At 67.2% G+C, this 54,979-nt stretch carries 58 protein-coding genes (1 of these 58 cut by a window edge); 41 read left to right on the forward strand and 17 right to left on the reverse strand.

The features are described from left to right. The first annotated feature begins 570 nt into the window (after positions 1-570). The 29 genes from rpsJ to V7060_RS16960 all read left to right on the forward strand — a co-directional run bounded on the left by rpsJ (position 571) and on the right by V7060_RS16960 (position 16,845). On the forward strand, positions 571-882 hold the full coding sequence (gene rpsJ, locus V7060_RS16820) for a 30S ribosomal protein S10 (protein WP_334180388.1): 312 nt from the start codon (positions 571-573) through the stop codon (positions 880-882). A gap of 11 nt (positions 883-893) precedes the next feature. Beyond that, on the forward strand, positions 894-1,544 hold the full coding sequence (gene rplC / locus V7060_RS16825) for a 50S ribosomal protein L3 (RefSeq protein WP_334180389.1): 651 nt from the start codon (positions 894-896) through the stop codon (positions 1,542-1,544). An 11-nt stretch (positions 1,545-1,555) separates the two neighbouring features. After that, complete coding sequence (rplD, locus tag V7060_RS16830) at positions 1,556-2,161, forward strand: 50S ribosomal protein L4 (protein WP_334180390.1); 606 nt, start codon at positions 1,556-1,558, stop codon at positions 2,159-2,161. Further along, on the forward strand, positions 2,158-2,457 hold the full coding sequence (gene rplW / locus V7060_RS16835) for a 50S ribosomal protein L23 (protein WP_055941273.1): 300 nt from the start codon (positions 2,158-2,160) through the stop codon (positions 2,455-2,457). Before rplD ends, rplW begins: the two co-directional genes overlap by 4 nt. Positions 2,458-2,468: 11 nt before the next feature. Then, complete coding sequence (gene rplB / locus V7060_RS16840; RefSeq protein ID WP_055941275.1) at positions 2,469-3,296, forward strand: 50S ribosomal protein L2; 828 nt, start codon at positions 2,469-2,471, stop codon at positions 3,294-3,296. Between the two features lie 6 nt (positions 3,297-3,302). Next, entirely contained in the window at positions 3,303-3,578 is a 276-nt protein-coding gene (gene rpsS / locus V7060_RS16845; protein WP_056878820.1) for a 30S ribosomal protein S19, read from the forward strand. Positions 3,579-3,590: 12 nt separating this feature from the next. Beyond that, positions 3,591-3,926 carry a 50S ribosomal protein L22 gene (gene rplV, locus V7060_RS16850; RefSeq protein WP_055943295.1) on the forward strand — a complete coding sequence of 112 codons (336 nt, stop codon included), beginning with the start codon at positions 3,591-3,593 and terminating at the stop codon, positions 3,924-3,926. 2 nt (positions 3,927-3,928) lie between these two features. Then, positions 3,929-4,648, forward strand: coding sequence for a 30S ribosomal protein S3 (gene rpsC, locus V7060_RS16855; protein WP_142124596.1), 720 nt, complete (start codon positions 3,929-3,931; stop codon positions 4,646-4,648). 6 nt (positions 4,649-4,654) lie between these two features. After that, entirely contained in the window at positions 4,655-5,068 is a 414-nt protein-coding gene (gene rplP / locus V7060_RS16860) for a 50S ribosomal protein L16 (RefSeq protein ID WP_055941282.1), read from the forward strand. Further along, on the forward strand, positions 5,068-5,253 hold the full coding sequence (gene rpmC, locus V7060_RS16865) for a 50S ribosomal protein L29 (protein ID WP_055941284.1): 186 nt from the start codon (positions 5,068-5,070) through the stop codon (positions 5,251-5,253). The genes rplP and rpmC overlap by 1 nt, the downstream gene beginning before the upstream one ends. A 12-nt stretch (positions 5,254-5,265) precedes the next feature. Beyond that, positions 5,266-5,532 carry a 30S ribosomal protein S17 gene (gene rpsQ / locus V7060_RS16870; RefSeq protein ID WP_055941286.1) on the forward strand — a complete coding sequence of 89 codons (267 nt, stop codon included), beginning with the start codon at positions 5,266-5,268 and terminating at the stop codon, positions 5,530-5,532. 15 nt (positions 5,533-5,547) lie between these two features. Further along, positions 5,548-5,916, forward strand: a complete 369-nt coding sequence (rplN, locus tag V7060_RS16875; protein WP_013535986.1) for a 50S ribosomal protein L14 — start codon at positions 5,548-5,550, stop codon at positions 5,914-5,916. 15 nt (positions 5,917-5,931) lie between these two features. Next, the gene (rplX, locus tag V7060_RS16880; protein WP_062352418.1) at positions 5,932-6,249 is read left to right on the forward strand and encodes a 50S ribosomal protein L24; all 318 of its coding nucleotides are present in this window, start codon (positions 5,932-5,934) and stop codon (positions 6,247-6,249) included. An 8-nt stretch (positions 6,250-6,257) separates the two neighbouring features. Continuing rightward, positions 6,258-6,800 (forward strand): 50S ribosomal protein L5, encoded by a 543-nt coding sequence (gene rplE, locus V7060_RS16885; RefSeq protein WP_055941290.1) that lies wholly within the window; start codon positions 6,258-6,260, stop codon positions 6,798-6,800. A 20-nt stretch (positions 6,801-6,820) separates the two neighbouring features. Further along, positions 6,821-7,126 carry a 30S ribosomal protein S14 gene (gene rpsN, locus V7060_RS16890; protein ID WP_062352415.1) on the forward strand — a complete coding sequence of 102 codons (306 nt, stop codon included), beginning with the start codon at positions 6,821-6,823 and terminating at the stop codon, positions 7,124-7,126. Positions 7,127-7,333: 207 nt separating this feature from the next. Further along, positions 7,334-7,732, forward strand: coding sequence for a 30S ribosomal protein S8 (rpsH, locus tag V7060_RS16895; protein ID WP_310164347.1), 399 nt, complete (start codon positions 7,334-7,336; stop codon positions 7,730-7,732). A gap of 16 nt (positions 7,733-7,748) precedes the next feature. Continuing rightward, complete coding sequence (gene rplF, locus V7060_RS16900; protein WP_334180391.1) at positions 7,749-8,276, forward strand: 50S ribosomal protein L6; 528 nt, start codon at positions 7,749-7,751, stop codon at positions 8,274-8,276. Positions 8,277-8,305: 29 nt separating this feature from the next. Further along, positions 8,306-8,662, forward strand: coding sequence for a 50S ribosomal protein L18 (gene rplR, locus V7060_RS16905; RefSeq protein ID WP_334180392.1), 357 nt, complete (start codon positions 8,306-8,308; stop codon positions 8,660-8,662). Positions 8,663-8,817: 155 nt separating this feature from the next. Continuing rightward, entirely contained in the window at positions 8,818-9,360 is a 543-nt protein-coding gene (gene rpsE / locus V7060_RS16910) for a 30S ribosomal protein S5 (protein WP_055941300.1), read from the forward strand. After that, positions 9,353-9,544 (forward strand): 50S ribosomal protein L30, encoded by a 192-nt coding sequence (rpmD, locus tag V7060_RS16915; protein ID WP_267793385.1) that lies wholly within the window; start codon positions 9,353-9,355, stop codon positions 9,542-9,544. The genes rpsE and rpmD overlap by 8 nt, the downstream gene beginning before the upstream one ends. Beyond that, on the forward strand, positions 9,544-9,987 hold the full coding sequence (rplO, locus tag V7060_RS16920; RefSeq protein WP_083537711.1) for a 50S ribosomal protein L15: 444 nt from the start codon (positions 9,544-9,546) through the stop codon (positions 9,985-9,987). The genes rpmD and rplO overlap by 1 nt, the downstream gene beginning before the upstream one ends. A 7-nt stretch (positions 9,988-9,994) precedes the next feature. After that, entirely contained in the window at positions 9,995-11,356 is a 1,362-nt protein-coding gene (gene secY / locus V7060_RS16925) for a preprotein translocase subunit SecY (protein WP_334180393.1), read from the forward strand. Between the two features lie 345 nt (positions 11,357-11,701). Next, positions 11,702-12,058 (forward strand): 30S ribosomal protein S13, encoded by a 357-nt coding sequence (gene rpsM / locus V7060_RS16930; RefSeq protein ID WP_062352394.1) that lies wholly within the window; start codon positions 11,702-11,704, stop codon positions 12,056-12,058. 12 nt (positions 12,059-12,070) lie between these two features. After that, entirely contained in the window at positions 12,071-12,463 is a 393-nt protein-coding gene (gene rpsK / locus V7060_RS16935) for a 30S ribosomal protein S11 (RefSeq protein ID WP_055941307.1), read from the forward strand. 14 nt (positions 12,464-12,477) lie between these two features. After that, complete coding sequence (rpsD, locus tag V7060_RS16940) at positions 12,478-13,107, forward strand: 30S ribosomal protein S4 (RefSeq protein WP_056878831.1); 630 nt, start codon at positions 12,478-12,480, stop codon at positions 13,105-13,107. 50 nt (positions 13,108-13,157) lie between these two features. Then, positions 13,158-14,156 carry a DNA-directed RNA polymerase subunit alpha gene (rpoA, locus tag V7060_RS16945; RefSeq protein WP_334180394.1) on the forward strand — a complete coding sequence of 333 codons (999 nt, stop codon included), beginning with the start codon at positions 13,158-13,160 and terminating at the stop codon, positions 14,154-14,156. A gap of 192 nt (positions 14,157-14,348) precedes the next feature. Continuing rightward, a complete protein-coding gene (gene rplQ / locus V7060_RS16950) occupies positions 14,349-14,723 on the forward strand; it encodes a 50S ribosomal protein L17 (protein ID WP_142124587.1) in 375 nt (124 codons plus the stop codon). A 160-nt stretch (positions 14,724-14,883) separates the two neighbouring features. After that, entirely contained in the window at positions 14,884-15,399 is a 516-nt protein-coding gene (locus V7060_RS16955) for a disulfide bond formation protein B (protein ID WP_334180395.1), read from the forward strand. A 51-nt stretch (positions 15,400-15,450) separates the two neighbouring features. Next, positions 15,451-16,845, forward strand: a complete 1,395-nt coding sequence (locus tag V7060_RS16960; RefSeq protein ID WP_334180396.1) for a 3-deoxy-7-phosphoheptulonate synthase class II — start codon at positions 15,451-15,453, stop codon at positions 16,843-16,845. 19 nt (positions 16,846-16,864) lie between these two features. On the opposite strand, the gene V7060_RS16965 is transcribed toward V7060_RS16960, so the two are convergent. The 4 genes from V7060_RS16965 to typA form a co-directional block, all read right to left on the reverse strand. After that, positions 16,865-20,383: an EAL domain-containing protein gene (locus V7060_RS16965; protein WP_334180397.1), complete on the reverse strand. Its 3,519-nt coding sequence runs from the start codon at positions 20,381-20,383 to the stop codon at positions 16,865-16,867. Positions 20,384-20,485: 102 nt separating this feature from the next. Next, the gene (locus V7060_RS16970; protein ID WP_334180398.1) at positions 20,486-22,084 is read right to left on the reverse strand and encodes an amidase; all 1,599 of its coding nucleotides are present in this window, start codon (positions 22,082-22,084) and stop codon (positions 20,486-20,488) included. A gap of 51 nt (positions 22,085-22,135) precedes the next feature. Beyond that, positions 22,136-22,606 carry a DUF2127 domain-containing protein gene (locus tag V7060_RS16975; protein WP_334180399.1) on the reverse strand — a complete coding sequence of 157 codons (471 nt, stop codon included), beginning with the start codon at positions 22,604-22,606 and terminating at the stop codon, positions 22,136-22,138. A 15-nt stretch (positions 22,607-22,621) separates the two neighbouring features. Further along, entirely contained in the window at positions 22,622-24,451 is a 1,830-nt protein-coding gene (typA, locus tag V7060_RS16980; protein ID WP_334180400.1) for a translational GTPase TypA, read from the reverse strand. Positions 24,452-24,812: 361 nt separating this feature from the next. On the opposite strand from typA, the gene V7060_RS16985 reads away from it, so the two are divergent. The 5 genes from V7060_RS16985 (at position 24,813) to prpE (ending at position 30,673) form a co-directional block, all read left to right on the forward strand. Then, positions 24,813-25,310, forward strand: a complete 498-nt coding sequence (locus V7060_RS16985; protein ID WP_334180401.1) for a peptidylprolyl isomerase — start codon at positions 24,813-24,815, stop codon at positions 25,308-25,310. A gap of 52 nt (positions 25,311-25,362) precedes the next feature. Continuing rightward, positions 25,363-26,145, forward strand: a complete 783-nt coding sequence (locus tag V7060_RS16990; RefSeq protein WP_334180402.1) for a hypothetical protein — start codon at positions 25,363-25,365, stop codon at positions 26,143-26,145. Positions 26,146-26,273: 128 nt separating this feature from the next. Further along, positions 26,274-27,476, forward strand: a complete 1,203-nt coding sequence (locus V7060_RS16995; RefSeq protein WP_334180403.1) for a pyridoxal phosphate-dependent aminotransferase — start codon at positions 26,274-26,276, stop codon at positions 27,474-27,476. An 80-nt stretch (positions 27,477-27,556) separates the two neighbouring features. After that, complete coding sequence (locus V7060_RS17000) at positions 27,557-28,543, forward strand: malate dehydrogenase (RefSeq protein WP_334180404.1); 987 nt, start codon at positions 27,557-27,559, stop codon at positions 28,541-28,543. 228 nt (positions 28,544-28,771) lie between these two features. After that, a complete protein-coding gene (gene prpE, locus V7060_RS17005; protein ID WP_334180405.1) occupies positions 28,772-30,673 on the forward strand; it encodes a propionate--CoA ligase in 1,902 nt (633 codons plus the stop codon). Position 30,674: 1 nt separating this feature from the next. Here prpE and V7060_RS17010 read toward each other — a convergent pair whose 3' ends face one another. Next, on the reverse strand, positions 30,675-32,081 hold the full coding sequence (locus tag V7060_RS17010) for a M14 family zinc carboxypeptidase (RefSeq protein ID WP_334180406.1): 1,407 nt from the start codon (positions 32,079-32,081) through the stop codon (positions 30,675-30,677). 84 nt (positions 32,082-32,165) lie between these two features. Beyond that, a complete protein-coding gene (locus V7060_RS17015; protein ID WP_334180407.1) occupies positions 32,166-33,392 on the reverse strand; it encodes a citrate synthase family protein in 1,227 nt (408 codons plus the stop codon). A 135-nt stretch (positions 33,393-33,527) separates the two neighbouring features. Here V7060_RS17015 and prpB point away from each other — a divergent pair, with 135 nt between their 5' ends. From prpB to V7060_RS17030, 3 genes are all read left to right on the forward strand, one after another. Beyond that, entirely contained in the window at positions 33,528-34,412 is an 885-nt protein-coding gene (prpB, locus tag V7060_RS17020; protein ID WP_334180408.1) for a methylisocitrate lyase, read from the forward strand. A 149-nt stretch (positions 34,413-34,561) separates the two neighbouring features. Next, positions 34,562-35,713 (forward strand): 2-methylcitrate synthase, encoded by a 1,152-nt coding sequence (gene prpC, locus V7060_RS17025; protein WP_334180409.1) that lies wholly within the window; start codon positions 34,562-34,564, stop codon positions 35,711-35,713. Between the two features lie 290 nt (positions 35,714-36,003). Next, complete coding sequence (locus tag V7060_RS17030) at positions 36,004-36,501, forward strand: hypothetical protein (RefSeq protein WP_334180410.1); 498 nt, start codon at positions 36,004-36,006, stop codon at positions 36,499-36,501. Between the two features lie 18 nt (positions 36,502-36,519). Here the strand turns inward: V7060_RS17030 and V7060_RS17035 are convergent, their stop codons facing one another. The 10 genes from V7060_RS17035 to V7060_RS17080 form a co-directional block, all read right to left on the reverse strand. After that, positions 36,520-37,131, reverse strand: a complete 612-nt coding sequence (locus tag V7060_RS17035) for a glutathione binding-like protein (protein ID WP_334180411.1) — start codon at positions 37,129-37,131, stop codon at positions 36,520-36,522. Positions 37,132-37,362: 231 nt separating this feature from the next. Beyond that, positions 37,363-37,818, reverse strand: a complete 456-nt coding sequence (locus V7060_RS17040; RefSeq protein ID WP_062352321.1) for a cell wall hydrolase — start codon at positions 37,816-37,818, stop codon at positions 37,363-37,365. A 334-nt stretch (positions 37,819-38,152) separates the two neighbouring features. Beyond that, positions 38,153-40,192, reverse strand: coding sequence for an NADPH-dependent 2,4-dienoyl-CoA reductase (locus V7060_RS17045; protein ID WP_334180412.1), 2,040 nt, complete (start codon positions 40,190-40,192; stop codon positions 38,153-38,155). Positions 40,193-40,280: 88 nt separating this feature from the next. Further along, positions 40,281-41,504, reverse strand: a complete 1,224-nt coding sequence (locus V7060_RS17050; RefSeq protein WP_334180413.1) for a Wadjet anti-phage system protein JetD domain-containing protein — start codon at positions 41,502-41,504, stop codon at positions 40,281-40,283. Beyond that, positions 41,501-44,932: an SbcC/MukB-like Walker B domain-containing protein gene (locus V7060_RS17055; protein ID WP_334180414.1), complete on the reverse strand. Its 3,432-nt coding sequence runs from the start codon at positions 44,930-44,932 to the stop codon at positions 41,501-41,503. Before V7060_RS17055 ends, V7060_RS17050 begins: the two co-directional genes overlap by 4 nt. Next, positions 44,919-45,554: a DUF4194 domain-containing protein gene (locus tag V7060_RS17060; RefSeq protein ID WP_334180415.1), complete on the reverse strand. Its 636-nt coding sequence runs from the start codon at positions 45,552-45,554 to the stop codon at positions 44,919-44,921. Before V7060_RS17060 ends, V7060_RS17055 begins: the two co-directional genes overlap by 14 nt. Beyond that, positions 45,551-46,996 carry a Wadjet anti-phage system protein JetA family protein gene (locus tag V7060_RS17065; protein WP_334180416.1) on the reverse strand — a complete coding sequence of 482 codons (1,446 nt, stop codon included), beginning with the start codon at positions 46,994-46,996 and terminating at the stop codon, positions 45,551-45,553. The genes V7060_RS17060 and V7060_RS17065 overlap by 4 nt, the downstream gene beginning before the upstream one ends. A 191-nt stretch (positions 46,997-47,187) precedes the next feature. Beyond that, positions 47,188-48,204 carry a zinc-binding alcohol dehydrogenase family protein gene (locus V7060_RS17070; protein WP_334180417.1) on the reverse strand — a complete coding sequence of 339 codons (1,017 nt, stop codon included), beginning with the start codon at positions 48,202-48,204 and terminating at the stop codon, positions 47,188-47,190. Further along, entirely contained in the window at positions 48,201-49,265 is a 1,065-nt protein-coding gene (locus V7060_RS17075) for an aldo/keto reductase (RefSeq protein WP_334180418.1), read from the reverse strand. The genes V7060_RS17070 and V7060_RS17075 overlap by 4 nt, the downstream gene beginning before the upstream one ends. 32 nt (positions 49,266-49,297) lie before the next feature. Next, positions 49,298-50,527, reverse strand: coding sequence for an MFS transporter (locus tag V7060_RS17080; protein WP_334180419.1), 1,230 nt, complete (start codon positions 50,525-50,527; stop codon positions 49,298-49,300). A gap of 96 nt (positions 50,528-50,623) precedes the next feature. Between V7060_RS17080 and V7060_RS17085 the strand changes: the two genes are divergently transcribed. Next, entirely contained in the window at positions 50,624-51,544 is a 921-nt protein-coding gene (locus tag V7060_RS17085) for a LysR family transcriptional regulator (RefSeq protein WP_334180420.1), read from the forward strand. Here V7060_RS17085 and V7060_RS17090 read toward each other — a convergent pair whose 3' ends face one another. Continuing rightward, the gene (locus V7060_RS17090) at positions 51,545-52,351 is read right to left on the reverse strand and encodes a class III extradiol ring-cleavage dioxygenase (protein WP_334180421.1); all 807 of its coding nucleotides are present in this window, start codon (positions 52,349-52,351) and stop codon (positions 51,545-51,547) included. 348 nt (positions 52,352-52,699) lie between these two features. On the opposite strand from V7060_RS17090, the gene V7060_RS17095 reads away from it, so the two are divergent. From V7060_RS17095 to V7060_RS17105, 3 genes are all read left to right on the forward strand, one after another. Beyond that, entirely contained in the window at positions 52,700-53,773 is a 1,074-nt protein-coding gene (locus tag V7060_RS17095) for an OmpA family protein (protein ID WP_334180422.1), read from the forward strand. Between the two features lie 199 nt (positions 53,774-53,972). Beyond that, positions 53,973-54,482: a hypothetical protein gene (locus V7060_RS17100; RefSeq protein WP_334180423.1), complete on the forward strand. Its 510-nt coding sequence runs from the start codon at positions 53,973-53,975 to the stop codon at positions 54,480-54,482. Between the two features lie 44 nt (positions 54,483-54,526). Next, positions 54,527-54,979: the 5' portion of a pseudouridine synthase gene (locus tag V7060_RS17105; protein ID WP_334180424.1), read on the forward strand. 342 nt of this gene lie beyond the right edge of the window; 453 of the gene's 795 nt are visible here — the first part of the coding sequence; the start codon lies at positions 54,527-54,529; its stop codon lies beyond the right edge, outside the window.

Below are 54,979 nucleotides of genomic sequence, written 5' to 3' on the forward strand. Positions count from 1 at the left end.
ACGTCCTGACCCGGGCGGGTATTGCCCGCCCGGCTTCGTCAGGCCGTCGTCCCCGAGAATTCGGGGCTCCAGCGCCTGATGAAGCGACAAGGGCGGACCGGAACCTCGGTCCACCCCTTTTTTGCAGGAATCCCATGCTTTTTCGCAGCGGGATGCTGCAAAACAGCAAAACCTGCGCTATTATGCGCGCCCCTTGAAGGCCTGTTTGGCCCGAGAGGAATCGCATGATCCGCCAGCGCCCCCTGGGAGGCCGCTGGTTCTACCGCGAAAAGAGGTGCAGGAAGCGCCTCGTGTTCGCCAGACACGGAGTGTCGCGTGCCTTCCTGCCAGGCCCTAGGGTCGAGCAGGGCGCCCCGGTGGTTGACGGGGTCTGTCACGCGTCCTATACTTTCATGTCTGGGCGGGCCGGTTTACCGGCTCGCCTAGTTTTTCAGGAAGAATCCCCAGCCGAATCCGGCGCTGCCCGTCCGTGGAGTCCACGCGGATGGTGGGGGCTGGAACAGCTTGGACTAACCGGGGCAAGGCATCCCAGAGGCCGCGCCCGTCGCTCTTTAACGAAGGAACACCGTCATGGCGGACCAAAAGATCCGAATCCGGCTCAAGGCGTACGATCATCGTCTGATCGACCGCTCGGCCAGCGAGATCGTAGAGACGGCCAAGCGGACCGGCGCGCAAGTGCGCGGCCCGATCCCGCTGCCGACCAAGACCGAACGCTACACCGTGCTGACTTCGCCGCACGTCGACAAGGACGCGCGCGACCAGTACGAGACCCGCACGCACAAGCGCGTGCTCGACATCGTCGACCCCAACGACAAGACCGTGGACGCGCTGATGAAGCTCGAGCTCGCGGCTGGCGTCGACGTGCAGATCAAGTTGACCTGAGGCCCACGACCATGACCGCGAAGAAATATTCGTTGGGTCTCGTCGGCCGCAAGGCTGGCATGACCCGCGTGTTCACCGAAGATGGCAAGTCCATTCCGGTGACGCTGATCGAAGCTACCCCGAACCGCATCACCCAGATCAAGACCCCCGAAACCGACGGCTACAGCGCCGTGCAGGTCGTCGTGGGTACCCGTCGCGCCTCGCTGATCACCAAGCCGGTCGCCGGTCACCTGGCCAAGGCCAAGGTCGAAGCCGGTCGTGGCCTGTGGGAGCTGCGCGTGGAAGCCGACAAGCTGGGCGACTTCACCGTCGGCGGCGAGATCAAGGCAGACATCTTCGAAGTCGGCCAGATCGTCGACGTCCAGGGCGTCACCAAGGGCAAGGGCTTCCAGGGCACCATCAAGCGCTGGAACTTCCGCATGGGCGACGCCACCCACGGTAACTCGCTGTCGCATCGCGCGCCGGGTTCGCTGGGTCAGCGCCAGACGCCGGGCCGCGTGTTCCCGGGCAAGAAGATGTCCGGCCACATGGGCGCCGTGACGCAGACGACGCAGCGCCTGGAAGTGGTCAAGGTCGACGCCGAGCGCGGCCTGATCGCGATCCGCGGCGCGGTCCCCGGCGCGCCGGGCGGCGACGTCATTGTCCGTCCGACCACGAAGTAAGGGAGACGACAATGGAACTCGCCATCAACGGTAGCAACAACAAGCTCAACGTCTCCGACGCGATCTTCGGCCGCGATTTCAACGAGGATCTGGTCCACCAGGTCGTCGTCGCCTATCGCAACGCCGGTCGTGCCGGCACCAAGGCGCAGAAGACCCGCGCCGAAGTCAACGGCACCACCAAGAAGTCGAAGAAGCAGAAGGGCGGCGGCGCCCGTCATGGCGCCCTGACGGCCCCGATCTTCGTCGGCGGCGGCGTGACCTTCGCGGCCAAGCCGCGCAGCTTCGCGCAGAAGGTCAACCGCAAGATGTACCGCGCGGCCATCAGCTCGATCCTGTCCGAGCTGAACCGCCAGAACCGCCTGAAGGTCGTGGAAGCGTTCGACGTGGACGCCACCAAGACCAGCGCCCTGATCGAGAAGCTGAAGGGCCTGGACCTGGGTCGGCGCCCGCTCATCGTCACCGAAGATGCCTCCGAACACCTGTACCTGTCCGCCCGTAACCTTCCCTACGTGGAAGTGCGCGACGTGCAGGGCCTGGATCCGGCGGCGCTGGTCGGTGCCGACTCGGTGCTGATCACGGCCGATGCCGTCAAGAAGATCGAGGAGTGGCTGGCATGATCAGCAACGAAAAGATTTTTGCCGTGCTGCGTGCTCCGCGCGTCTCCGAAAAGACCGTGCGCCTGCAGGAACTCTCCAACCAATACGTCTTCGAAGTCTCGAACGATGCCACCAAGGCCGATGTGAAGGCCGCGGTCGAGCAGCTGTTCGACGTCAAGGTCGAGACGGTCAACGTGGTCAACGTCAAGGGCAAGAACAAGTCCTTCCGTAACCGCGCCGGCCGCCGCGGCGACTGGCGCAAGGCGTACGTGCGTCTGGCCGATGGCCAGGCCATCGACGTGTCGGCCAAGGCCTGAGGTAGACCCACATGCCATTGATGAAATTCAAACCCACCTCTCCCGGTCGCCGTTCGGCGGTCCGCGTGGTGACGCCTGACCTGCACAAGGGTGCCCCGCATGCTGCGCTGCTGGAAAAGCAGAGCAAGTCCGGCGGTCGCAACCACCATGGTCGCATCACCACCCGTCATATCGGCGGTGGCCACAAGCAGCATTACCGTCTCATCGACTTCAAGCGCGACAAGGAAGGCATCCCGGCGCGCGTGGAGCGGATCGAATACGATCCCAACCGCACCGCGCACATCGCGCTGCTGTGCTACGTCGATGGCGAGCGCCGCTACATCATCGCCCCCAAGGGCCTGAAGGCCGGTGACCAGGTCATCGCCGGTAGCGATGCGCCGATCAAGGCCGGCAACACGCTGCCGCTGCGCAACATCCCGGTCGGTACGACGATCCACGGCATCGAGCTGAAGCCCGGCAAGGGCGCGCAGATCGCCCGCGCCGCTGGCGCCGCCGTGCAGCTGGTCGCTCGCGAGCAGGGTTTCGCCACGCTGCGCCTCCGCTCCGGCGAAATGCGCAAGGTGCAGGTCGAGTGCCGCGCCACGGTGGGCGAAGTCGGCAACGACGAGCACAGCCTGGAGAAGCTCGGCAAGGCTGGCGCGAAGCGCTGGCGCGGCATCAAGCCGACCGTCCGCGGTGCGGCCATGAACCCGGTCGACCACCCGCACGGTGGTGGTGAGGCCAAGGCTGGCCAGGGCAACCCGCATCCGGTCACCCCGTGGGGTGTGCCGACCAAGGGTTACAAGACGCGCAAGAACAAGCGCACGCAGCAATTCATCGTCCGCGATCGTAGGGGCTAATCGACCATGGCACGTTCACTCAAGAAGGGCCCGTTCGTCGATCACCACCTCGTCAAGAAGGTGGAGGCCGCGGGCGGCAGCAAGAGGCCGATCAAGACCTGGTCGCGCCGTTCGATGATCCTGCCGGAAATGGTGGGCTTCACGATCGCCATCCACAACGGCAAGAACCACGTTCCGGTGCTGGTCAACGAGAACATGGTCGGCCACAAGCTCGGCGAATTTGCCGTCACCCGTACCTTCAAGGGTCACGGTGGCGACAAGAAAGCCGGCGGCAAGAAGTAAGGAGAGATGACCATGGAAGCGAAAGCCATCCTGCGCACCGCGCGCATCTCCCCCCAGAAGGCCCGCCTGGTCGCCGACCAGGTGCGTGGCCTGCCCGCCGAACGCGCCGTCAACCTGCTGAAGTTCTCGGACAAGAAGGCTGCCCACCTGATCAAGAAGGTCGTGGAGTCCGCCATCGCCAACGCCGAGAACAACCAGGGTGCCGACGTCGACGAGCTGAAGGTCAAGACCATCATGGTCGACGAAGGTCCGATGCTGAAGCGTTTCATGGCCCGTGCGAAAGGCCGTGGTACCCGCATTCTGAAGCGCACCAGCCACATCACCGTGGTCGTGGGCGAGGGTAAATAAACATGGGTCATAAAGTTCATCCGACCGGTATCCGCCTGGGCATCGCCAAGGACTGGAATTCCAAGTGGTTCGCCAACAAGCGCGACTACGCCGAGTACCTCGCCGCGGACCTCAAGGTGCGCGAGATGCTTCGCAAGAAGCTGGCGCAGGCAGGCATTTCCAAGATCCTGATCGAGCGTCCGGCCAAGACCGCCCGCGTGACCATCCACACCGCCCGCCCGGGCGTGGTGATCGGCAAGCGTGGTGAGGACATCGAGAAGCTGCGCAAGGAAGTGAGCGACCTGATGGGCGTCCCGGCGCACATCAACGTCACCGAAGTGCGCAAGCCCGAGCTGGACGCGCAACTGGTGTCCGAGTCGATCGCCCAGCAGCTGGAGCGCCGCATCATGTTCCGTCGCGCCATGAAGCGCGCCGTCGGCAACGCGATGCGCCTCGGTGCCCTGGGCATCAAGGTCAACGTGGCCGGCCGCTTGAACGGTGCGGAAATCGCCCGTTCCGAGTGGTACCGCGAAGGCCGTGTGCCGCTGCACACGCTGCGTGCCGACATCGATTACGGTTTTGCCGAGGCGAAGACCACCTACGGCATCATCGGCATCAAGGTGTGGGTCTACAAGGGCGAAATCTTCGATTTCAGCCAGGTGGGTCAGGAGAAGCAGGACGACGCGCGCCCCGAGCGCAGCGAACGTCCGTCGCGCCCGGCTCGTGACCGCGACGCGAGGTAATCAGTCATGTTGCAACCCAAGCGAACCAAGTACCGCAAGATGCACAAGGGCCGTAACGAAGGCCTGAGCTGGAGCGGCAACCTCGTCAGTTTCGGCGAGTACGGCCTGAAGGCCACGGCGCACGGTCAGTTGACCGCGCGCCAGATCGAGGCAGCGCGTCGTTCCATCAGCCGTTACGTCAAGCGTGGCGGCAAGATGTGGATCCGTGTGTTCCCCGACAAGCCCATCACCAAGAAGCCCATCGAAGTCCGCATGGGTTCCGGCAAGGGCAACGTCGAATACTGGGTCGCACAGATCCAGCCGGGCCGCATGATCTATGAAATCGAAGGCGTCAGCGAGGACATCGCGCGCGAGGCGTTCCGCCTGGCCGCGGCCAAGCTGTCGGTCACCACCACTTTCGTGACCCGGACGGTGCGCTAATGGAACTCAAGCAACTCCGCGAGAAATCGGCCGACGAGCTGAAGGCCCACCTGACCGAGCTGCGCAAGGAACAGTTTTCCCTGCGCATGCAGAAGGTGACCGGCCAGCTGCCGAAGACGCATGAAACCCGCCGGGTCCGCCGCGAGATCGCTCGCGTCAAGACCCTGCTGGGCAGCCAGAAGTAAGGAGCGACCAAGATGAGCGATAACAAAGACAAAGCGCAACGCACCATCGAAGGCCGCGTCGTCAGCAACAAGATGGACAAGACGGTCACCATCCTGGTGGAGCGTCAGGTCAAGCACGCCCTGTACGGCAAGTACATCAAGCGTTCCACGAAGCTGCACGCGCATGACGCGGACAACAGCTGCAAGGAAGGCGACGTGGTGCGCGTGACCGAGATCGCCCCGATGTCCAAGACCAAGAACTGGCGCGTGGTGGAAATCATCACCCGCGCGGCTGAATAAGAGGAGATCTGAATCATGATCCAGATGCAGAGCTACCTTGACGCGGCCGACAACTCCGGCGCCAAGGAACTGATGTGCATCAAGGTGCTGGGCGGCTCCAAGCGCCGTTACGCCGGCATCGGCGACATCATCAAGGTGACCGTCAAGGACGCCATCCCGCGCGGCAAGGTCAAGAAGGGCGAAGTCTACGACGCCGTGGTCGTGCGTACCCGCAAGGGCGTTCGCCGCCCCGACGGTTCGCTGATCCGCTTCGATGGCAACGCCGCCGTCCTGCTGAACAACAAGCAGGAGCCGATCGGTACCCGCATCTTCGGGCCCGTGACCCGCGAGCTGCGTTCCGAGAAGTTCATGAAGATCGTTTCGCTCGCGCCTGAAGTGCTCTGAGCGGAGGACATAGAAATGGCAAACCGTATCAAGAAGGGCGACCAGGTGGTCGTCACCGCCGGCAAGGACAAGGGCAAGAAGGGCGACGTGGTGCGTGTGGACGGTGACCGCGTGGTCGTCTCCAACGTCAACATCGTCAAGCGCCACACCAAGCCGAACCCCCAGGCCGGCGTGGCTGGTGGCGTGGTCGAGCGCGAAGCTTCGATCCATATTTCCAATGTCGCGCTGTTCAACCCGGCAACGGGCAAGGGCGAGCGTATCGGTTTCAAGGTGCTGGAGGATGGACGCAAACTGCGTGTGTTCCGCTCCAGCGGTGAGGCGCTCGACGCCTGAGGAATGACATGACCACCCGTCTCGAAAAAATCTACAAGGAAGAAGTGGCGCCGGCTCTGATGAAGAAGTTCGGCTACACCAATCCGATGGAAGTGCCGAAGATCACCAAGATCACCATCAACATGGGTGTGGGTGAAGCGGCGACCAACAAGAAGATCCTGGAAAACGCCGTGGCCGACCTGGCCAAGATCACCGGCCAGAAGCCGATCACGACCAAGTCCCGCGTGTCGGTGGCTTCGTTCAAGATCCGCGATGGCTGGCCGATCGGCTGCAAGGTCACGCTGCGTCGCGCCAAGATGTACGAATTCCTGGACCGCCTGATCAGCATCTCGCTGCCGCGCGTCCGCGACTTCCGTGGCGTGTCCGGCCGTTCGTTCGACGGTCGCGGCAACTACAACATGGGCGTGAAGGAACAGATCATCTTCCCGGAAATCGACTTCGATGCCGTCGACGCGATCCGCGGCATGGATATCGCCATCACGACGACCGCCAAGAACGACGCCGAAGCCAAGGCGCTGCTCGAAGCGTTCAAGTTCCCGTTCCGCAACTGATTCGCTAGGAAAACGACATCATGGCAAAGACCTCGATGGTCAACCGCGACATCAAGCGGGAAAAGCTGGCCAAGCAGTACGCCGCCAAGCGCGACGCGCTGAAGAAGATCATCTCCAGCCAGAACGCGTCGTACGAAGAGAAGGCCGACGCGGTCGTCAAGCTGCAGAAGCTGCCGCGCGATTCCTCGCCGAGCCGCCAGCGCAACCGCTGCGAGCTGTCCGGTCGTTCGCGTGGCGTGTACCGCAAGTTCGGCCTCGGCCGCAACATGCTGCGCAAGGCCACCATGAACGGCGACGTGCCCGGCCTGCGCAAGGCGAGCTGGTAACAACGCCGGGATCTCCTGCGAAAGCGGGGTATCCCTGGAAGGGAAAGACGAGTCCGGCACATGCCGGACTTGTTGTTGTACAATGTTCGGCTCCCGCGACTCGGTCGGGGGAGGGCTGGTGAACCGGCCGCCCGCCTGGGGGGTTCCAGGGACAACACAAGATTTTCGCGAAAGCGGATATCGGTGCTACTCATAAGGCAGACTCTCATGAGCATGACTGATCCCATCGCCGACATGCTGGTGCGCATTCGCAATGCCGCCGCTGTTGGCAAGCCGACGGTGAAGATGCCGTCCTCCAAGATCAAGACCTCGATCGCCAACGTTCTCAAGGCCGAAGGTTATGTCGGCGACGTCCGCGTGACGCCGACCGAGAACAACAAGGCCGAGCTCGAAATCGTCCTGAAGTATTTCGAAGGCAAGCCGGTCATCGAGAAGCTGAGCCGCGTGTCCCGTTCGGGCCTGCGCCAGTACCGTGGCAAGGCTGAGCTGCCCAAGGTCCTCGGTGGCCTGGGCGTCGCCATCATTTCCACCTCGAAGGGCATCATGACCGATGCGCAGGCCCGAGCGGCCGGCGTGGGCGGTGAAGTCCTGTGCTTCGTGGCCTAAGCGAAGGAGCCCAGACATGTCCCGCGTAGCCAAGCAGCCGATCAATCTCCCGAAGGGCGTCGAACTGAATGCCCAGGGCGACACCCTCAACGTCAAGGGCCCGAAGGGCACCCTGTCCATCGCCAAGCCGGCCGGCGTCGACCTCAAGGTCGACAACGGAACGGTGAACCTGTCGCCGGTCACTCCGGCCGACGACGCCATCACCGGCACCATCCGCGCGATCCTGGCCAACATGGTCAAGGGCGTGTCGGACGGCTTCGAGCGCAAGCTCGAGCTGGTCGGCGTGGGTTACCGTGCCGCGATGCAGGGCAAGGACCTGAACCTGTCGCTGGGTTTCTCCCACCCGATCCTGTTCAAGACGCCGGAAGGCATCACCATCGCCACGCCGACCCAGACCGAAATCCTGGTGCAGGGCGCCGACAAGCAGCGCGTGGGTGAAGTGGCCGCCAAGATCCGCGGTTTCCGTCCGCCGGAACCCTACAAGGGCAAGGGCGTGAAGTACTCCGACGAAACCATCATCCGCAAGGAAGCGAAGAAGGCCTAACCGGGCTTTCGGCTTCGAGGAACCAGATCATGAGCATCAAGAACACCGCCCGCCTGCGCCGCGCCAAGTCGACCCGTGCGCACATCCGCGAACTCGGCGTGCCGCGCCTGTCGGTGCTGCGCACCGGTCAGCACATCTACGCCCAGCTGTTCACCGCCGATGGCGCCAAGGTCATCGCGTCGGCCAACACGCTGCAGGCCGATGTCAAGGATGGCCTGAAGAACGGCAAGAACAGCGATGCCGCTGCCCGCGTGGGCAAGTTCATCGCCGAGCGCGCCAAGGCCGAAGGCATCGAGAAGATCGCGTTCGATCGTTCGGGCTACCGCTATCACGGCCGCATCAAGGCCTTGGCCGATGCGGCCCGCGAAGGCGGCCTGCAGTTCTAATCTTGAAAGGCATGGGGGCGACCCCATCCTTGTCCTGCCGGCGCGGGCTGCGCCGGGCGCGGTCGCTCTTCTGCAGCGGCCGTTGCGTCACCGCTCCACACCACAACCATAAGCGGCCACGCCGTACATACCTCATCAACCAAGGAATTCAAGTAATGGCAGAAGAACGTCAGCCGCGGGGTCGTGATCGCGACCGCAACCGCGAAGAGAAAGTCGACGATGGCATGATCGAGAAGCTGGTCGCGGTCAATCGCGTCAGCAAGACCGTCAAGGGCGGTCGCCAGTTCACCTTCACCGCACTGACGGTGGTGGGCGACGGCAACGGCAAGATCGGTTTCGGTTACGGCAAGGCGCGCGAAGTGCCGGTCGCCATCCAGAAGTCGATGGAATATGCCCGCAAGGGCATGCTCAACGTCGATCTGAACAACGGTACCCTGTGGCACCCGGTGAAGGCCGGCCACGGCGCGGCACGCGTGTTCATGCAGCCGGCCTCGGAAGGTACGGGCGTCATCGCCGGCGGCGCCATGCGCGCCGTGCTGGAAGCGGTGGGCGTGAAGAACGTGCTGGCCAAGGCCGTCGGTTCGCGCAATCCGATCAACCTGGTGCGCGCCACGCTGAAGGGCCTGAGCGACATGCAGTCGCCGACCCGCATCGCGGCCAAGCGCGGCAAGAAGGTGGAGGAACTCCTCAATGGCTAACGAGTCCAACAAGACCGTCAAGGTGCGCCTGGTGCGCGGCCTGCGTGGTTCCCGGGCCATTCACCGCCTGTCGGTGAAGGCACTGGGCCTGAACAAGTTGAACGATGTGCGTGAACTCAAGGACAGCCCGCAGGTACGCGGCCTGATCAACAAGGTTCACTACCTCGTCAAGGTCGAGGAGTAATCAACATGCGTCTCAACACACTGAAGCCCGCCGACGGCGCCCGCACCGAACGCACCCGCGTCGGCCGTGGTATCGGTTCCGGCCTGGGCAAGACCGCCGGTCGCGGCCACAAGGGTTCGTTCGCACGCGCCGGCAAGGGCAAGATCAAGGCGAAGTTCGAAGGCGGCCAGATGCCGCTGGTCAAGCGTCTGCCGAAGGTCGGCTTCCGCTCCAAGCTGAAGCTGGATTGCGCCGAAGTGCTGTCGTACCAGCTCGAGAAGCTGGAAGCCGGCGAGATCGACTTCGCCGCGCTGCGTGCCGCCAAGCTGGTGCCCAGCACCGCCAAGCGCGCCAAGATCGTCAAGAAGGGCGAGCTGACCAAGAAGTTCGTGCTGAAGGGCGTGGCCGCCACGGCCGGTGCCAAGGCCGCCATCGAGGCTGCCGGCGGCAGCGTGCAGGAGTAACGGACGCATGGCGCAGGGTAATGCCGCCGGTGCGCTGGCAGGCGCAGGCAAGTTCACCGAACTCCGCCAGCGCCTGCTGTTCGTGCTGGGCGCGCTGATCGTCTACCGGATCGGCTGTTTCATTCCGGTCCCGGGCGTCAATCCCGATGCCATGCTTGCGATGATGCAGGCGCAGGGCGGCGGCATCGTGGACATGTTCAACATGTTCTCGGGCGGCGCCCTGCACCGTTTCAGCATCTTCGCGCTGAACGTCATGCCCTACATCTCTGCGTCGATCGTGATGCAGCTGGGCGTGCATATCTTCCCGACGCTGAAGGCATTGCAGAAGGAAGGCGAATCCGGTCGCCGCAAGATCACCCAGTACTCGCGCATCGGCGCCGTGCTGCTCGCGGTCGTGCAGGGCGGCAGCATCGCCACCGCACTGCAGAACCAGGTCGCGCCGGGCGGCATGCCGGTGGTGTACGCGCCGGGCATGGGTTTCGTATTGACCGCGGTGGTGGCATTGACCGCCGGCACCATCTTCCTGATGTGGCTGGGTGAGCAGGTGACCGAGCGCGGCATCGGCAACGGCGTGTCCCTGATCATCTTCGCGGGCATCGTGGCCGGCCTGCCGGGCGCCGTCATCCAGACCGTCGGCGCATTCCGCGACGGCACGTTGAGCTTCATCTCGCTGCTGATCATTGCGTTGGTGGTGCTGGGCTTCACGTTCCTGGTGGTGTTCGTCGAGCGTGGCCAGCGTCGTATCACGGTGAACTACGCGCGCCGCCAGGGCGGTCGCAACGCGTACATGAACCAGACCTCGTTCTTGCCGCTGAAGCTCAACATGGCCGGCGTGATCCCGCCGATCTTCGCCTCCAGCATCCTGGCCTTCCCGGCCACGCTGGCGATGTGGTCCGGCCAGAACAGCGGCGCGACCACGTGGTTGCAGCGTATTTCCAATGCGCTGGCTCCGGGTGAGCCGCTGCACATGATCGTGTTCGCGGCGATGATCATCGGCTTCGCGTTCTTCTATACGGCACTGGTGTTCAATTCGCAGGAAACAGCCGAGAACCTGAAGAAGTCGGGCGCACTGATCCCGGGTATCCGTCCGGGCAAGGCCACGGCGGACTATGTCGACGGGGTGCTGACGCGACTGACGGCAATCGGTTCGATGTATCTGGTGGCCGTCTGCCTGCTGCCGGAAGTGATGCGCACGCAACTCGGTACCTCGTTCTACTTCGGCGGCACCTCGCTGCTGATCGTGGTGGTGGTGGTGATGGACTTCATCGCGCAGATCCAGGCGCACCTGATGTCCCACCAGTACGAGAGCCTGTTGAAGAAGGCCAATCTGAAGGGTGGCTCGCGGGGCGGTCTCGCTCCCCGTAGCTGAGGTATAATCGCGGGTCTTCCCGCACCAGTCCGGCCCTCGCTGGCCGACTGACTTAGATGGGCGGCTTCCGCGGCGATCCGGCGCGGAGGTGTGAACCAGCCAGTCCCTGCGCCAGAGTAGCGCGGGCGGGGCAGGGCAAGGGGGCAACCCCGGACCTGCGTCAGGCCGGTTCCGTCGCCGGAGCATGGGCACACTCCCCATGCCGGGTCCACGCCGGCTTGTCCGGCTTGGGCTTCCAAGCAATCCCGGGTCTTGCTACAATTTCCAGTTCACTCCGCCTGTCTGCGCGAATCCCGCCCGGGATGCTCGTACACGGGCCAATACTCACAGTTGGAGAACCGCGTCATGGCGCGTATCGCAGGTGTCAACCTGCCTGCCCAGAAGCATGTCTGGGTCGGTTTGCAAAGCATTTTCGGCATTGGCCGTACCCGTTCCAAGAAGGTCTGCGAAGCCGCCGGCGTCGCCTCGACCACCAAGATCCGCGACCTGTCCGAGCCGGAAGTCGAGCGCCTGCGCGCCGAAGTCGGCAAGTACGTGGTCGAGGGCGACCTGCGCCGTGAAGTCGGCATCGCGATCAAGCGCCTGATGGACCTGGGTTGCTACCGCGGTCTGCGCCACCGTCGCGGCCTGCCGCTGCGTGGCCAGCGCACCCGTACCAATGCCCGTACCCGCAAGGGTCCGCGCAAAGCCATCAAGAAGTAAGGGGCGACCATCATGGCCAAGCCAGCTGCTGCCAAAGTCAAGAAGAAGATCAAGCGCGTCATCACCGACGGCGTCGCCCACGTCCACGCTTCTTTCAACAACACCATCGTCACCATCACCGACCGCCAGGGCAATGCACTGTCGTGGGCCACGTCGGGTGGTGCCGGTTTCCGCGGTTCCCGCAAGTCCACGCCGTTCGCGGCCCAGGTCGCCGCCGAGAAGGCCGGCCGTGCCGCACTGGACTACGGCGTGAAGTCGCTGGAAGTCCGCATCAAGGGTCCGGGTCCGGGCCGTGAGTCGGCCGTGCGTTCGTTGAACAACGTGGGCTACAAGATCACCAACATCATCGACGTGACGCCAATCCCGCACAACGGGTGCCGTCCGCCGAAAAAGCGTCGCGTCTAAGGGGGCGATAAGAAATGGCTCGTTATATCGGTCCTACCTGTAAGCTCGCGCGCCGTGAAGGCGCCGACCTGTCGCTCAAGAGCCCGGCCCGTGCGCTGGACTCCAAGTGCAAGCTGGAGCAGAAGCCCGGCCAGCACGGCGCCACCGCCCGCAAGGGCAAGCTGTCCGACTACGCCACCCAGCTGCGCGAAAAGCAGAAGGTCAAGCGTATCTACGGTCTGCTGGAGCGTCAGTTCCGCAACTACTACAAGAAGGCCTCGACCAAGAAGGGCAACACCGGCGAGAACCTGCTGCAGCTGCTGGAAACCCGCCTCGACAACGTCATCTACCGCATGGGCTTCGCCGTGACCCGTCCGGCCGCCCGCCAGCTGGTCTCGCACCGTGGCGTGCTGGTCAATGGCAAGCCGGTCAACCTGCCTTCGTACCAGATCAAGGCCGGTGACGCGATCGCGCTGTCGGAGAAGGCACAGAAGCAGCTTCGCGTGCAGGAGTCGCTGACGGTCGCCGAACAGCTCGACCTGAACCCGTCGTGGGTCGAAGTCGATGCGAAGAAGTTCAGCGGCGTGTTCAAGGCGGTTCCGGCGCGTTCGGACCTGCCCGCCGACATCAACGAAGCGCTGATCGTCGAGTTGTACTCGAAGTAATTCATTCACGCACCCCCGGGCGACCGGGGGACCGCAGGAGACAAAGCAACATGACGGGTATTACTCAGCAAGTGCTGCGCCCCCGCGGCCCGCAGATCGAGCGCCTGACCGGCAACCGCGCAAAGGTGGTCATCGAACCGCTGGAGCGTGGCTACGGCCATACGCTTGGCAATGCGTTGCGCCGCGTGCTGCTGTCGTCGATCCCCGGCTTCGCGATTACCGAAGTCGAGATCGATGGCGTGCTGCACGAATACAGCACCATCGAAGGCATGCAGGAAGACGTGCTGGAAGTGCTGTTGAACCTGAAGGATGTGGCCATCCGCATCCACTCCGGTGATTCCTCCACGCTGAGCCTGGCCAAGCAGGGCCCGGGTGTGGTGACCGCCGGCGACATCAAGACCGACCACAACGTCGAAATCCTGAATCCGGAACTGGTCATCTGCAACCTGACCAAGGACACGGCGCTGAACATGCGCCTGAAGATCGAGCGTGGTTTCGGCTACCAGCCGGCCGCTGCCCGTCGTCGTCCGGACGAAGAAACCCGCACGATCGGTCGCCTGGTGCTGGACGCCTCGTTCTCGCCGGTCCGTCGCGTCGCGTACGCGGTGGAAGCCGCGCGCGTCGAGCAGCGTACCGACCTGGACAAGCTGGTCCTGGACATCGAGACCAACGGCACGATCGACGCCGAGGAAGCCGTGCGCACCGCCGCCGACATCCTCAGCGACCAGTTGTCGGTGTTCGGTGACTTCACGCACCGCGACCGCGGCGCGCCTAAGCAGGCTGCCAGCGGCGTGGATCCGGTGCTGTTGCGCCCGATCGACGACCTGGAGCTGACCGTGCGTTCGGCCAACTGCCTGAAGGCCGAGAGCATCTACTACATCGGCGACCTGATCCAGAAGACCGAAGTCGAGTTGCTCAAGACCCCGAACCTCGGCAAGAAGTCGCTGACCGAGATCAAGGAAGTCCTGGCGCAGCGTGGCCTGTCCCTAGGCATGAAGCTGGAGAACTGGCCGCCGGCCGGCGTCGCCCAGCACGGCATGCTCGGCTGATGATCTGACGCGGGGCTCCTGCGTCCGCGCCGGAGCTCCGTTGCTGTAACCGCACCACCCATGCCGACGGACCGAAGGTCCGCGGTTTTCCGGTCAGGGATGGCCGGTACGGACCACCCGCAGTCCACTGTTCCACCGCCTGGATGGCGACAGCGAAATCCAACGACCTACCATTCACCAGGAATCCAACCCATGCGCCACCAGAAAGCCGGTCGCAAGTTCAACCGCACCAGCGCCCATCGCGAAGCGATGTTCCGCAACATGGCCGCCTCGCTGATCAAGCACGGCCTGATCAAGACCACCCTGCCGAAGGCCAAGGAACTGCGCCGCGTCGCCGAGCCGCTGATCACCCTGGGCAAGATCGATGGCGTCGCCAACCGCCGCCTGGCGTTCTCGCGCCTGCGCGACAAGGAAGCCGTCGGCACGCTGTTCACCACCCTCGGCCCGCGTTACCAGTCGCGTCCCGGTGGCTACCTGCGCATCCTGAAGTGCGGTTTCCGCGCTGGCGACAATGCCCCGATGGCGTATGTCGAGCTCGTCGACCGTCCGGAAGCGGCGGCCGAGTAAGCCCCGCGTCCCGCAGCACACCAGAAACCCCGGCCAACGCCGGGGTTTTGTTTTCCGGCGACACGTTGGATGTCGGGACAGATGCGGCAAACGGCCACGGGGTGACGCGCGGCCCGCCACGCATGGATAATGCGGACAAGACCTCACGCCACCGGTGCCAATGAATCCTCTTCGCTGGAGTTTCCGCGCGCAGTGCTTCCTGGGCTTCGCCATCTGCGCAGGCCTGCTGGGCTATGCGTTGTACGTGCAGTTCGCGCACCAGTTGGAACCGTGTCCGTTCTGCATCTTCCAGCGGTTGGCCTTCGCTGCCACCGGCGTGCTGTTCCTGCTCGGCGCACTGCACGGGCCGCGTCGGCCCGGCGGGCGCAAGGTATACGGCGTGCTGGCATTCCTGGGTGCGGCGACCGGTATCGGCATCGCGGGCAAGCACGTCTGGGTCCAGCTGTATCCGCCGCTGATGCCGAGTTGCGGGCCGGGCTGGGACTACATGATCGAGAACAACACCTGGCTCGGTGTCGTGCAGAAGGTGCTGGCCGCGAAGGGCGACTGCAGCACGATCGACTGGAGTTTCCTCGGCCTGACCATGCCGATGTGGAGCCTGGTGTGGTTCGTGCTGCTCGCGATCTGGGCGCTCTGGATCGGCTTCCGCGCACGCCGGACCTCGACCTTCCGCTGATTTGACGCGGCGCACCAATCTGGCACGATGGTGGGCCACAAGGAGTCCACCATGAATCCGTCCGACCGCAATCTGCGCGCCGTCACCCTGCCGCCCCACTGGGCGCCGGACAGCTGGCGCGCGCGGCCTGCGATGCAGATGCCGACCTATCCCGACGCGGCCGCGCTGGAGTCCGCCGTGGGCGAACTGCGCCAGTTGCCGCCGCTGGTGACGTCGTGGGAGATCTTTTCGCTGAAGAAGCAGCTGGCCGAGGCGCAGGAAGGCAAGCGCTTCCTGCTGCAGGGCGGCGACTGCGCCGAAAACTTCAGCGATTGCGAATCCGGAACCATCTCCAACCGGCTGAAAGTGCTGCTGCAGATGAGCCTGGTCCTGGTCCACGGCTTGCGGTTGCCGGTGGTGCGTGTCGGGCGCTTCGCCGGGCAGTACGCCAAGCCGCGTTCGGCCGATACCGAAACGCGCGATGGCGTCACGCTGCCCAGCTACCGTGGCGATGTGGTCAACGCCCCCGAGTTCACGGCCGCAGCGCGGGTGCCGGATCCGCGCAGGATGATCAAGGCGCACGCGCGCTCGGCGATGACGATGAATTTCGTGCGCGCGTTGATCGACGGCGGTTTCGCCGACCTCCACCATCCCGAATACTGGAACCTCAGCTGGGTCGGTTATTCGCCGCTGGCGAGCGAATACCAGCACATGGTCGTGTCGATCGGCGATGCGGTGAGGTTCATGGAAACCCTGTCGGGCTCGGAAGTGCACAACCTCAACCGGATCGACTTCTACACCTCGCACGAAGCGTTGCTGCTGCCGTACGAAGAGGCGCTCACGCGCGAGGTGCCGCGCCAGTGGGGCTGGTTCAATCTCAGTACGCACTATCCCTGGATCGGCATGCGAACGGCCGCCGTCGATGGCGCGCACGTCGAATACCTGCGTGGCGTGCGCAACCCCATCGCGATCAAGGTCGGCCCGTCGGTCACGCCCGACCAGCTGCTGCGTTTGATCGACGTGCTGAATCCCGAAGACGAGGCCGGACGCCTGACCTTCATCCATCGCATGGGCGCCGCACAGATCGCCGACAAGCTGCCGCCGCTGCTGGATGCGGTGCGTCGGGACGGGCGCCGGGTGCTGTGGGTCTGCGATCCGATGCACGGCAATACGGAAAGCACGAGCAACGGGTTCAAGACGCGCCGTTTCGACAACGTCCGCGGCGAGGTCGAGCAGTCGTTCGACCTGCACGCGGCGGCCGGCACGCGCCTGGGCGGCGTACACCTCGAGTTGACCGGCGAAGACGTCACCGAATGCACCGGTGGTGCGCGCGAACTGACCGACGCGGATCTGGAGCGCGCCTACCGCTCCACGGTGGATCCGCGCCTGAACTACGAGCAGTCGCTGGAGATCGCGATGTGCATCGTGCGCAAGCAGAACCAGTTGGCGGCCCCGTCGGCGCGCTGAGCTGGTATCGGAGCCGCTTTCACGACCAGTGCGTGTGGGCGGCGGCTGCGCCCTGCGGGATGCTCCAGGTCGTGCCCCGTGCGTAGAGTTTCGCAAACTCCGCCGCCGGCACCGGCTTGCTGAAGTAGTTGCCCTGCAGTTCGTCGCAGCCATTGGCGGCCAGCCACGCGGCCTGTTCCGGTGTTTCCACGCCCTCGGCGATCGTGCGGCACTGCAGCTGTGCGGCCAGGCTGATGATCGCCCGGGTAATGGCGGCCTGGTTCGGCTCGGACACGTCGCGGACGAACGACTGGTCGATCTTCAGCACGTTGAAGCCGTAGTTGCCCAGGTAGCTGAGGCTGGAAAAGCCGGTGCCGAAATCATCGATGGCGATGCGCACGCCCAGGGCCTTCAGCGCGCGCAACGTGCGGTCGGTGCGCTGCACGTCGCGCATCAGCGTGGTTTCGGTGACTTCGAGTTCGAGGAATTCGGCGGGCAGGCCGCTGTCCTGCAGTGATTCGATTACCGTGTCCACCAGATCGTCGGTATCGAAGTTCGCGGCGGCGATGTTGACGGAGACGCGGATGGGGGGTAGTCCGGCCTGCTGCCAGATCCGGTTCTGCCGGCACGCCGCGCGGATCGCCCATTGATCGATGTCGACGATGAGGTTGGTTTCTTCGGCGATCGGCAGGAACTCGCCCGGCATCATCAGGCGGTCGCCGCGCTGCCAGCGGGCCAGGCCTTCGACGCCGACGATGCGGCCGCTCACGCAGTCGATCTGCGGCTGGTAGTGCAGGGATAGGTCGCCGTTGCGCAAGCTGCGGCGCAGGCTGTTCTCCAGTTCGATGCGCGCGTCCACGCTTGATGCGAGTTCACGCGTGTAGAAACGCGTCGCGTTGCGGCCGTTGCGCTTGGCCAGGTACATGGCGGCATCGGCACGCATCATCAGCGTGGCGGCGTCGTAGCCGTCCTCGGGGAACAGGCTGATGCCGATGCTGAAGGCCTGATGCAGTTCGTGCGAGGCCACCGTGTAGGGCGTACCGCCGAGCGCCAGCAGCCGGTCCGCGATCTGCAGCACGCCGTCGCGCGTCAGGATGTCGGGCAGCAGCACCACGAACTCGTCGCCGCCGGTGCGGTACACCGTGCCGAGATTGCCGATGTTGCGCTGGATGCGACGCGCCACCTGTTGCAGCAGTTCGTCGCCGATATGGTGGCCCAGTGCGTCGTTGACGTGCTTGAACAGGTCCAGGTCCAGGAACAGCACGGCGATGCCGTTGCCGTGATTGGTGGCATGCGTGATGGCCTGGCCCAGGCGCTCGTTGAGTTGCAGCCGGTTGGGCAGGCCGGTGAGCGCATCGTGGTGCGCCAGGTAGGTCATGCGCGAACTGAGTGCGCGGGATTCGGTGATGTCGCGCAACACCATCACGGTGCCGACCATGCGCTCGTCGCGGTCGTGGATGGACGACAGCGAGCGTTCGACCAGCATGCGGCTGCCGTCGCGGCGCTCCAGTTGCAGGTCGCCGGGCAGGCCTACGGCGTGCGGCTCTTCGTCGGTTGCCTGGGCGTCGATGCGAACCAGTGGTGCGACCCGGTCCAGCGGCTGTTCCAGCGCCTGCTCCAGGCCCCAGCCGCACAGCGCCTCCGCCGCGGGATTCATGTAGGTCACGCGGCTCGCGATATCCACCGTGATCACGGCTTCGCTGATCGACGTCAGCGTGACCTCGGCCAGTTCGTTGGCATCGTGCAGGGCGTGTTCCAGGCGGGCCTTTTCGGTGATGTCGATCGACATGACGAAGAAGCCGCAGACCGCCCCCGTGTCGTCGATGTCGGGCGTGTAGAAGCTGTGCATCCTCCGCGTGCCATCGGCGGTGGTGAAGCTGCTCTCGAACTCGCCATCGCGGCCCGACAGTGCCGTCTCGATGTGGGGCGTGCGCCGGAGATACGCCTCTTCGCCGAAGAGGTCGCGCATGTGGATGCCGGCCTGCGGTGGATTCCGCCACCGGACCTGTTCGGTGAAGGCGCGATTGTGGAAGAACAGCCGGTGTCCGGTATCGAACTGCGCGATCATCGCAGGCAGCCGATCGGTGACGCGCTTGAGGTGATCGCGCGCCATCGCAAGTTCGCGGTGCGCCTGGCGCTGCTCGCCGACGTCGTTGCCCATCAGGTACCAGCCGACGATCTTCCTGCCGGACTCCACGTCGGGCACGAGGTAGAGATGCACCGGTCGCGCCGGCTGCCCCAGTTCGGCCTCCCAGGCGATCCAGTGGTCCGGCGTGCAGTCCTGCATGGCGCGCCGGAGGGCGGCGAGGAAGTCCGGCGCGTGCGCATGCGCATCGTCCACGTGCCGCTCGGTCCATTCTTCCTGCATGCCGGACCACGCGCGGCAGGCGCGATTGGCGAAGCCGTAGTGGCCGCTGCCGTCGATGTAGGCGATCAGGGCGGGCAGGTGGTCGGCGACGGCGTCCAGCAGCGCCCGGCTGCGGCGCTCCGTGCGCGCCAGGTTGTGCAGCAGCAGGAACAGCAGCAGCCCGAGGCCGATGCCGCATGCGCTCAGCAGCCCGATGGATGCCAGCCCCGGCAGGGCATCGCGCAGCGGGGGCGAATACAGGACCAAGCGCCATTCGCTCCCCAGCAGGTGGAGGTCGCGTTGCGCGGTGAAGGCCGGCTGCCAGTGTTCGCCATGGCGATGCGCCAACACCTGGGTCTGGAAGATCGGCGCTGTTCCATGCTCGCGGGACAGCAACTGCAGATCGAATTCGCCGCCATCGGTGCGGCCTATCGCATCCTCCATCACCTGACGCCAGCCGAAGCCTGCGGTGGCGAAGCCGCGCAACAGGCGGCGTCGCGCGTCCACGCCCTCGCGCGCCGCGACCGCATCGGCGTACACGGGCGCGTACAACAGGAACCCCGCCAGGCCGGTGCTGCCTTTCGTGGCGTCGCCCAGCGCCACCAGCGGGGCGGCGGCGAGCTCGCCGCTGTCGCGCGCGGACTCGATGGCGCCGCGGCGCAGCGGTTCCGCCATCACGTCCTTGCCGAGCAGGGGCCGCATGCCGGGCGCGTCGGGATACAGCAGGTCGATGACGACGTATTCGCTGCGATCACCGGCGGGGTGGATGGCGAATGCATCGCCGTAGCGCGCGCGTTGCGCGGCGAGGTAGGCGTCGCGTTGCTCAAGCGGTACACGACGGGCGAAGCCCAGGCCATGCACACCCGACTGGCGCGTGGGCACCTGCAGCTTCTCCACGAAGGCACGGAAGCTGTCCTGCTCGATATCGCCGCGCCCTTCCAGCACGGCGGCGGCGGCGCGCACCGTGTCTTCGTAGGCGTTCATGTGCGTGGACATCGCAGTGGCGATGGCATCGGCGCGTGCGTCGAATTGCGCGCGTGCGTGCTCTCGGGTCTGTTGCCACGCGGTGGCGCCGGACCACAGCGACAGCAGGCAGGCAATGACCAGCACGCCCCACGCCAGTGAATTCAGGTTGCGCTGCCGCCGCCGGGCGGTGGATCCCGATCCACTGAACGCCCGCAGTTCCGATGCCCGGTCCGCGCCTGACTCCACGCGTGCGACCCCCGCCTGCTGGTTGACGGCTATGACGCCACGAACGCGCACCGCCTGCAAGCACTCTCTTGCACGAAAAGACTCACATTTGAGCGGCGGGGGTCAGCGACGGGGTGTGCGCGGTGGCAGCGTGGGCCAGTACTCGGGCGGTTTGCGCGCCCGCGTGCGTTGTTCATAGTCGTAGCCCAGCGCGATCAGCTGCGCTTCGCTCCACGCCGGCCCGATGAACACCAGTCCGAGCGGCAGGCCGTCGCTGTGGCCCATCGGCACGGTGAGGCTGGGGTAGCCCGCGACCGCGGCGGCACTGTAGCCGGCACCGGGGAAGTGGTCGCCGGCCTTGTGGTCGGTCAGCCAGGCGGGTCCGGTCGTGGGGGCGATCAGCGCGACCAGTTGCTGGGCCTTGAGCGCCGCATCGATGCCTTCCGGACCCGCGAGCCGGCGCGCACGGCTGCGGGCCGTGATGTAGTCCGCTTCGCCCAGGCCGCCCTTCGCATTGGCTTGTTCGAACAGCTCCTGGCCGAAGAAGGGCATCTCGGACACGCGATACCGTTCGTTGTAGCCGATCAGCTGCGTCAGCGTGGTCAGTGGTGCCTTGCGTTCCGCCAGGTAGCGCTCCACGCCGTACTTGAACTCGTAGAGCATCAGCTGCAGTTCGTCCGCATTCCACTGGCCGTCGGTGGGGATCTCCGCGTCGACGACGATCGCACCGGCTTCGCGCATCACCTCGATGGCGCCTTCCAGCGCGGCGGCGGCGTCGGGATGGATCGCTGCCTTGCTGCGCAGCACGCCGATGCGCGCGCCTTTCAATGCGCCTGTCTTCAGGCGTGCGCTGTAGTCCAGCGTGGTATTCCAGGCGGCCTGGGTGGTCGCGGCATCCGCCGCATCGCGGCCGGCCAGTGCGGCCAGCAGCAGAGCCGCATCCGACACGTTGCGGGCGAGGGGGCCGGCCGTGTCCTGGCTGTGTGAGATCGGCAGGATGCCTTGCCGGCTCACCAGCCCGACGGTCGGTTTCAGGCCCACCACGCCGTTGATCGCGGCAGGGCAGAGGATGCTGCCGTCGGTTTCGGTGCCGACGCTGACCGCCGCGAGGTTCGCCGAGACCGCCACCGCGCTGCCCGAGCTCGATCCGCAGGGATTGCGGTCCAGCGCATAGGGATTGCGGGTCTGGCCGCCACGTCCGCTCCAGCCCGAGGTGGAATGGGAGGAGCGGAAGTTGGCCCATTCGCTCAGGTTGGTCTTGCCGAGGATGACCGCGCCCGCATCGCGCAGGCGGCGGACCAGGAAGGCATCCTGGGCCGGGCGGAAATCCTTGAGTGCGAGCGAGCCGGCCGAGGTGGCCATCGGCACCGCATCGATATTGTCCTTCAGCAGCACCGGAATGCCGTGCAGCGGGCTGCGCACGGTATTGGCGCGCCGCTCGACGTCGCGCAGCGCGGCTTCCTTCAGTGCATCGGGGTTGAGTTCGATGACCGCATTCAGGTGCGGCCCTGTCTTGTCGACGGCGGCGATGCGGTCCAGGTAGGCCTGCGTCAGGCGACGGCTGTCCAGTTCGCCCGCCTGCATGCGCGCCTGCAGGTCGGCGATGTCGAGCTCGGCGTAGATGAAATCGGTCGGCGCGGGTGCCGTCGCGGCCGGCGGCGTCGCCGGCTGGCAGGCAGCCAGGGCGAGCGTCAGGCAGAACGGCAGCAGGGATCGACGCATGCAATCACCTTCGCGGGGTTGCCGCAGGCTACGCAGCGCCCGGGCCGTGCGTCAAATCTTCTTGCGCCGGCGGATGTCGCGCCACAGGACCCAGACGATCACCAGGTTGACGACCAGCAGCGCTGCGGTCGGCCAGCCGGGGTGGCGGTACAGCGCGTCGATCTCCAGCGGCAGGTAGGCCGCCGAGCCGATGCAGCCCAGCCACGACGCCCAGGCGCGCGCGCGCCACAGGCCCCAGGCTTCAAGCAGGCGCATGCCGGCGTAGACCGCGATGATCACTACCGCGATGTGGACGGACTCGGGATTGATCTTGTCCAGCCACTGCCCCATCACGCCGGGACCGGCGTCGGGGATGAAGCGGGCGACGATCGCCTGCACGCTCTCGCGCAGGCGATCCGGGCCGAGCGCCAGCAAGCCGCCGGCGAAGGCCAGGGCCAGCACGCCCTTGGCGCCCTCGAACAGGGCGATGGCGTGCAGCCCGGGGTGCGCCCTGGGGTCCGGGTTGTACGCGGAGGTCTCCAAGGCGCGGTGCGGCGATCAGGCGGCGCGCGAGGCGCGCTTGCGGTCGCTTTCGGTCAGGAACTTCTTGCGCAGGCGGATTTCCTTCGGCGTGATCTCGACCAGCTCGTCGTCGTCGATGAAGTCCAGCGCCTGCTCCAGCGAGAACTTGATCGCCGGGGTCAGCTGGATCGCATCGTCCTTGCCCGAGGCACGCATGTTGGTCAGCGGCTTGGTCTTGATCGCGTTGACGGTCAGGTCGTTGTCCTTGGAGTGGATGCCGATCAGCTGGCCTTCGTAGACGTTGTCGCCTTCGGCCGCGAACAGCTTGCCGCGCTCCTGCAGCGGGCCGAGCGAGTAGGCCGGCGTGGCGCCCGGCGCATTGGCGATCATCACGCCGTTCAGGCGCTTGGCGATGGCGCCCTGTTCCTTCGGACCGTAGTGGTCGAACACATGGAACAGCAGGCCCGAGCCCTGCGTCAGCGTCTTGAATTCGTTCTGGAAGCCGATCAGGCCACGGGCCGGGATCTGGTAGTCCAGGCGCACGCGACCCTTGCCATCGGGTTCCATGTTCTTCAACTGGCCCTTGCGGGTGCCGAGCTTCTCCATCACGCCGCCCTGGTGGACTTCTTCCACGTCGACGACGAGCTGCTCGATCGGCTCCATCAGCTGGCCGTCGATTTCCTTGATGATCACTTCCGGACGCGACACGGCCAGTTCATAGCCCTCGCGGCGCATGTTCTCGATCAGCACCGACAGGTGCAGTTCGCCACGGCCGGAGACCAGGAACTTGTCCGCGTCTTCCAGCTGTTCGACCTTCAGCGCCACGTTGTGCACGGTCTCGCGCTCCAGGCGCTCCTTCAGCTGGCGGCTGGTCAGGAACTTGCCGCCCGACAGGTCCTTCTGGCCGGCGAACGGCGAGTTGTTGACCTGGAAGGTCATCGAGATGGTCGGCTCGTCGACGGTCAGCGCCGGCAGCGCTTCCGGGGTTTCCAGCGCGCAGACGGTGTCGGAAATCGTCAGGTCCTGGATGCCGGAGATGGCGACGATGTCGCCGGCCTCGGCGCTGTCCTGCTCGATGCGCTCCAGGCCCAGGAAGCCCAGCACCTGCAGCACCTTGCCCTGGCGCTTCTTGCCTTCGCGGTCGATGACGGCGACCGGCATGTTCTTCTTCAGCGTGCCACGCTGGATGCGGCCGATGCCGATGACGCCGACGAAGTTGTTGTAGTCCAGCTGGCTGATGCGCATCTGGAAGGCGCCGTCCGGATCCACTTCCGGCTTCGGCGCGTGCTGCATGATCGCTTCGTACAGCGGCGTCATGTCACCGCCGCGCACGCTGTCTTCCAGGCCGGCATAGCCGTTCAGCGCCGACGCGTACACGATCGGGAAATCCATCTGCTCGGGCGTGGCGCCCAGGCGGTCGAACAGGTCCCACACCTGCTCCACGACCCACTCCGGACGCGAGCCGGGGCGGTCTACCTTGTTGATCACCACGATCGGCTTGAAGCCCATCGCAAAGGCCTTCTGGGTGACGAAGCGGGTCTGCGGCATCGGGCCGTCCATCGCGTCGACCAGGATCAGCACGGTGTCGACCATCGACAGCACGCGCTCGACCTCGCCACCGAAGTCGGCGTGGCCCGGGGTGTCGACGATGTTGATGCGGTTGCCCTGCCAGGTGATGGCGGTGTTCTTGGCCAGGATCGTGATGCCACGTTCCTTTTCCTGGTCGTTGCTGTCCATCACGCGCTCGGCCAGCACGGTGCGCTCGGAGAGGGTGCCGGACTGCTTCAGCAGCTGATCGACGAGAGTGGTCTTGCCATGGTCGACGTGCGCGACGATCGCGATATTGCGGAGGTTTTGGATGGACATGGATTCTGGGATCGGGAAAACGCACCCGGATACCCCCTTCGAAGGGGCAGGGCGCGAGGACGGGGAGGAAAGAAGGCGGCGTATTATAACGGGCTATCGCGCGCTAAGCACCTGATTTTCCGAACAACGCCAGAATGAACGCCGCCAGCGGCGGGCGCTCCCCTTGAAATCGCCCCGTATCGTCGTGATCTGGGAAGCGGAGGGCGCCTGAACGGGCGCCTGTCTTTCCTCTGGCGACCGCCACGGCCGATCGGGCTGCGGTGGTGGCGCGCGATCATCGTTGGCGCTCCCGGCCCGTGCCGGCGCGCGACGGTCGCACAGACCCGCCTGTCCCCTCAATTCACCCCTGGAGAACCACCCGATGAGCCAGTTGACCGCCACTTTCGACACCTCGCGCGGCCCGATCACGATCGAGCTGTACCCCGACAAGGCCCCGCTGACGGTGGCCAACTTCGTCAACCTGGCCAAGCGCGGCTTCTACGATGGCCTGAACTTCCATCGCGTGATCCCCGATTTCATGATCCAGGGCGGCTGCCCCGAGGGCTCCGGCCGCGGCGGCCCGGGCTACCGCTTCGAGGACGAGACCACCAACGGCGTGCGCCATGAGCGCGGCGTGCTGTCGATGGCCAATGCCGGTCCCAGCACCAACGGCAGCCAGTTCTTCATCACCCACGTGCCCACCCCGTGGCTCGACGGCAAGCACACCGTGTTCGGCAAGGTCACCGAAGGCCTGGATGTGGTGGATGCGGTGAAGCAGGGCGACCTGATCACCAAGGTCACCATCGCCGGTGATGCCGATGCCGTGCTGGCCGCCAAGGCCGACCGCGTGGCGGAATGGAACCGCGCCCTGTCGGCGTGATGGCATCGAGGGGCCGGTCTTCACCGGCCCTTCCTTTGTAGGGAGCGCCACCATGAAGGACCGTCGCCTGCGCCTGTTGCGCGTGGCCGTGCTGCTCGTCGCCCCCCTGATGCTGGCGGCCTGTCGCCAGGACGCTGGCACCGATGCCATCGCTGCCGCGCCGGAGGTGGAGGCAGCGAGCGCGGAACGTTTCCAGCAGAGCCTGGAGGGCCTGTGGAGCACCGAGGAAAGCGAGGGCGACGACGCCGAAACGCTGTACCTCTTCCAATGGGAAACGGACGGTGGCCTGCGCGTCGTGCGCGACGGCGCCTGGCTGGACGGAAAGGTCGAGGATGTCGACCTCGACAACTCCACGCTGGCCCTGCACGTGACCTCGGACACCGGGCCCAGCGAAACCGTCACGGTGCGCAAGGTGCCGGACGAAAAAGTGGACGGGGCGTTTACCTTGCGCATCACGTGGGGTGGTGGGCAGACCGAGTCCCTCGGCTTCGTGCGCCGCCTGACCACGCGCGACCGCGAGGGCGTCGCCGAGGCGGTCCGCACCGCTGCCCGGCAGGACGATGCCCCGGGCCGCTGCGACACCGATGCGTCGGCCGGCAGCGTGCGCGCCGCGCTCGTCTGCGGGCATGAGGAGTTCGGTGCCCTGGATGCGGCCATGCGCAGGCAGTTCAAGGAACTGGCGGACCGGTACCCCGACGGGGACCGCACGGTCGCTGCCGCAACCCGGCAACTGGATGCCTGCGATTCGCCCACTTGCCTGCGCGCGGCGTACGCGCAGTGGCAGGCCTATTTCGACGAGAACTACGACCTGGGCGACGTCGTCGACTACCAGTAACGGCGGGCGATCCTGCCGCCGGCTTGGACCATTGGCCAGTCGGTCGCGGCGGGACGCCGTGATACCATTTTGCGCCGCAAAAAAGACGGCGGCGACGCCCCATCACCGTTTCCACGCGAGGTTGTGCAATGCCCCTGCTTGCCCGGCGCATCGGTCGCGCCAAGCCCAGTGCGATCATGGCGGTCGCCGAGAAGGCCAAGAAGCTCAAGGCCGACGGTCGCGACATCATCAGCTTCTCGATCGGGGTTCCGAATTTCCTGCCCGGCGACCACGTCTACCAGGCCGCGCGCGACGCGCTGGCGAAGGACTCGGGACAGTACGGCAGCAACCGCGGCACCGACGCGCTGCTCGATGCCTTCCTGCAGCACATCGAGGCGCTGGGCCTGACCGGCTACACGCGCGCCAACCTGTCCACCGGCATCGGCGCCAAGCACATCCTCTACAACCTGGCCGAATCGCTGCTGGACGAAGGCGACACCATCGTCTACCCGTCGCCGTACTGGACCACCTACGCCGACATCGCCGACATCGTCAACGCGAAGGCCGTGCCGCTGCCGTGCCCGGCCAGCCAGGATTACAAGCTGACGCCGGCGCAACTCGACGACGCGCTGGCGACGCACAAGCCGAAGGTCTTCCTGTTCAACAACCCGTCCAACCCGACGGGCATGGTCTACACGCGCGATGAAGTCGCCGCGCTGGCCGACGTGCTGGTGAAGCATCCGGACACCTGGATCATCACCGACGACATCTACAACCGCATGCTGTTCGACGGGCTGGCATACACCAACTTCGTGCAGGCGCGGCCGGAATTGCGCGAGCGCACGGTGTTCGTCGATTCGCTGTCGAAGACCTACGGCATGCCGGGCTGGCGCGTGGGCTTCATGGCCGGTCCCGAGGTGGTTGCGAAGGCGCTGACCACGATGAACTCGAACCACATCACCAACGTGCCGGAAGTGGTCACCGCCGCAGCCATCGCCGCGCTCACCGGTCCGCAGGACGTGCCAGCCGCGAAGAACGCCGAGTTCCAGGCCAAGCGCGACCAGGTGCTGGCCGCCATGCAGGCGATCCCCGGCGTGGTCTGCCCGCGGCCGCAGGGTGCGTTCTACGTGTTTCCGGACATCAGCTGCGCGTTCGGCAAGTCGCACGGCGGCGTGAAGATCGAAAACGACGTCGACTTCTGCAACGTGCTGCTCGACGCGAAGGGCGTGGCCTGCGTGCCGGGTTCCGCGTTCGGCGAGCCGCGCGCGCTGCGCATCAGCTACACCTGCCCGACGCCGCAGCTGGCGCCGGGGCTGCAGCGCTTCCAGGAATTCTTTGCCGAGTTGAAGTAACCCCACAGGGTGGGCCTTGGCCCGCCATTTCCCCACGCGGCGTGCCTTGGCCCGCCTACGTAACCCCGAGGATCCGCATCATGAAAACCCCCGTCCGTGTTGCCGTCACCGGCGCTGCTGGCCAGATCGGCTACGCGCTGCTGTTCCGCATCGCTTCCGGCGAAATGCTGGGCAAGGACCAGCCGGTCATCCTGCAACTGCTCGAGCTGCCGCTGGAGAAAGCCCAGGCCGCGCTGAAGGGCGTGATCATGGAACTGGAAGACTGCGCGTTCCCGCTGCTGGCCGGCACCATCGGCACCGACGATCCGGAAGTCGCGTTCAAGGACGTCGACGTGGCCCTGCTGGTCGGCGCGCGTCCGCGCGGCCCGGGCATGGAGCGCAAGGACCTGCTGCTCGAAAACGCCAAGATCTTCACCGCCCAGGGCGCCGCGCTGAACAAGGTCGCCAGCCGCAACGTCAAGGTGCTGGTGGTCGGCAACCCGGCCAACACCAATGCCTACATCGCGATGAAGTCCGCGCCCGACCTGCCGGCGAAGAACTTCACCGCCATGCTGCGGCTGGACCACAACCGCGCGCTGTCGCAGCTGGCCAGCAAGGCCGGCGTGGCCGTGGGCGACATCGACAAGTTGGTCGTGTGGGGCAACCACAGCCCGACCATGTATCCGGACTACCGTTTCGCCACCGTCGGCGGCCAGTCGCTGAAGGACAAGATCAATGACGCCGACTGGAACGCGAACACGTTCATCCCGCAGGTCGGCAAGCGCGGCGCCGCGATCATCGAAGCGCGCGGCCTGTCGTCGGCCGCCTCGGCCGCCAACGCCGCCATCGACCACGTGCGCGACTGGGTGCTGGGCAGCAACGGCAAGTGGGTGACGATGGGCATTCCGTCCGACGGCAGCTACGGCATTCCGGAAGGCGTGATGTTCGGCTTCGCCGTCACCACCGACAACGGCGAATACACGATGGTGAAAGACCTGCCGGTCGACGCCTTCAGCCAGGCCGCGATCGACAAGACGCTGGGCGAACTGGAAGAAGAGCGCAGCGGCGTGGCGCACCTGCTGGGCTGATTCCGGCTCCATGAGGTAACGAAACGCCGGGCCATGCCCGGCGTTTCGTGTTGTGGAGATGCGTTCCCGTAACGCACGCAATCCCGCCGATCAATACCCGGGCGCGTTGCGACGCGTGTGGAGTTACGTGCGTTGACGCCTCCTGGGGGCGCCATGCGACCAAGGTAGGAAGGTCGTTGCCATGGTGCAGGACTATGCTGCCCCAGTCGCTGCATCTGGGAGGGGCGCATGGCATACGAAGACGTCTACCGGCGCTCGATCGAGCAGCCCGAGGCCTTCTGGGGCGAGGAAGCGAAGGCGATCCACTGGCACGTGCCGCCGCAGCAGGTGCTGGATTACTCCACCCCGCCGTTCCGACGCTGGTTCGTCGGCGGGCAGACCAACCTCTGCTACAACGCGGTGGACCGCCATCTTGCCGAGCGCGGTGACCAGCTGGCGCTGGTGGCGGTGTCCACCGAAACTGATGTCACCCGCGAGCTGACTTACCGCGAGCTGTACCGCGAAGTGAATGCGTTCGCGGCGGTGCTGAAGAAGCTCGATGTCGGTCGTGGCGACCGCGTCGTCATCTACATGCCCAACATGGCCGAAGCCGTGTTCGCCATGCTGGCGTGCGCGCGCATCGGCGCGGTGCACTCGGTGGTGTTCGGCGGCTTCGCCGCGCACAACCTGGCGCTGCGCATCGACGACGCGCAACCGAAGCTGCTGATCGCCGCCGATGCCGGCAGCCGCGGCGGCAAGATCATTCCGTACAAGCCGCTGGTCGACGAGGCCTGCGCCAAGGCGACCACACCGCCGCCGAAGGTCCTGATCGTGTCGCGCGGGCTGGATCCCGCCGAACCGAACGTGGCCGGACGCGACGAGGACTACGCCACGTTGCGCGAACAGGTCGGCGATGCCGACGTGCCGGTGGAATGGCTGGAATCGAATGAACCCAGCTACCTGCTCTACACCTCCGGTACGACCGGCAAGCCGAAGGGCGTGCAGCGCGATGTCGGCGGTTATGCGGTGGCGATGGCGCTGTCCATGCGCACGGTGTTCGATGTCGGCCCGGGGCAGGTGATGTTCTCCACCTCCGATGTCGGCTGGGCCGTGGGCCATTCGTACAACGTCTACGGTCCGCTGATCGTCGGTGCGACCTCGGTGCTGTACGAAGGCCTGCCGACCAGTCCCGACGCCGGCATCTGGTGGGCGCTGTGCGAGCAGTACAACGTGCGCACGATGTTTTCCTCGCCAACCGCGGTGCGCGTGCTGAAGAAGCACGACATCGATTTCATCAAGCGTCACGACCTGTCCGAGCTGAAGTACCTGTTCCTTGCCGGCGAGCCGCTGGACGAGCCGACGGCGCACTGGATCACGGACGCGATCGGCAAACCGGTGATCGACAACTACTGGCAGACCGAAACCGGCTGGCCGGCGCTGACGCTGCTGCCGGGGCTGGACATGAAGCCGGTGCGGTTCGGTTCGCCCGGCTTCCCGAACCTCGGCTACCGGATGAAGGTGATCGACGAGAGCACGGGCGACGAAGTCGGGCCGGGCCAGAAAGGCGTGCTGGTGATGCAGCCGCCGCTGCCACCGGGCTGCATGACGACGATCTGGAACGACGATGCGCGGTTCCTCTCCAGCTACTTCAGCCACTTCAAGGAACTGCTCTACAGCTCGCTGGACTGGGCGATCCGCGACGAGGACGGCTACACCTTCATCCTCGGGCGCACCGACGACGTCATCAACGTCGCCGGCCATCGCCTGGGGACGCGCGAGATCGAGGAATCCGTGTCCGGTTTCGCGGCCGTGGCGGAAGCGGCCGTGATCGGTGTGGCCGACGAACTGAAGGGGCAGGTGCCGGTGGTGTTCGCCACGTTGCGCCAAGCAACGGACGAGCCGCAGGCGCGCGTGCAGGCGGCCGACGGCATGCGCCGCACGGTGGAGCAGAGCCTGGGCGCGGTCGCGCGGCCGGCGCGCGTCTACATCGTCAACGCGCTGCCGAAGACGCGCTCGGGCAAGCTGCTGCGGCGCTCGCTGCAGGCGCTTGCGCAGGGCGCCGATCCGGGCGACCTGTCCACGCTGGACGACCCCAACGCGCTGGAGGAAGTGAAGCGCGCGTTGCAGCGCGGACCTGACGTCGGCAGCTGATTCAGCGCGTCGTTGGCGAAGGTGCCGCCGGGTCCACGCTGCCATCCAGCGTCCACACCACGTCGCGGCCCTGCGGGTCGCGGCTCAGCACGAAGCGTGCGCTTGCACCGGGCGTGAGCGGCTGCGGTGCGCGTGCATCTTCGTCGCTATCGTCGTTCGCTTCGATCGCCACGCGTTCGCCCGCATGCCCCGGGATCGGCACCACAAACAGGCCGCGTGCATCGATGCTGCGACGCGCCCGCTTCGTCCCGAGGTCGCCGACGTCGGCAATGGCGCCGTCGGTTTCGGTCAACGGATTACGGAAATTGACCAGCAGGTCGGCGCGTAACGGTGGCCGGCCCGGCACGGACAGCGTGCCGCCGCGCACCCGCAGGTCGGGCCACACGTCGCCGTTCTCGGGCAGGTCGCGATACAGCGCCGGCGACACGCCCGCGTGGCTGCCGGTCGCGATGCTGTCCAGGGCCGCCACCAGGCCGAGGAAATACAGCTTGCGCAGGCGCTGCTTCTGCACGTCGCCCTCGATGCCGCCGGCCTCGATCAGCACCGTGCTCGCGCCCCATTGCGTGGTGAGGTCGCCGAACGCGCGCGGGTCGAACTCCTCGTCCCAGCGCGCGATATGCCCGGCGAGGTATGGCTCCAGCGCGGAGCGGATCACGCCAGCGACCTCGATGGCGCGCGTGCGGACGTCGTTGACGTCGGCGGCGTGGTTGTACGGCGGCGACAGCAGGGCGATGGCGGTACCACGGTCGGAGTCGCCCGCGCGGTAGCCCACGCGCTGGTCGTGCAGGTTGAAGCCGTACACCGGCTTCACCTGGTCGAACAGCGCCTTCAGCGTGCGCGCTTCGGGCGTGGCCAGCATGCGTGCATCGCGATTGATGTCGATGCCCTGCACGTTGCGGCGCTGGAAGCGCGCGGCGCCATCGGGATTGACGATGGGGAAGACGTGCAGCGTGGTGCTCGCCTGCAACCGCTTCACCAGCGGATGATCCGCATGGTCGCCGAGGAAGCGGAACAGGTCCGCCAGCGCCATCGACGCCGTGCTTTCGTCGCCATGCATCTGCGACCACAGCAGCACCGGCGTCTTGCCCTGGCCCCAGCGCACGTGGCGCAGCGGGCGATCTTCCACGCTGCGGCCGATCTCATCGATGCGGAATCCGTGACGGCGCTCCAGCAGCGGCGTGGCGACCGACCACCAGTGTTCCGCGTTGAACGTGCGGTCTTCCAGGCCGGCGACACGCAGCTTCGCGTCGTACAGCGCATCGAGGTCGGACAGCCAGGCCGGCGGTGGCGGCACGGGCGCCGTGGCGGCGTCCGCCGTTGCCGCGGGCGTCGCGTCGTGGGTGTTCCGGGCGATGGTGGTGGGGGTCATCATCGTCAACAGCAGGCACAGGGTGAGGGCAGGGCGCATTGCAGCAGCGGTTGGAAAGCGGGCAAGGGCAGGGTCCCCGCATGCGCCGGGGATGTCAAACGCGGCGTGCGCCCGATGCCTGCGTCATGGCGATGTGGCGGACGGGGTTATGCCGGTATAGCGCGCGCGTGGACGGATGAGGCCTCCCAGTGCCTGCTGTTCCAGCGCGTGCGCCAGCCAGCCCGCAAGGCGTCCCGCAGCGAACATCACCAGCGCCGGCGTCGCCGGCAGCCGGTTGAGATGGCAGATCGCGGCGAGCATGAAGTCGATGTTCGGTCGCAGGCCGCTGATCTCTTCGGTAGCGACGATCAGCGGCTCCAGGGCCGCCATGTCGCGCGTGCCGGCGTGCCGCTCGCGTGCGCGCGCCAGCAACTCCGCGCCACGCGGGTCGCCCTGTGGGTACAGCGCGTGGCCGAACCCGGGCAGGTCGTCGCCACGCTGCCAGCGTTCGCTGATGAAGGCGCGCGCCGACGCGGCCTCGCGCGCATCGGCGATCAGCGCATACGCGCGCGCCGTGGCGCCGCCGTGGCGTGGACCCGACAGCGCCGCCAGTCCGCTGCACACGGTGGCGTGCAGGTGTGCGCCGGTCGAGGCAACGACGCGCGCCGCGAACGCGGACACATTGAGTTCGTGGTCCGCGCAGACCACCAGCGCGGCGCGCACCAGCTCGGCGAAGCCGTCGTCGCCAGGTCGCCAGGCCTGCGCCAGCACGCGGTGCACCGGGGCGTCGGACGGCGGCTGCGCGACCAGCAGCGCGGCGTTGTGGCGCAGCAGCCCCGCCGCGATCTCGTGGCGCACGCGCGGGGCCGAGTTGAAGGAGTGGCGGATGTCCAGTGCCAGCAGCGGAATGGCGGCCATCGCGCGTTCGAGCGGCGGCAGCGCGGCGTCCATGGCGAGCGCCGCGACCACTGCGGGCCACTGCGCCGACGACCGCACGGCGAACGGATCCTCGTCGCCGCCGTCCCAGAGTTGCCTGGCCACGTCCTCCAGCGTGGCGCCTTCGTGCACCATCGCGATCGCCGAACGGCCGCGGTAGTACGGGCCATCCGGGCGGATCAGCGAGATCTGCGTCTCCAGCACCGGCAGGCCGCGGTCCAGGCTCTGCGCCGCCCCCCGCGCCGCGCCGCGCCCCACCTGCTTGCGCTGCGCCAGCCGTTCCACGTCCTGGCGCAGGTACAGGCGGCTGCGGTGGTCCTTGCCGGGGCGCGATTCCAGCAGCCCGCGGCTGACGTAGGCGTACAGCGTCGCCTGGCTGATGCCGAGCAACTGGCAGGTTTCGCGCGCGGAGAGCAGGTCGGTGGCGGAGGCCATGCGGAAATATTGATTCTTCCGATCAAGATTGATCAACCCCGCAGATGGTGCCAGATTTGCGTCCCGAAGAGGGGCGTACCCTTCACGCACCTCCGGCGTCCGGCTCGTCCGGTGGCCAGATCGACAGGAGTTCCCATGAGTTCCGTTTCCGCAGGCGCGACATTCCGCGCCGCCCTCGCCGCCGAATCGCCGCTGCAGGTGATCGGCGCCATCAACGCCAACCACGCCCTGCTGGCCAGGCGCGCCGGCTACCGGGCCATCTACCTGTCCGGCGGCGGTGTCGCCGCGGGTTCGCTGGGCCTGCCCGACCTGGGCATCAACACGCTGGAAGACGTGCTGATCGACGTGCGCCGCATCACCGACGTCTGCGACCTGCCGCTGATGGTCGACATCGACACCGGCTTCGGTCCCAGCGCGTTCAACATCGAGCGCACGGTGAAGTCGCTGATCAAGGCCGGCGCCGCCGCCTGCCACATCGAAGACCAGGTCGGCGCCAAGCGCTGCGGCCACCGGCCGGGCAAGGAGATCGTGTCGGCTGGCGAGATGGTCGACCGCGTCAAGGCCGCGGCCGATGCGAAGACCGATCCGGACTTTTTCCTGATCGCGCGTACCGACGCCATCCAGGTGGAAGGCGTCGATGCCGCCATCGAGCGCGCCATCGCCTGCGTCGAAGCGGGCGCCGACGGCATCTTCGCCGAAGCCGCGTACGACCTGCCGACCTACCGACGCTTCGTCGATGCGGTGAAGGTGCCTGTGCTGGCCAACATCACCGAGTTCGGCAAGACGCCGCTGTTCACCCGCGACGAACTGGCGTCCGTCGGCGTGGCGATCCAGCTGTACCCGCTGTCGGCGTTCCGCGCGATGAACAAGGCCGCGGAGAACGTGTACGAAGCGATCCGCCGCGATGGCCACCAGCAGAACGTCGTGGACACGATGCAGACGCGCGAGGAACTGTACGACCGCATCGGTTACCACGCCTTCGAGCAGAAGCTCGATGCCCTGTTTTCCTCCAAGAAATAGCTAATACCCCTTCTCCCTTCGGGAGAAGGTGCCCGAAGGGCGGATGAGGGTACGGCGAAGCCGGCGATGTTCGAACTGCACGGATTTCGCCGAACCCTCACCCCAACCCCTCTCCCATCGGGAGAGGGGCTCCAAATCAAGATGAGGAGTTGAACATGTCAGAGAGCGTCCCTTTCAAGCCGAAGAAATCCGTTGCCCTGTCGGGCACTGCCGCCGGCAACACCGCGCTGTGCACGGTCGGCCGCAGCGGCAACGACCTGCACTACCGCGGCTACGACATCCTCGACCTGGCCACCACCAGCGAGTTCGAGGAAGTCGCCTACCTGCTGGTGCACGGCAAGCTGCCCAACCGCGCCGAGCTGGCCGGCTACAAGGCCAAGCTGAAGTCGCTGCGCGGCATCCCGGCCGCGGTGAAGGCCGCGCTGGAGGAATTGCCACCGTCGGCGCATCCGATGGACGTGATGCGCACCGGCGTATCGATCCTCGGCTGCGTGTCGCCGGAGAAGGACGACCACAACCATCCCGGCGCGCGCGACATCGCCGACAAGCTGATGGCCTCGCTGGGTTCGATGCTGCTGTACTGGTACCACTGGAGCCACAACGGCCGCGCGATCGACGTGGAAACCGACGACGACTCCATCGGTGGCCACTTCCTGCACCTGCTGCACGGCGAGACGCCGAAGGACAGCTGGGTGCGCGCGATGCACACCTCGCTGATCCTGTACGCCGAGCACGAGTTCAATGCGTCCACGTTCACCTGCCGCGTCATTGCCGGCACCGGCAGCGACATGCATTCGGCCATCGCCGGCGGCATCGGTGCGCTGCGTGGACCGAAGCACGGCGGCGCGAACGAAGTGGCCTTCGAAGTGCAGAAGCGCTACGAATCGCCCGACGAAGCGGAAGCCGACATCAAGGCGCGCGTGGAGCGCAAGGAAGTGGTGATCGGCTTCGGCCATCCGGTCTACACCACCGGCGACCCGCGCAACGACGTCATCAAGCACGTGGCGAAGGATCTCTCCGCCGAGCAGTCGAACATGAAGATGTACGACATCGCCGAACGGCTGGAGTCGGTGATGTGGGACATCAAGAAGATGTTTCCGAACCTCGACTGGTTCAGCGCCGTCAGCTACCACATGATGGGCGTGCCGACCGCGATGTTCACCCCGCTGTTCGTGATCGCCCGTACCAGCGGCTGGAGCGCGCACGTCATCGAGCAGCGCATCGACGGCAAGATCATCCGCCCCAGCGCCAATTACACGGGGCCTGAGGATCTGGAGTTCGTTCCGCTTGACCGGCGCTGATCGAAGCCGAACCCGCATGGCGCCAACGTCCCCTCTCCCGCTTGCGGGAGAGGGGAAAGGGTGAGGGGGCTTTTTACACGGGGCCGGAAGACCTGGCCTTCGTGCCGATCGACCAGCGCTGAGGTGCGCGCCACCGTCCCGCGGGGCCGTTTCGACGAAGGTCGGACGGCCCCGTATCGTTTGTGTGACCCGCGTTTGAGCCGCGGAACGGCGAGCCGGGTACTACTGCATCCTTCATGGGGATGTCGCAGCCGCCGGGAGGGGCCCGGTGCGCTGCGCGGGGGGACGCCATGCAGACCATGTGGTGCAAGACCGAGGCAGGACGCAACGAGATCCAGCAGCGCACGCGCAAGCTGCCGGCGGGCTTGCGTTCGATCCTGTTGCTGGTGGATGGCCAGCGCAACGACGACGAACTGCGCGCCATGATGAGCGGGCTGCATGCGCCCGACGATGCCCTGCAGCAGTTGGCGGACGAAGGATTGATCGAGCGGCGCTCGGGCGCGGCCTGGGTACTCGCGGCGGTGGCCGCCCCCAGGACGGGCGAAGGCCTGCAGGCCTCCACGAGGACGCCCGCCGACCGCTACAACCTGCTGTATGCGCGCGTCACCGACGACATCCGTTCGTACATCGGGCTGAAGGGCTACTTCCTGCAGCTCAAGGTCGAGCGCTGCGCGGATGCGGATGAACTGGTCGCGTTGCTGCCCGACGTCGCCACCGCGTTGACCAAGGCGCGCGACCACACCTTCGCCACGCGCTGGCTGGAGGATGTGCGCGCGTCGATGGTCTGACGCGCGCCGCCGCGGCGATCAGCTCAGGCCTTCGGCCTTCAACGCCGCCTGCACGCCTGCATCGGACTCCATGCGCTGCGTGAACGCGGCGAGGTTCGGCAGGCCCGACAGATCCACACCGGTGCGCGCGGCCCAGCGTAGCGTGATGTAGAAGTACGGATCGGCGTAGCTGCGGAAGCCGGCCAGCCACTCGCGGCCCTGCAGCTGTTTCTCCGCGCTTTCGAACAGACCGCGCAGGCGTTTGCGGGCAGCGTCCTTCACGGCATCGAACTGCGCTTCGTCGCCGATGAAGCGTGCCGGTGCGAACAGCGGCAGGAACGCCGGATGCAGGTCGGAATTCACGAACGACAACCACTTCGCCGCCTGCGCGCGCTGCTGCGGCGAGCCATCGCCGGCGAGATGCGCCTGCGGACAGGTATCGGCGATGTAGCCCATGATCGCGGCGTTCTGGGTGAGCACGAAATCGCCATCGACGATGGCCGGCACGGCGCCGGTCGGATTGATCGCCAGGTAGGCGGGTTGCTTCATCTCTGCGGCGGTCATCACCTGTACGTCGAATGGCTGGCCGGTCCACTGCAATGCGATGTGGTCGGCGGTCGAGCAGGCGCCCGGCTTGGTGTAGAGCTTCATGCGGTATCCCCACGAGGAAGAAGAAAGGCCCGCGATTATCGCGGGCCTGGAATGTTTGCAGCGTGATGCTTGGTGCAACGTATCGTGTTGTGCGCGAGGAGTGGGCATCGCGGCGGTTCGCCCTCACCCCTTGCCCTCTCCCGGAGGGAGAGGGGGAGTAGGTGCCATGCGGGTTCGGCTTCGGTGATCGGAACGCCGCGTACGGCATCACGCGTCCGGACGCTCTCGTTTCTAGGAGCGCGGCTTGAGTTTCTGCACGCGCAGGAACGTGTGGTCGCCGATGGTGGCCACGTGGTAGGCGTTGCGCCAGCTCGGGCTGGCGATCTGGTGCGCCATGAAGTGGCTGGCGCCCGGCACGATTTCCTTGCGTTGGCCGGGCGGCAGCGCCCAGTTGCGCTCGGCGTTCAGGGCGACGGTGACCGACTTGGCCCACGCGTCCGGGTTCTTCAGGCGGGTGTTGGGGCCGACGATGGTCGGGGCGAACTGCTTGCGGGCGGTGACCACGGAGCAGACGGAGTCGCCCCACAGACCGCTGTCGCGGCGACGCAGGGCCACTTCGGCGACGGCCTGCTGGCCGCGGAGGGTCTGGTCGCGGGCTTCCAGGTACACGGTGGTGCTGAGGCAAAGCGAATCGGCGGCCGGCTGCGGCAACATCTGCGACAGCCATAGGATCCAGGCCAGTTTCATGGGAACTCCTTGCTCCGTCTTTCCCGCACCCCTGCCTCCCCCGTCACGATGGGAGCGGCAAACCTGGGACATGCGGCAGGGCGTCATGGGGAGGCAGCCTTCACACGGGCTGCCCGGGGACCGGCAAGGCCGGATCAGAGGGATCCGAGCGCCGGGCTCAACCCGCCTGAGACTGGGCGGCGGGCCGGAAAGTGGGCGCAAGGTAGGGGGGGCAGTCCCAACTCGGCCTGAACGGGTCGGCTTGACGCCAGGGGTGCCGGTCTGGCTGGAAACTGTGAGGAACGTCGCAGGGCCGGGCCGGAAAATGGCCTCCAGACCCCATCTACGGGCGCGTCTACAGGCCGGCGGCGAGGCGACTTCCCTGGTCGATGGCCCGCTTGGCATCCAGTTCGGCCGCCACGTCCGCGCCGCCGATCAGGTGCGGCGTCCTACCTGCAGCGATCAGCTCGGCCTCCAGGTCGCGACGTGGCTCCTGGCCGGCGCAGACCACCACATGGTCGACCGGCAGTACCTGTTCGGCGCCGTCCACCTTGATGCGCAGGCCGGCGTCGTCCATGCCCAGGTACTCCACGCCGCCCAGCATCTTCACCTGCTTGGCCTTCAGCGTGGCCCGGTGTACCCAGCCACTGGTCTTGCCCAGCCGGGCGCCGGGCTTGCCGGCACTGCGCTGCAGCAGCCAGACCTCGCGCGCCGGCGGCTCCGGCCGCGGCTTCACCAGGCTGCCTCGGGCCTCGAAGGTCGGATCCACGCCCCATTCGGCCATCCAGCGCGCGGGATCCAGCGAGGGCGAATGGCCCTCGTGGGTCAGGTACTCGGCCACGTCGAAGCCGATGCCGCCCGCCCCGATCAGCGCCGCGCGGGCACCGACGGTGACGCGGCCGGACAGCACGTCCACGTAGCTGACGACCTTGGCGTGGTCGGCACCGGGAAAAGCCACCTTGCGCGGCGTGATGCCCGTGGCCAGCACGACCTCGTCGAAGCCCGCCAGGTCCGCGGCCGTGACCGGCGTCGACAGCTTCACTTCGACCCGCGCTTCTTCCAGCGTGTGGCGGAAGTAGCGCAGCGTCTCGTGGAATTCCTCCTTGCCGGGGATCCGCTTGGCGTAGTTGAACTGGCCGCCGATTTCGTCGGCGGCATCGAACAGCGTCACCCGGTGGCCGCGCCCGGCGGCGACCGTCGCGCAGGCCAGGCCGGCCGGACCGGCGCCGACCACGGCGATCGTCTTCGGCGCGAAGGTTTTCGTGTAGGCGAGGTCGGTCTCGTGGCAGGCGCGCGGATTGACCAGGCAACTGGCGAGCTTGTTCTCGAACACATGGTCCAGGCAGGCCTGGTTGCAGGCGATGCAGGTGTTGATCGCCTGCGGCCGGCCGGCGCGCGCCTTGGCCGCCCACTGCGGATCGGCCAGCAATGGCCGCGCCAGCGACACCATGTCGGCCTTGCTGGCGGCGAGGATGCCTTCGGCCACCTCGGGCATGTTGATGCGGTTGGTCGCCACCAGCGGCACGCGCACATGCGGCTTCAGCTTGGCGGTGACGTCGACGAAGGCCGCGCGCGGTACCGAGGTGACGATGGTCGGCACGCGCGCCTCGTGCCAGCCGATGCCGGAATTGATGATCGTGGCGCCGGCCGCCTCCACCGCCTTGGCCTGAGCGACGATTTCCTCCCACTGGTTGCCGTCGTCGACCAGGTCGATCAGCGACAGCCGGTAGATGAGGATGAAGTCCGGACCGACCGCTTCGCGCACGCGGCGGACGATCTCCACCGCGAAGCGCATGCGCTTCTCCGGCGTGCCGCCCCAGGCGTCGTTGCGCTTGTTGGTGCGCGGGGCGGTGAATTCGTTGATGAAGTACCCCTCCGAGCCCATGATCTCGACGCCGTCGTAGCCGGCGTCGCGCGCCAGCTTCGCCGCGTTGGCGTAGGCGTTGATCTGGCGCTCGATGCCACGGGCCGACAGCGCGCGCGGGGTGAAGGGATTGATCGGTGCCTTGAGCTTCGATGGCGCCACCGTCAGCGGGTGGTAGCCGTAGCGGCCGGCGTGCAGCAACTGCGCGCAGATCTTCGCGCCATGTTCGTGGACTGCCGCCGTCACGAACTTGTGCGGCCGCGCTTCCCACGGCCACGACAGCTTGCCGCCGAACGGCTTCAGCCAGCCCACCAGGTTGGGCGAGAAGCCGCCGGTGACGATCAGGCCCACGTCGCCGGCCGCGCGCTCGGCGAAGTAGGCCGCCAACCTTGGGAAGTCCCTGGCCCGGTCTTCCAGGCCCGTGTGCATCGAACCCATCAGTACGCGGTTGCGCACGGTGGTGAAGCCCAGGTCCAGCGGGGCGAACAGGTGCGGATAGGACGGGGAGTCGGTGGCGGCGGTCGACGTCATGCGGGCGGTGGATACGCGTGCGTATGGGTGGGCGCACGATGCCGCGAATCGCGAGGCCACGCAAGCGTCCCCACGCGTGGATCGGCGGTCAGGGCGAGGCGTGGCGCGCGTCCGGCAGTTCGGCCGGCAGTGCTTCCTGCTCCAGGCAGATCGGGTGCGCGCGGAGATCATCGGCAACGTCGTGCCAGCCCGCACGTTCGGCCCACCGGCACATGGCCGCGAGGACGCTGGCAGGCGGTACGTGCTTCTCGCCACCGTCCATCTGCACTGTGACCGGCGACATGCGCCAGGGCTGCAGCCGGCGTCCGCGCGCCGACGCGGTTTCCGCGAGCACTGCGGCGATGCGGAAACCGCCCTCGTCGATGTCGCCCCAATGCCACACCGGCAGCCCGGCGGGCAGCGCATCCAGCACGCGCGCGTAGGCGCGTCGCCACGCCGGCGACGGCATGCCGCCGGTGTACAGCAGCATCGTGCGGTCGGCACCCGGTGCGCGCGCGGCATCGTGGAAGCTGGCCAGGTTTTCCACGCTGAGCAGGCACGTGGCCGTCGTACGTATCCCCTGGACGGCGTCGATCGGTACGCCGAGGAAGGAGGTGGCCAGCGGCAGGTCCACCGATCCGTCCATGAGCAGCGTCCCTGTGCCGGCGATCAGCAGCGGTTGCGGTTCGCGACGCAGGCCAAGCGCCGCCCAGACATGTTCCTTTTCGATCACGCCGTCCGTCGCCAGCGCGCCACGGGTCAGCAGGTCCAGCCAGGGGGTGAGTTGCTCCAGCCGCTTGCTGGCCTGCGCGCGACCGGCGAACAGCCTCGCGCTCTCGCGGCGCAGGATGCGTTCGTGGGCCGCGTCGGCGAGGCGGGCCTGCACCGCGCGTGCGGCGTCGGCCAGGTCAGGCGCCGCCTCCGGGCCTTGGCCCCGCACCTTGCGGTCGTTTCGCCAGGCGTCCAGCACCTCGCCGAGCACGGGGAAGTGCGGCAACCACGACGACAGCAGGTCGGCCGCTTCTCCGACACGGGCATCGAGCAGCGGGATGCCCAGGTGGTCCGCGAGTGCGTCCAGGTCGATCACCGTCAACCGCAGCAGGCGCTCGCCATCGCTACGATGCCGGTCGCGCTGCACGGCGATCGCGCCGGCACGCTCGGCCAGGGCTACCTGCGCATGGAAGGTGTCGCGTTCGGCCAGCGTGCGCAGCGCCAGATACTCGCGCGCGCTGGCTTCGGTCATCGGCAGCGAGGCGGGAGCGGTGTCGCCCCGCAGCCGGGCGCGCTCGCCCTTGCGCAGCAGCCGCTCCAGCATGCGCTGCGCATCGCTCACCCCGGCGCCTGCTGCCGTTCGATGCGCGCGGTTTCCTCGGCCAGCAGTTCCGGGTGCAGGTCGAACTGGTCCGACAGCAGCAGGGCGCGCGCGGCGGCCTGCACCTCGATGCGTTCGGCCTGCAGCAGATCGCCGTCGCGGAACAGTTCGATGTAGCTGTCGAGCACGCCGCTGAGCGTGCCCTGCGCGGTGTCGGGCGCGGCCAGTACCAGTTGCAGGCCGAGCGAGCGCAGGTAGTTGGTGGTGGCGCGCGCATTCTGTGCGTCGATCTTGTCGCCGAACTCGTCCAGCAGGATCAGGCCCATGCCGCCCGGATGCGCCTCGTTCTTGCCGTAGGCCGCCGCCAGCGCGGCGCCGGCGATCACGTAGAGCGGTGCGCGGTGTTCACCGCCGGAGCCGGAGCGCATGCGTTCGCTCAGCGTGCCGATCACGCGGTCGTCCTGGCGGATCTGCACCTCGAAGCGGAAGAAGCGGCGATAGTCGTCCAGTGGCGACGTCGCAGTGCGTGCGGCGGCATCGTCCTCGATCAGGTCGCGGAACGCCGCGGGCACCTCGCCGGCCGTGCCGAACAGGTGGTCCTCGCCGCCGATCTCCACCGCGCGGCGGATGAAGCGTTCCAGATCGCGGAACTCCGGCACCACCTCGTAGTGGAACTGGTAGCGCTCGTTGTTGGAGAACGGCGGGCTGCTGCGCAGGGTGCGGTTGAGGGTGGCGATCTGCTGGCGCAGGCGGATGAAGTTGTCGTTGAGCGCCGCGGCGACACTGGCGCGGAACGTGTCGACCGCGGTGTCGTAAGCATGTCGTGCCTCGCCTTCGTAGCGCACCAGGTCGGTGTCGCGCAGTTGGGTCAGTTCGCGCCGCAGCAGTGCGAGCGCGGGTCGCCAGGCGCTGGCATCGAAGTCCACGCCCAGGCCATGGTCCCGCGCGTACTGCGCAAGGGTGCTCCAGGCCTCCGGCAGCAGTTTGGCGAGTTGCCGGTCGCTCTCGTCGGCCCGGCGTTCGCAGGTCCTGCCGCGTTCCTCGAGCGATTCGATCTTCGCGTCGAGTTCGTCGCGATGGCGTTCGATCAGGTTGGGGTCGACATCGGGATCCCTGAAGGCTTCCACGGCGCGGCGGGCGACCAGTTCCTCCTGCTGGCGCAGGCCCTCGAGCAGGCGCTCGCGTTCCGTCAGGGTACGGCGCGCGACGGCCTCGTCGCCGATCAGCGCTTCGAGGCGGGCGCCGTCCGCGTCGAGCCGCGCCTTCAGTTCGCGCACCTGCTCGGTCAGGCGCAGCAGGTCGGGATCGAGCATCGCGGCGCGGCCCTGTTCCGCGCTGCGCTGGCGCTGCGCCACCTGCCGGTGTTCCAGCACGTGTGCATGCAGCGCATGCGCGACGTCGTCGGCGTCCGCCAGCCGCGCCAGTGCACGCGCGCTGGCCTGCGCCCGCAGCAGCTGCGGTTCGATCGCGCGCAGATCGCGTTCGGCGGACTCGATGTCGCCACGCACGACCTGCAGGCGCGCGCGGCCGTCGGACGCGCCGATTTTCAGGTCGCCCGCCGCCGGCAGGCGCAGGCGCTCGATGCTGCCGCCGCGCGCCAGCAGGCCATCGCGGGTCAGGCCGTGGCGGCTGCCGATCAGTTCGGCTTCGCTGTCCACGCAGCGCAGCTCACCCAGTTGCCGGCGCAGGAAAGACAGGGCGGCGGCGTTGTCGCCTTCCAGCAGGGCGGCGACGCTGCCGGCAGCGGGCGCATCCGCACCGCGCGAGCCGCGTGCCTGGCTGGACAGCGCCAGCTTGACCCCATAGATCGAACGCCCACCCTGGAGGTTGCGATAGAGCTTGACCGCGCGCTGTTCGTCGGCCTCGGGCACCAGCAGCGCCTCGGCGTTGTTGCGCAGGTAGCCTTCGATGGCGAACTGCCAGGCCTTGTCCACCACCTGCACCAGATCGCAGACCGGACGTGCGTCGATGCCTTCGTCGCGCAGGTAGCTCATCAGCCGCATCGTGTCGGCGTTGAGTTCGGCCTGGCCGGCCGCCAGCCGCTTCTGGTTCTGCTTCGCGCCGGCCAGCTTGTCGCGTGCGGCCTCGTACGCGGCATGGCGCTCGCGCGCATGGGCATCGACCGCGGCGATCAGCGGTGCGAGCGACTGCAAGGCCCGCTGGGCATCGTGGAAGAAGCGATCCGCCTCCCACGGCAGGTCGGCATCGGCGTGCAATGCCGACAGTGCCTGGTGCCAGTCCGACCACGTCGCCTGCGCGGACGCCAGCAGGCCGTTATCGACGCTCTCCAGGCCCAGTGCGGCGATCGCGGCGACCTGGTCGCGGGCAAAGGCGGTTTCGCGGATCAATGCCTGCTTCACCTGCAGCAGGCGCTCGCGTTCGCGCTCGGCCAGCGCATCGACGCGGGCCTGTTCCCCGTAACCATCGCTGCCCTGCAGCCGCAGCTGCGCGCGTGCATGTTCTTCCTGCGCGAGATCACGCTCGCTGCGGACCTCGGTGAGCGCGCGCCGGGTATCGGCCAGGTGCACCTGCGCACCGCGGACCTCGTCGCCTGCCTGTTCCAGTTGTTCGCCGTAGAGGTCGCGTGCGTATTCGGCCGCCAGCGCACGGTACGACGCGGCGCGTATCGCCTGCGCGGCGATGCGGTCGTACTGCCGTTCGACGCCTTCGGCAGCGTCGATGCGCTGGCGCACTTGTTCGATGCGGTCGCGGATCTGGCGGAAGCTTTCCAGCAGCGCACGGAAGCGGGCGATGTCGGTGGGCCGGTCCTCGGCGACCAGCGTGCGCACGAACAGGTCCACGTCTTCCACGCGCTGCAGGTTGAGCGCGTTGAGGAAGGCCTTGCGGTAGGCATTGATGTCGGGATTGGCGGTCGGCGAGGCGCGCAGCCGCAACAGCAGGTCCTTGACGAAGCGTTCGGCCACCGTGTGCAGTTGAGGCTGTCCGTTGGCGTCCTTGCAGCGGCGCAGGGCCAGCTCGCGGAACGTCGCCCAGGCCAGCGGCAGTTCCTTGCCCTTGACCTGTTCGAGGTGGTCGGCCAGGTCCAGTGCCACGCCGGGCAGCAGGTACAGCCCGTGCAGCCGGTGGTCGGGTTCGTCCACCGACGCACCCAGCGCGATGCCGGCGGTCAGCGCCTCGCCGGTGTCGGTATCGCGGAATACCAGCGAGATGTACGTGGTGGCGGTACGCCGCTTGCGCCCCTCGTCACCGCTGCGGAACACGCCCAGGCAATAATCGCGGATGGTGCGTGCGCGATGGCTGCCGCCGGCCTGCGCGTTGAAGCGGATGCGGCTGCGGTCGCCACCCAGCAGCACGATCTGCAGTGCATCCAGCAGCGCGCTCTTGCCCGCGCCGTTGGGCGCGATGATGGCGGTGGTGGCATCCAGTTCCAGCGTCTGCGCTTCGAACAGGAAGAACTGCACCAGGTGCACGCGCTCAAGCTGCTGCATCGCCGTCCTCCGTGACGTCATCGTTGTCGCTCGCGTCGTCGTCGCGATTGTGCTGGTCCAGCCGTTGCAGCCACTGTTCGCCGACGATTTCCACGATCGCGGGCCGCACGTGCAGGTGGAACGGCTGCGGATCGTCCGGTTCCGATTCCACCAGCCGGCACGTGCCCCAGCGCTTCAGCGTGCGCGCCAGCTCACGCAGCGCGCCGACATCCGGCATCGGCCGTCCGGCGAGCGCCTGGTAGGCCTCCTGCAGTTCGGGGAGTTCCACGGTGACGACGCCCTCGTCTTCCACCATGCCTTGCCGCATGGCTTCGTCGTAGCGCTGGCGCAGGACCAGCAGCAACAGCGTTTCGGCCAGCGTCACCGGCACGCCTTCGGCATGCGCGGGCAACGCCACCACGTAGCGGTAGTGCGCGTTCCGCTCCAGGCGGATACCCAGCGGCGCCAGCGCGGCCACGAAGTCGTCGTAGTGGTCTTCCACCAGGTGGTAGGCCAGGCGCGTGCTGCGGTCGCTGGCATACAACACCTGTTCCACCACCAGCCGGTAGGCGGTGCGTTCGAAGTCCTGCACGGCGTAGACGCCGTTGGAGAGTTGGCTGAGCGTGGTCCAGCTGCGTTTCATGCGGTTTTCCGTGAAGGCTGGCCGATGCGGCGCACGACGAAGCGTGGCGCGCGCAGGTAGCCGTTGTCGTCGTGCCCGCCGGCGTCGAGCAGGTCGACGCGATAGCCGCGCAACAACCGGCCCAGCGGGTCCTCGCGGCGCAGGCCGCCGATGCGATGGCTGCGCAGCGCGAGCGTGAGCAGGGTCTGGTAGGCGCGCAGGTCTTCGATGCTGGCGATGGAGAGCGTGGCCGACTCGACCTCGTCGCGATGTTCCAGATGCGGACCGACATAACGCGCCATGTCTTCGGCGGTGACCAGGCGCGCGCGTTTCATCCGCCGCAGCAGGCCGAGCCGGGCCAGCTGTTCCGGCGTGGGCGGCTGGGTCGCGTTGGCGCTGCGCGGGATCGGTTGCGCTTTCTGCCGCGGTGGGCGCAAGCGTCCCGCGTCCATCAACGCGCCCGGCGCCACCGGCAGGCGCAGCGCACCTTCCGGCGCGTGCTGCACGCCACGGCAGGCGCGGCGCAGGAGCGTATCCAGCTTGTCCGGCGCGCGCAGGCGGTAGTCGAGGAAGGCCAGGGCCCGCCGGTTCGCCTGGCGGATGTCGTCGTCCAGCCGCCCCAGGTATTCGTCGATGCGATCCAGTTCGCGCAGCCGGCGCAGGCTGCGCGCGAAGCGCTGCTCGCCGCGCCCGGTGTCGCCACCGGCAGCATGTTCCCGGTACCACGCCAGCAGCGCGGTGCGGCGCTCGCCGGTCTCGATCTGTTGCGCGACCGAGAGGATCGCGCTGCGCCGTGCGAGCGGGTGGTCGGCCTTGTGCAGTTCGGCGTAGTCGCCGATGAAGAACTCGCCGACGTAGCGCTCGAACCACTGCCGTGCGAACTGCGCGGTGGACTCGGCCTTGCTCAGCTCCGGCATCAGGTCGCGGACCTGCAGGCTCATCGAGGACAGCGACACCAGCAGGCGCCGCGCCTGGTCGGCGGCTTCGTCCAGCGCATCGCCCGACGCCTTGCCCTCGGCCACCTGCTGGAGCTGGAGTTCGATCGAGCGCATCTTCGCCGACACGAAGGTCGGGCCATGTTCCGCGAACTCGACCAGCAGCGAGAGGAACTGGTGGACGACCGGCGGCATGGTGACCATCTCGCGCGCGCCGATGCGCTCCTGGCGCAGCCATCCGGCCTGGCGGAAACGCTCGTGGATGGTGTTGACGCGCACGGACAAGGGCGTGTCCGGGCTGTCGCCGTCCTCGTCCTCCCACGGATCATCGGCGAGCAGGTAGCGCTCCAGCGCCGCCGTGATCTCGCGGCGCTGGAAGCCCATGCTCGGCGGTACCGGCGCATCGGGCCCGAAGAACTCGTCGAACAGCCGGCACAGCAGCAGCCAGTAATGCTCGCGGTTGGGCGATGCCAAGGGGCCGAACAGGCCGCCGGGTAGCAGCGGGAACAACGCGGGGGGCTGCATCATCGCCGCGTGGACCACCCGGTCGGGCCGGCAGTGCGGGGTGGCAGGCGAGGCGACGCCGGGACAAGAGGCATGGCGGGACCGGAAAGGCGGGCGGATCGCGGCGGGCGGCCACGATATCGCAAGTCGCGTGGCCGCCGGTAGCGCGTCCGGCGCAGCGCGCCATGCCGCGCGCGCCACGTGCATCGACCGGACTACCAGCCGGCGAGCACCAGCTTGCCGATGGTGGTGCCGGATTCCAGCCGGCGATGCGCTTCGCGCAGGTTCGCCGCGTTGATCGGCGACAGCGTGCCGGTGAGCGTGCCGCGCAGGGTGCCGGCATCGATCAGGTCGGCGACGCGATCCAGCAACGCACCCTGTTCGCCCATGTCGGCGGTGCGGAAGCGCGGGCGGGCGAACATCATTTCCCAATGGATGCCGATGCTCTTGGCCTTGTACGGGTCGCCGATGCGCAGCTCGCCGCGCGGTTCGACGATCAGGCCGACATGGCCGAGCGGCGCCAGCAGTTCGCCCAGCTCGGTCCAGTAGCGATCGGTGTCCGCCAGGTTCAGCGCCGCGTCGACGGTGTCGAAGCCCAGCGCCTTCAGTTGCGGACCGAGCGGCTCGCGATGGTTGATCACATGATCGGCGCCCAGCGCCTTGCACCAGTCGATGGTGTCCTGGCGCGACGCGGTGGCGATGACGGTGAAGCCGGCGCGCCTGGCCAGCTGGATCGCGATGGAACCCACGCCGCCGGCGCCGGCAATCACCAGCAGCGACTTGCCCGCGCCGCCGCCATCGATCGTGTACGGCATGCGGTCGAACAGCAGCTCCCACGCCGTGATCGTGGTCAGCGGCAGCGCGGCCGCCTGGGCGAAGTCGAGCGACGCCGGCTTGCGCCCGACGATGCGTTCGTCGACGAGCTGGAACTGCGCATTGCTGCCGGGGCGGGTGATGTCGCCGGCGTAGTAGACGGCGTCGCCGGGCTTGAAGCGCGTCACCGCATCGCCCACGGCTTCGACGATGCCCGCAGCGTCATAACCCAGCATCTTCGGTTGCGCTTCGACCTGCGGTTTCGGCGAGCGCACCTTGGTGTCGACGGGATTCACCGACACGGCTTCCACGCGCACCAGGATGTCGTGACCGCTGGCGGTGGGTTGCTCGAGTTCGACATCGACCAGCGATTGCGGATCGTCGATGGGCAGGTAGCGGGTCAAGGCGACGGCTTTCATGGCGTGGCTCCGGCAGCGGGGGGAAAGGCGGGTACGGGCAGCGGGCTGCGTTCGGAAAAATGGCCTCGCCAGTAAGGGTAGTAGGGATACGGCGCTTCCACCGCGCTGGCGGCGTCCAGGCGCGCGATCTGCTCGGCCGACAGTTGCCAGCCGATGGCGCCCAGGTTCTGCCGCAACTGCTCCTCGTTGCGCGCGCCGACCAGCACGGTCGAGACGGTGGGGCGCTGCAGCAGCCAGTTGATGGCGATCTGCGGCACCTGCTTGCCGGTTTCCTCGGCGACGATATCCAGCGCGTCGATGATGCGGAACAGGCGCTCCTGCGCGACGGGTGGTCCCATGTCGGCCGTGTCATGCAGGCGGGTGGTGGCGGGGAGGGGTTGCCCGCGCCGCACCTTGCCGGTCAGGCGGCCCCAGCCCAATGGACTCCACACCACCGCCCCTATCCCCTGGTCGATGGCCAGCGGCATCAGTTCCCACTCGTAGTCGCGGCCGGCCAGCGAATAGTAGGTCTGGTTGGCGACATAGCGGGTGTAACCGTAGCGGTCGGCGACGCCGAGCGATTTCATCAGCTGCCAGCCGGCATAGTTGGACACGCCCAGGTACCGCACCTTGCCGGCGCGGACCAGGCCATCGAGCGTGGACAGGGTTTCCTCGACCGGCGTCAGCGCATCGAACGCGTGGAGCTGCAGCAGGTCGAGATAATCGGTGCCAAGCCGCGCAAGCGAGGCATCCACCGCCTTCGGCAGGCGGAACCGCGAGGCGCCGGCATCGTTGGGTCCTTCGCCCAGGCGCAGGCCGGTCTTGCTGGACAGGATGACCTGGTCGCGCCGGCCTTGCAGGGCCGAGCCCAGGATCGATTCGGACGCGCCGTCCGAGTACACATCGGCGGTGTCGAAGAAATTGAGGCCTGCGTCCAGGCTGATGTCGATCATGCGGCGCGCCTGCGCGGTGTCGGTATTGCCCCAGGCGCCGAACAGCGGCCCCTTGCCGCCGAAGGTGCCGGCACCGAAGCCGAGTGCAGAGACCTTCAGGCCGGACCGGCCGAGAAAACGGGTTTCCATGGAAAACTCCTCAAGCATTCAAGGGAAGCGGATCAAGCGAATCCGTCGGTCTGCAACGCCGGCGCGGCACCTGTTCCGCGAGTCGCCTGGCGTCGTTCCAGCACCAGCGCCCACAGCGCGACCGCGAAGGCCGACGCCGGGACCAGCGCGGCGACCCAGGGCAGGGCGGACAGGCCCAGTCCCTGCGAGATCACCACGCCGCCCAGCCACGCGCCCAGCGCGTTGCCGAGGTTGAAGGCACCGATATTCAGGCTGGAGGCCAGGCTCTGCGCGCCACTCGCCTTCTGCAGCACCCAGAGCTGCAGCGGCGACACGGTGGCGAAGGCGGCGGCACCCAGCAGGCCGGTGAACGCGATCATCGCCCAGCGGCTTTCCAGCACGAAGGTCATCGCGCCCATCACCAGCGCCAGCAGGGCCAGCGTGCCGAGCAGGGCGGACGCCAGGCGGCGGTCGGCGAAGCGGCCGCCGAGCAGGTTGCCGACGATCATGCCGACACCGAACACCAGCAGGATCGGCGAGACCGCCGCATCGGCGAACCCGGTCACCTGCGTCAGCAGCGGCTGGATGTAGGTGTAGACGGTGAACATGCCGCCGAAGCCCAGCACCGTCATCAGCAGGCCGAGCAGCACCTGCGGGCGTGCGACCACGCGCAGTTCGTCGCGGAACGGCAGCGGCGACGGCGCGCTGCGATCAGCCGGGACCAGCGTGGCGATGATGAGCGTCGCCAGCACGCCGATGGCGGTGACCGCCCAGAACGTCGCGCGCCAGCCGAACTGCAGGCCCAGCCACGCACCGGCCGGCACGCCGAGCAGCGTGGCCACGGTCAGGCCGGTGAACATGATGGAGATGGCCGAGGCCTTGCGGTCCTCGCTGACCATGCCGGTGGCGACCACGGCGCCGACGCCGAAGAAGGTGCCGTGTGCCAGCGAGGTGACCACGCGCGCGGCCATCAGCAGTTCGTAGTTGGGCGCCAGCGCGCAGGCAAGGTTGCCGAGCGTGAACACCACCATCAGCGCCACCAGCACCGCCTTGCGCGGCATGCGGCTGGTGGCGGCCGTCAGCAGCGGCGCGCCGACGAAGACCCCGAGTGCGTAGCCGGAGATCAGCAGGCCGGCGGCGGCGATGGAGACCTGCAGGTCGGCAGCGACCTGCATCAGCAGGCCCATGATGACGAACTCGGTGGTGCCGATGCCGAAGGCGCCGGCGGTCAGGGCATAGAGACCCAGCGGCATGCGCGAGGTCGGGGCGGGGGTAGGAGTCATGGGGGGCAGGGGATCTGGAAAGGCGTGCAGCGTGCCGCTTCCTTGATCCGCAAAAAACCGAGAAAATGGCGAATCACTTTCAATGGAATATTGAAAATGGACCGTGTCGGTGACCTGACGCTGTTCCTGCGCGTACTGGATCTGGGCTCGATCACCGCCGCCGCCCACAGCCTGGACCTGTCGGTGGCCGTGGCCAGCCAGCGCCTGAAGCGGCTGGAAAAAGAGCTGGGCGTGCGCCTGCTGCACCGGACCACCCGCCGCCTGCATGCCACCCCGGAGGGCCTGGCGCTGGCGCAGCAGGGCCGGGTGCTGGTCGAGGAACTGGAGTCGCTCGGCAGCGGCCTGCGCGAGGCCGCCACGGAGGTGGCGGGCACGCTGCGGGTGACGATGTCGGCGTCGTTCGGCCGCCAATACGTCTCGCCACTGCTGCCGTCCTTCCTCGCCCGCCACCCCAAGGTACGGCTGAGCGTGCATCTCAGCGACAACGTGGTGGATCTGGTCAGCGAGGGGTTCGACCTCGCCATCCGCATCGGCGCGCTCGACGACTCGCGCCTGGTCGCACGGCGCATCGCGCCCAACCGTCGCGTGCTGTGCGCATCCCCCGACTATCTGCGCCGGCGCGGCGCGCCTCGGACGCCTGCACAACTGGCCGACCACGACTGCCTGCTGCTGTTCGGCAGCGGCGGTCGCCAGGATGTCTGGCGGCTGGAAACCCCGGATGGCGGCGAGGTCGCGGTACGCGTGCACGGACGCTTCGAAAGCAACTTCGGCGAAGTGCTGCGCGATGCGTCGCTGGCGGGCGAGGGCATCGTGGTGCACTCGTTGTGGCACGTGGCCGACGACCTGCGCGCGGGGCGGTTGCAGGTGGTGCTGCCGGATTTCCCGTTGGCGACGACCGCGATCAGTGCGGTCATGCCGCAGCGCAGGCTGGTACCGCCGCGGGTGCGCGCGTTCGTGGATTTCCTGACCGACCAGTTCGGCGACGACCCGCCCTGGGAACGCGGCCTGGCGGTGTGATCAGTCGGTGTCGAAAGCGAACGCGTCCAGCGCCAACCCACCCATTTCCACGTCGCGATGGAGCAACCGCCCCTTGGCGCCTTCGCCACCGGCGCCCAGCGCCACATGGAGTGGATACAGATGCTCGGTGGTGGGATGGTTCTGGCGCGCGTACGGCAGCGCGGTCCACTCGATGGCCGTGGCCGCGTCGCCCGCCAGCAGCGCGTCGCGCAGCGGATCGGTGAACGCCTCGACCCAGGAAAATGCCGGCGCCCGTCCGTGCTGCCAGTCCAGCGCCCGCAGATTGTGCGAAAAGCCGCCGGACCCGACGACCAGCACGCCGTCCTTGCGCAGCGGTGCCAGCGCCTGTCCAAGTCGGTAATGCCATTCGGCGCTCTCCGCGGGGTTCACCGATAGCGCAACCACGGGAATATCGGACGCCGGATACATGCGTCGCAACGGCACCCAGACACCGTGGTCCAGGCCATGGTGATCGTCCACGCGCGGCTCGAACCCGGCCGCTGCCAGCCGTCCCGCGATGTCATGCGCAAGCACCGGCGCGCCCGTGGTGGGGTAGCGGATCTGGTAGAGCGCGTCGGGAAAGCCGCCGAAATCGTGGATCGTGTCCGGCGCGGGCGTCGCGGTCAGTGTCGGCCGGGCGTGGATGAAGTGCGCCGACGCCACGACGATGGCACGCGGCCTGGGCAGCAGGGTGCCCAACTGATCGAGAAAGCGGCCGGTGGACGAGTCCTCGACCGCCAGCATCGGCGAGCCGTGCGACAGGAAAAGGCTGGGAAGGCGGTGTACGGACGAGGTGGACAGGTTCATGATGCGAGCATCGGTCTCCCAACCGCACTTACCAAGGGTCGTACGTGGACCGGTGTGTTGCCCCCGGCATGCCTTGCGTGGGACGAGTACCTCGCGCCCGGCACGGCCAGCGGCGGGCGGCGGGCGGCGGGCGGCGGGCGGCGGGCGGCGTATCCGAGCCAGTTCTCCTACGAAGTGTTAACCTTACCCAACTTGTTATGGTACCGTTAACACAGTCTTCACGTACCCCCGCATAATCTGTTCAGCAAGGCGACCGAAGCCTGTCGCCTCGAATAACAACTAGAAACGCCGTAAGCCAAGTACTTCGGTTTCTCTACAACTGAACTTTTACAAGGAAAGGAGCTGCAAATGAACAAGAAGATTCTCTGCGCCGCGCTGCTGGGCGGCCTGAGCCTCGCGAACCACGCGGTGGCACAGGAGTTCGATGACCGCTGGTACCTGACGGGTTCGGCCGGCTTCAACCTGCAGGACGATGACCGCACCACCCGCAACGCGCCTTTCCTGGGCCTGGGCCTGGGCAAGTTCATAAGCCCGAACTGGTCGCTGGACGGTGAGCTGAACTATCAGAACCCGAAGTTCGAAGCCAACCGCGATGCGCTGTGGAGCCAGTACGGCATCTCGCTGGACCTGCGTCGCCACTTCGTGCAGGAAGGCCGCGGCTGGAACCCGTACATCGTGGCGGGCCTGGGCATGCAGCGTTCGGAAGAAGAGTCGCTGATCAACGCGTCCAACCAGCGTCGTGACAACAACCTCGCCGCCAAGCTGGGCGTCGGCCTGCAGACCACGCTCGACAAGCGCGTCGGCGTGCGCGCCGAGTTGGCCTACCGTGCCGACTTCGACGACCAGAGCATGGCCGCCCCGCAGGAAGACTGGTTCGGCGACGTGCTGGCCTCGGTCGGCGTCGTGATCCCGCTGGGCCCGAAGGCCGAAGCCGCTGCTCCGCCGGCCCCGCCGGCTGCGCCGAGCTGCGCGGACCTGGACGACGACGGTGACGGCGTCAACAACTGCGACGACAAGTGCCCCGGTTCGCAGGCTGGCCAGACCATCGGTCCGGACGGCTGCCCGGTGCAGGTTTCGATCGACCTGAAGGGCGTCAACTTCGACTTCGACAAGTCGACCCTGCGTCCTGACGCGATCGCGATCCTGGGCGAAGCCGCCGAGATCCTGAAGCGCTACCCTGACCTGCGCGTCGAAGTGGCCGGCCACACCGACCTGTGCGGTGCCGACGCCTACAACCAGTCGCTGTCGCAGCGTCGTGCGCAGACCGTGTACGACTACCTGACCAACAACGGCGTCAGCGCCTCGCGTCTGGTGGGTCCGATCGGTTACGGCGAGAGCCGTCCGCTGGAGCCGACCGCGCAGACCCTGCCGGGCTGCAAGAACGAGCGCAACCGTCGTACGGAACTGAACGTCCAGAACTGATCGGACGCTCTTCCCGCAACACCCGAAGCCCGGCCTTGTGCCGGGCTTCGTTTTTTCCGCCTGCCTGCCTGCGATTTGCGTGATCGCGCTTCCGTCTTTGCGCATCGCCGCGCCGTAGGACGGGCAATTTCTTGCCATGCCATGACGTGCTGCCTAAACTCCGGGCACGTCCAGCCGTGAATCCTCAGGAGTTGTGCCGATGCGTCGTCATGTGTTCGCCAGTGTGCTGTGCATCGCCGCGATTCCCGCCGCCCACGCCGCGCCCGATTGCAGCGGAAGCCTGGTGCCGGCGCCGCTGAAGACGCCCGCCACGGTGATCGCACCGGTCGCGCCGGAATTCACCGCCGCCACCACGCAGCTGGGTGCGCCCTCCGGCGTGCTGGCGGCGCACGCGTTCGACGAGTCGCAATCGGTGGATCGCGTGCTGATGCGCCTGCGGATCGAAGGTTGCCGCAACGTCGCCAAGGCCTTGCCTGCGGCGACCGCGCCCACGGCGGCGGCCGCTACGGCCAGTTCGGCGGCGTATCAGCCGAAGACGGCGCACGACAACACGCCATGGCGGTTCGACATGAGCCAGAACGGCAAGCGGATGACTGCGGACGAATTCGATGCGTGGATGAAGTCCCGCGGCGTGCGCGTCGTGAAGGCACCCGGTGCTCCGGCCGCGGCGCCTGCGCCGGAACCCGCCGAGCCTGCCAAGAAGAACTGATGCACGAACGGCCGGTTTTCCCGGCCGTTTTCCTTTCGGCTTCCATGAAGACGCGCAACCCTCCTTCCCGTGATGCCGCGCGTGCCGGGCGGCCGCGTGCGTCCGCTGCGCAGGGAACCCGCCACGGGCTTGCGCGCGTCCTCTCCAAGCAGGGCGTGTGTTCGCGCAGCGAGGCCGCGCGCTGGATCATCGAGGGCCGGGTGTCCGTCGATGGACGCATCGTGCGCGATCCCGAGTTTCCGGTGGTCGCTGATCGCGCCGTGATCCGGGTGGACGGCCAGGCGAGTGCGGCGCCGGAGCGCTGCTACCTGATGCTCAACAAGCCGCGCGGCCTGGTCACGACGGCACGAGACGAACAGGGACGCGACACCGTCTACCGCTGCCTGGACGGCGCAGCACTGCCGTGGCTCGCGCCGGTGGGCCGGCTCGACAAGGCCAGCGAAGGCCTGTTGCTGTTCTCCAATGATCCCGAATGGGCGGCCCGCATCACCGATCCC

Origin of the sequence: Pseudoxanthomonas sp. (genome assembly GCF_036845285.1) — a bacterium.
Lineage (GTDB): Bacteria > Pseudomonadota > Gammaproteobacteria > Xanthomonadales > Xanthomonadaceae > Pseudoxanthomonas_A.

Excerpts from the sequence above, each read along its gene's own strand:
- rpsJ (WP_334180388.1), top strand. The coding sequence starts at position 571 with ATGGCGGACCAAAAGATCCGAATCCGGCTCAAGGCGTACGATCATCGT.
- rplC (WP_334180389.1), top strand. The coding sequence starts at position 894 with ATGACCGCGAAGAAATATTCGTTGGGTCTCGTCGGCCGCAAGGCTGGC.
- rplD (WP_334180390.1), top strand. The coding sequence starts at position 1,556 with ATGGAACTCGCCATCAACGGTAGCAACAACAAGCTCAACGTCTCCGAC.
- rplW (WP_055941273.1), top strand. The coding sequence starts at position 2,158 with ATGATCAGCAACGAAAAGATTTTTGCCGTGCTGCGTGCTCCGCGCGTC.
- rplB (WP_055941275.1), top strand. The coding sequence starts at position 2,469 with ATGCCATTGATGAAATTCAAACCCACCTCTCCCGGTCGCCGTTCGGCG.
- rpsS (WP_056878820.1), top strand. The coding sequence starts at position 3,303 with ATGGCACGTTCACTCAAGAAGGGCCCGTTCGTCGATCACCACCTCGTC.
- rplV (WP_055943295.1), top strand. The coding sequence starts at position 3,591 with ATGGAAGCGAAAGCCATCCTGCGCACCGCGCGCATCTCCCCCCAGAAG.
- rpsC (WP_142124596.1), top strand. The coding sequence starts at position 3,929 with ATGGGTCATAAAGTTCATCCGACCGGTATCCGCCTGGGCATCGCCAAG.
- rplP (WP_055941282.1), top strand. The coding sequence starts at position 4,655 with ATGTTGCAACCCAAGCGAACCAAGTACCGCAAGATGCACAAGGGCCGT.
- rpmC (WP_055941284.1), top strand. The coding sequence starts at position 5,068 with ATGGAACTCAAGCAACTCCGCGAGAAATCGGCCGACGAGCTGAAGGCC.
- rpsQ (WP_055941286.1), top strand. The coding sequence starts at position 5,266 with ATGAGCGATAACAAAGACAAAGCGCAACGCACCATCGAAGGCCGCGTC.
- rplN (WP_013535986.1), top strand. The coding sequence starts at position 5,548 with ATGATCCAGATGCAGAGCTACCTTGACGCGGCCGACAACTCCGGCGCC.
- rplX (WP_062352418.1), top strand. The coding sequence starts at position 5,932 with ATGGCAAACCGTATCAAGAAGGGCGACCAGGTGGTCGTCACCGCCGGC.
- rplE (WP_055941290.1), top strand. The coding sequence starts at position 6,258 with ATGACCACCCGTCTCGAAAAAATCTACAAGGAAGAAGTGGCGCCGGCT.
- rpsN (WP_062352415.1), top strand. The coding sequence starts at position 6,821 with ATGGCAAAGACCTCGATGGTCAACCGCGACATCAAGCGGGAAAAGCTG.
- rpsH (WP_310164347.1), top strand. The coding sequence starts at position 7,334 with ATGAGCATGACTGATCCCATCGCCGACATGCTGGTGCGCATTCGCAAT.
- rplF (WP_334180391.1), top strand. The coding sequence starts at position 7,749 with ATGTCCCGCGTAGCCAAGCAGCCGATCAATCTCCCGAAGGGCGTCGAA.
- rplR (WP_334180392.1), top strand. The coding sequence starts at position 8,306 with ATGAGCATCAAGAACACCGCCCGCCTGCGCCGCGCCAAGTCGACCCGT.
- rpsE (WP_055941300.1), top strand. The coding sequence starts at position 8,818 with ATGGCAGAAGAACGTCAGCCGCGGGGTCGTGATCGCGACCGCAACCGC.
- rpmD (WP_267793385.1), top strand. The coding sequence starts at position 9,353 with ATGGCTAACGAGTCCAACAAGACCGTCAAGGTGCGCCTGGTGCGCGGC.
- secY (WP_334180393.1), top strand. The coding sequence starts at position 9,995 with ATGGCGCAGGGTAATGCCGCCGGTGCGCTGGCAGGCGCAGGCAAGTTC.
- rpsM (WP_062352394.1), top strand. The coding sequence starts at position 11,702 with ATGGCGCGTATCGCAGGTGTCAACCTGCCTGCCCAGAAGCATGTCTGG.
- rpsK (WP_055941307.1), top strand. The coding sequence starts at position 12,071 with ATGGCCAAGCCAGCTGCTGCCAAAGTCAAGAAGAAGATCAAGCGCGTC.
- rpsD (WP_056878831.1), top strand. The coding sequence starts at position 12,478 with ATGGCTCGTTATATCGGTCCTACCTGTAAGCTCGCGCGCCGTGAAGGC.
- rpoA (WP_334180394.1), top strand. The coding sequence starts at position 13,158 with ATGACGGGTATTACTCAGCAAGTGCTGCGCCCCCGCGGCCCGCAGATC.
- rplQ (WP_142124587.1), top strand. The coding sequence starts at position 14,349 with ATGCGCCACCAGAAAGCCGGTCGCAAGTTCAACCGCACCAGCGCCCAT.
- V7060_RS16955 (WP_334180395.1), top strand. The coding sequence starts at position 14,884 with ATGAATCCTCTTCGCTGGAGTTTCCGCGCGCAGTGCTTCCTGGGCTTC.
- V7060_RS16960 (WP_334180396.1), top strand. The coding sequence starts at position 15,451 with ATGAATCCGTCCGACCGCAATCTGCGCGCCGTCACCCTGCCGCCCCAC.
- V7060_RS16970 (WP_334180398.1), bottom strand. The coding sequence starts at position 22,084 with ATGCGTCGATCCCTGCTGCCGTTCTGCCTGACGCTCGCCCTGGCTGCC.
- typA (WP_334180400.1), bottom strand. The coding sequence starts at position 24,451 with ATGTCCATCCAAAACCTCCGCAATATCGCGATCGTCGCGCACGTCGAC.
- V7060_RS16985 (WP_334180401.1), top strand. The coding sequence starts at position 24,813 with ATGAGCCAGTTGACCGCCACTTTCGACACCTCGCGCGGCCCGATCACG.
- V7060_RS16990 (WP_334180402.1), top strand. The coding sequence starts at position 25,363 with ATGAAGGACCGTCGCCTGCGCCTGTTGCGCGTGGCCGTGCTGCTCGTC.
- V7060_RS16995 (WP_334180403.1), top strand. The coding sequence starts at position 26,274 with ATGCCCCTGCTTGCCCGGCGCATCGGTCGCGCCAAGCCCAGTGCGATC.
- V7060_RS17000 (WP_334180404.1), top strand. The coding sequence starts at position 27,557 with ATGAAAACCCCCGTCCGTGTTGCCGTCACCGGCGCTGCTGGCCAGATC.
- prpE (WP_334180405.1), top strand. The coding sequence starts at position 28,772 with ATGGCATACGAAGACGTCTACCGGCGCTCGATCGAGCAGCCCGAGGCC.
- V7060_RS17010 (WP_334180406.1), bottom strand. The coding sequence starts at position 32,081 with ATGCGCCCTGCCCTCACCCTGTGCCTGCTGTTGACGATGATGACCCCC.
- V7060_RS17015 (WP_334180407.1), bottom strand. The coding sequence starts at position 33,392 with ATGGCCTCCGCCACCGACCTGCTCTCCGCGCGCGAAACCTGCCAGTTG.
- prpB (WP_334180408.1), top strand. The coding sequence starts at position 33,528 with ATGAGTTCCGTTTCCGCAGGCGCGACATTCCGCGCCGCCCTCGCCGCC.
- V7060_RS17030 (WP_334180410.1), top strand. The coding sequence starts at position 36,004 with ATGCAGACCATGTGGTGCAAGACCGAGGCAGGACGCAACGAGATCCAG.
- V7060_RS17035 (WP_334180411.1), bottom strand. The coding sequence starts at position 37,131 with ATGAAGCTCTACACCAAGCCGGGCGCCTGCTCGACCGCCGACCACATC.
- V7060_RS17040 (WP_062352321.1), bottom strand. The coding sequence starts at position 37,818 with ATGAAACTGGCCTGGATCCTATGGCTGTCGCAGATGTTGCCGCAGCCG.
- V7060_RS17045 (WP_334180412.1), bottom strand. The coding sequence starts at position 40,192 with ATGACGTCGACCGCCGCCACCGACTCCCCGTCCTATCCGCACCTGTTC.
- V7060_RS17055 (WP_334180414.1), bottom strand. The coding sequence starts at position 44,932 with ATGCAGCAGCTTGAGCGCGTGCACCTGGTGCAGTTCTTCCTGTTCGAA.
- V7060_RS17060 (WP_334180415.1), bottom strand. The coding sequence starts at position 45,554 with ATGAAACGCAGCTGGACCACGCTCAGCCAACTCTCCAACGGCGTCTAC.
- V7060_RS17065 (WP_334180416.1), bottom strand. The coding sequence starts at position 46,996 with ATGATGCAGCCCCCCGCGTTGTTCCCGCTGCTACCCGGCGGCCTGTTC.
- V7060_RS17070 (WP_334180417.1), bottom strand. The coding sequence starts at position 48,204 with ATGAAAGCCGTCGCCTTGACCCGCTACCTGCCCATCGACGATCCGCAA.
- V7060_RS17075 (WP_334180418.1), bottom strand. The coding sequence starts at position 49,265 with ATGGAAACCCGTTTTCTCGGCCGGTCCGGCCTGAAGGTCTCTGCACTC.
- V7060_RS17080 (WP_334180419.1), bottom strand. The coding sequence starts at position 50,527 with ATGACTCCTACCCCCGCCCCGACCTCGCGCATGCCGCTGGGTCTCTAT.
- V7060_RS17085 (WP_334180420.1), top strand. The coding sequence starts at position 50,624 with ATGGACCGTGTCGGTGACCTGACGCTGTTCCTGCGCGTACTGGATCTG.
- V7060_RS17090 (WP_334180421.1), bottom strand. The coding sequence starts at position 52,351 with ATGAACCTGTCCACCTCGTCCGTACACCGCCTTCCCAGCCTTTTCCTG.
- V7060_RS17095 (WP_334180422.1), top strand. The coding sequence starts at position 52,700 with ATGAACAAGAAGATTCTCTGCGCCGCGCTGCTGGGCGGCCTGAGCCTC.
- V7060_RS17100 (WP_334180423.1), top strand. The coding sequence starts at position 53,973 with ATGCGTCGTCATGTGTTCGCCAGTGTGCTGTGCATCGCCGCGATTCCC.